46 protein-coding genes (1 of these 46 running past the window's edge) are annotated in these 57,671 nt (G+C 68.4%); 17 read left to right on the top strand and 29 right to left on the bottom strand.

The features are described from left to right. Positions 1-259: 259 nt before the first annotated feature. The 3 genes from ACGFNK_RS43275 to thyX all read right to left on the bottom strand — a co-directional run bounded on the left by ACGFNK_RS43275 (position 260) and on the right by thyX (position 3,932). Positions 260-1,945: a ribonuclease J gene (locus ACGFNK_RS43275; protein WP_393426130.1), complete on the bottom strand. Its 1,686-nt coding sequence runs from the start codon at positions 1,943-1,945 to the stop codon at positions 260-262. Positions 1,946-2,081: 136 nt separating this feature from the next. Then, positions 2,082-2,981 carry a 4-hydroxy-tetrahydrodipicolinate synthase gene (dapA, locus tag ACGFNK_RS43280; protein ID WP_393426133.1) on the bottom strand — a complete coding sequence of 300 codons (900 nt, stop codon included), beginning with the start codon at positions 2,979-2,981 and terminating at the stop codon, positions 2,082-2,084. Between the two features lie 210 nt (positions 2,982-3,191). Continuing rightward, positions 3,192-3,932, bottom strand: coding sequence for an FAD-dependent thymidylate synthase (gene thyX, locus ACGFNK_RS43285; RefSeq protein WP_393426136.1), 741 nt, complete (start codon positions 3,930-3,932; stop codon positions 3,192-3,194). 201 nt (positions 3,933-4,133) lie between these two features. On the opposite strand from thyX, the gene ACGFNK_RS43290 reads away from it, so the two are divergent. After that, on the top strand, positions 4,134-4,373 hold the full coding sequence (locus tag ACGFNK_RS43290) for a hypothetical protein (RefSeq protein ID WP_386350076.1): 240 nt from the start codon (positions 4,134-4,136) through the stop codon (positions 4,371-4,373). Between the two features lie 110 nt (positions 4,374-4,483). Next, positions 4,484-5,041, top strand: a complete 558-nt coding sequence (locus tag ACGFNK_RS43295; protein ID WP_393426140.1) for a hypothetical protein — start codon at positions 4,484-4,486, stop codon at positions 5,039-5,041. Positions 5,042-5,101: 60 nt separating this feature from the next. Here ACGFNK_RS43295 and ACGFNK_RS43300 read toward each other — a convergent pair whose 3' ends face one another. From ACGFNK_RS43300 to rpsO, 5 genes are all read right to left on the bottom strand, one after another. After that, on the bottom strand, positions 5,102-5,554 hold the full coding sequence (locus ACGFNK_RS43300; protein ID WP_386350070.1) for a hypothetical protein: 453 nt from the start codon (positions 5,552-5,554) through the stop codon (positions 5,102-5,104). A 5-nt stretch (positions 5,555-5,559) separates the two neighbouring features. After that, on the bottom strand, positions 5,560-6,312 hold the full coding sequence (dapB, locus tag ACGFNK_RS43305) for a 4-hydroxy-tetrahydrodipicolinate reductase (protein ID WP_393426143.1): 753 nt from the start codon (positions 6,310-6,312) through the stop codon (positions 5,560-5,562). 53 nt (positions 6,313-6,365) lie between these two features. After that, positions 6,366-7,745 carry a M16 family metallopeptidase gene (locus ACGFNK_RS43310; RefSeq protein ID WP_393426146.1) on the bottom strand — a complete coding sequence of 460 codons (1,380 nt, stop codon included), beginning with the start codon at positions 7,743-7,745 and terminating at the stop codon, positions 6,366-6,368. Continuing rightward, positions 7,742-9,958 (bottom strand): polyribonucleotide nucleotidyltransferase, encoded by a 2,217-nt coding sequence (locus ACGFNK_RS43315; RefSeq protein WP_393426149.1) that lies wholly within the window; start codon positions 9,956-9,958, stop codon positions 7,742-7,744. Before ACGFNK_RS43315 ends, ACGFNK_RS43310 begins: the two co-directional genes overlap by 4 nt. Before the next feature lie 335 nt (positions 9,959-10,293). Then, the gene (rpsO, locus tag ACGFNK_RS43320; RefSeq protein ID WP_386350059.1) at positions 10,294-10,581 is read right to left on the bottom strand and encodes a 30S ribosomal protein S15; all 288 of its coding nucleotides are present in this window, start codon (positions 10,579-10,581) and stop codon (positions 10,294-10,296) included. Positions 10,582-10,870: 289 nt separating this feature from the next. Between rpsO and ACGFNK_RS43325 the strand changes: the two genes are divergently transcribed. Further along, the gene (locus ACGFNK_RS43325; RefSeq protein WP_386350057.1) at positions 10,871-11,167 is read left to right on the top strand and encodes a DUF397 domain-containing protein; all 297 of its coding nucleotides are present in this window, start codon (positions 10,871-10,873) and stop codon (positions 11,165-11,167) included. A gap of 98 nt (positions 11,168-11,265) precedes the next feature. Here ACGFNK_RS43325 and eccD read toward each other — a convergent pair whose 3' ends face one another. Beyond that, a complete protein-coding gene (eccD, locus tag ACGFNK_RS43330; RefSeq protein ID WP_393426154.1) occupies positions 11,266-12,777 on the bottom strand; it encodes a type VII secretion integral membrane protein EccD in 1,512 nt (503 codons plus the stop codon). Positions 12,778-13,091: 314 nt separating this feature from the next. Here eccD and eccCa point away from each other — a divergent pair, with 314 nt between their 5' ends. From eccCa to ACGFNK_RS43360, 6 genes are all read left to right on the top strand, one after another. Next, positions 13,092-17,069 (top strand): type VII secretion protein EccCa, encoded by a 3,978-nt coding sequence (gene eccCa / locus ACGFNK_RS43335; protein ID WP_393426255.1) that lies wholly within the window; start codon positions 13,092-13,094, stop codon positions 17,067-17,069. A gap of 80 nt (positions 17,070-17,149) precedes the next feature. Then, positions 17,150-17,401: a hypothetical protein gene (locus tag ACGFNK_RS43340; RefSeq protein WP_393426157.1), complete on the top strand. Its 252-nt coding sequence runs from the start codon at positions 17,150-17,152 to the stop codon at positions 17,399-17,401. Positions 17,402-17,629: 228 nt separating this feature from the next. Next, positions 17,630-18,097 (top strand): hypothetical protein, encoded by a 468-nt coding sequence (locus ACGFNK_RS43345; RefSeq protein WP_393426160.1) that lies wholly within the window; start codon positions 17,630-17,632, stop codon positions 18,095-18,097. A gap of 13 nt (positions 18,098-18,110) precedes the next feature. Next, positions 18,111-20,423, top strand: coding sequence for a hypothetical protein (locus ACGFNK_RS43350; RefSeq protein ID WP_393426163.1), 2,313 nt, complete (start codon positions 18,111-18,113; stop codon positions 20,421-20,423). 10 nt (positions 20,424-20,433) lie between these two features. After that, entirely contained in the window at positions 20,434-21,081 is a 648-nt protein-coding gene (locus tag ACGFNK_RS43355; RefSeq protein WP_393426166.1) for a hypothetical protein, read from the top strand. Positions 21,082-21,838: 757 nt separating this feature from the next. Next, complete coding sequence (locus ACGFNK_RS43360; protein ID WP_393426169.1) at positions 21,839-22,870, top strand: hypothetical protein; 1,032 nt, start codon at positions 21,839-21,841, stop codon at positions 22,868-22,870. Positions 22,871-23,450: 580 nt separating this feature from the next. On the opposite strand, the gene ACGFNK_RS43365 is transcribed toward ACGFNK_RS43360, so the two are convergent. The 12 genes from ACGFNK_RS43365 to eccB all read right to left on the bottom strand — a co-directional run bounded on the left by ACGFNK_RS43365 (position 23,451) and on the right by eccB (position 35,487). After that, on the bottom strand, positions 23,451-23,753 hold the full coding sequence (locus ACGFNK_RS43365) for a WXG100 family type VII secretion target (RefSeq protein ID WP_386350033.1): 303 nt from the start codon (positions 23,751-23,753) through the stop codon (positions 23,451-23,453). Positions 23,754-23,832: 79 nt separating this feature from the next. Then, positions 23,833-24,171: a WXG100 family type VII secretion target gene (locus tag ACGFNK_RS43370; protein ID WP_386350031.1), complete on the bottom strand. Its 339-nt coding sequence runs from the start codon at positions 24,169-24,171 to the stop codon at positions 23,833-23,835. A 144-nt stretch (positions 24,172-24,315) separates the two neighbouring features. Continuing rightward, positions 24,316-25,419: a S8 family serine peptidase gene (locus tag ACGFNK_RS43375; protein ID WP_393426173.1), complete on the bottom strand. Its 1,104-nt coding sequence runs from the start codon at positions 25,417-25,419 to the stop codon at positions 24,316-24,318. Between the two features lie 1,958 nt (positions 25,420-27,377). Beyond that, positions 27,378-27,827 (bottom strand): hypothetical protein, encoded by a 450-nt coding sequence (locus ACGFNK_RS43380; RefSeq protein ID WP_393426176.1) that lies wholly within the window; start codon positions 27,825-27,827, stop codon positions 27,378-27,380. A 496-nt stretch (positions 27,828-28,323) separates the two neighbouring features. Beyond that, the gene (locus tag ACGFNK_RS43385; RefSeq protein ID WP_393426179.1) at positions 28,324-29,019 is read right to left on the bottom strand and encodes a contact-dependent growth inhibition system immunity protein; all 696 of its coding nucleotides are present in this window, start codon (positions 29,017-29,019) and stop codon (positions 28,324-28,326) included. A 13-nt stretch (positions 29,020-29,032) separates the two neighbouring features. Then, entirely contained in the window at positions 29,033-29,374 is a 342-nt protein-coding gene (locus ACGFNK_RS43390) for an RNase A-like domain-containing protein (RefSeq protein WP_393426183.1), read from the bottom strand. Between the two features lie 10 nt (positions 29,375-29,384). After that, complete coding sequence (locus tag ACGFNK_RS43395; protein WP_393426185.1) at positions 29,385-29,945, bottom strand: hypothetical protein; 561 nt, start codon at positions 29,943-29,945, stop codon at positions 29,385-29,387. Between the two features lie 70 nt (positions 29,946-30,015). Continuing rightward, positions 30,016-31,773: an RNase A-like domain-containing protein gene (locus ACGFNK_RS43400; RefSeq protein WP_393426188.1), complete on the bottom strand. Its 1,758-nt coding sequence runs from the start codon at positions 31,771-31,773 to the stop codon at positions 30,016-30,018. Next, a complete protein-coding gene (locus tag ACGFNK_RS43405) occupies positions 31,773-32,087 on the bottom strand; it encodes a WXG100 family type VII secretion target (protein ID WP_393426191.1) in 315 nt (104 codons plus the stop codon). The genes ACGFNK_RS43400 and ACGFNK_RS43405 overlap by 1 nt, the downstream gene beginning before the upstream one ends. 56 nt (positions 32,088-32,143) lie before the next feature. Continuing rightward, positions 32,144-32,572, bottom strand: a complete 429-nt coding sequence (locus ACGFNK_RS43410) for a WXG100 family type VII secretion target (protein WP_393426194.1) — start codon at positions 32,570-32,572, stop codon at positions 32,144-32,146. A 119-nt stretch (positions 32,573-32,691) separates the two neighbouring features. Continuing rightward, positions 32,692-33,939 (bottom strand): type VII secretion-associated serine protease mycosin, encoded by a 1,248-nt coding sequence (mycP, locus tag ACGFNK_RS43415; RefSeq protein ID WP_393426197.1) that lies wholly within the window; start codon positions 33,937-33,939, stop codon positions 32,692-32,694. 21 nt (positions 33,940-33,960) lie between these two features. Beyond that, positions 33,961-35,487 carry a type VII secretion protein EccB gene (eccB, locus tag ACGFNK_RS43420; protein ID WP_393426200.1) on the bottom strand — a complete coding sequence of 509 codons (1,527 nt, stop codon included), beginning with the start codon at positions 35,485-35,487 and terminating at the stop codon, positions 33,961-33,963. 199 nt (positions 35,488-35,686) lie between these two features. Between eccB and eccE the strand changes: the two genes are divergently transcribed. The 8 genes from eccE (at position 35,687) to ACGFNK_RS43460 (ending at position 49,348) form a co-directional block, all read left to right on the top strand. Then, positions 35,687-37,003 (top strand): type VII secretion protein EccE, encoded by a 1,317-nt coding sequence (gene eccE / locus ACGFNK_RS43425; RefSeq protein WP_393426203.1) that lies wholly within the window; start codon positions 35,687-35,689, stop codon positions 37,001-37,003. Positions 37,004-37,008: 5 nt separating this feature from the next. Further along, positions 37,009-37,785, top strand: coding sequence for a hypothetical protein (locus ACGFNK_RS43430; protein WP_386350006.1), 777 nt, complete (start codon positions 37,009-37,011; stop codon positions 37,783-37,785). Positions 37,786-38,118: 333 nt separating this feature from the next. After that, complete coding sequence (locus tag ACGFNK_RS43435; RefSeq protein ID WP_393426207.1) at positions 38,119-42,867, top strand: SCO5717 family growth-regulating ATPase; 4,749 nt, start codon at positions 38,119-38,121, stop codon at positions 42,865-42,867. A gap of 377 nt (positions 42,868-43,244) precedes the next feature. Beyond that, the gene (locus tag ACGFNK_RS43440) at positions 43,245-45,131 is read left to right on the top strand and encodes an ABC transporter substrate-binding protein (RefSeq protein WP_393426210.1); all 1,887 of its coding nucleotides are present in this window, start codon (positions 43,245-43,247) and stop codon (positions 45,129-45,131) included. An 89-nt stretch (positions 45,132-45,220) separates the two neighbouring features. Then, positions 45,221-46,297, top strand: a complete 1,077-nt coding sequence (locus ACGFNK_RS43445) for an ABC transporter permease (protein ID WP_393426213.1) — start codon at positions 45,221-45,223, stop codon at positions 46,295-46,297. Beyond that, positions 46,294-47,217, top strand: a complete 924-nt coding sequence (locus ACGFNK_RS43450) for an ABC transporter permease (protein ID WP_393426216.1) — start codon at positions 46,294-46,296, stop codon at positions 47,215-47,217. Before ACGFNK_RS43445 ends, ACGFNK_RS43450 begins: the two co-directional genes overlap by 4 nt. After that, positions 47,214-48,317, top strand: a complete 1,104-nt coding sequence (locus tag ACGFNK_RS43455) for an ABC transporter ATP-binding protein (protein WP_393426219.1) — start codon at positions 47,214-47,216, stop codon at positions 48,315-48,317. Before ACGFNK_RS43450 ends, ACGFNK_RS43455 begins: the two co-directional genes overlap by 4 nt. After that, positions 48,314-49,348, top strand: a complete 1,035-nt coding sequence (locus ACGFNK_RS43460; RefSeq protein ID WP_393426222.1) for an oligopeptide/dipeptide ABC transporter ATP-binding protein — start codon at positions 48,314-48,316, stop codon at positions 49,346-49,348. Before ACGFNK_RS43455 ends, ACGFNK_RS43460 begins: the two co-directional genes overlap by 4 nt. Before the next feature lie 81 nt (positions 49,349-49,429). Here ACGFNK_RS43460 and ACGFNK_RS43465 read toward each other — a convergent pair whose 3' ends face one another. The 8 genes from ACGFNK_RS43465 to rimP all read right to left on the bottom strand — a co-directional run. After that, on the bottom strand, positions 49,430-50,383 hold the full coding sequence (locus ACGFNK_RS43465; protein WP_393426225.1) for a bifunctional riboflavin kinase/FAD synthetase: 954 nt from the start codon (positions 50,381-50,383) through the stop codon (positions 49,430-49,432). 160 nt (positions 50,384-50,543) lie between these two features. Beyond that, the gene (truB, locus tag ACGFNK_RS43470) at positions 50,544-51,449 is read right to left on the bottom strand and encodes a tRNA pseudouridine(55) synthase TruB (RefSeq protein ID WP_393426228.1); all 906 of its coding nucleotides are present in this window, start codon (positions 51,447-51,449) and stop codon (positions 50,544-50,546) included. Then, positions 51,446-51,928, bottom strand: a complete 483-nt coding sequence (rbfA, locus tag ACGFNK_RS43475) for a 30S ribosome-binding factor RbfA (RefSeq protein ID WP_386349982.1) — start codon at positions 51,926-51,928, stop codon at positions 51,446-51,448. The genes truB and rbfA overlap by 4 nt, the downstream gene beginning before the upstream one ends. A gap of 75 nt (positions 51,929-52,003) precedes the next feature. Next, positions 52,004-52,297: a DUF503 domain-containing protein gene (locus tag ACGFNK_RS43480; protein ID WP_388688003.1), complete on the bottom strand. Its 294-nt coding sequence runs from the start codon at positions 52,295-52,297 to the stop codon at positions 52,004-52,006. A gap of 422 nt (positions 52,298-52,719) precedes the next feature. Continuing rightward, entirely contained in the window at positions 52,720-55,863 is a 3,144-nt protein-coding gene (gene infB / locus ACGFNK_RS43485) for a translation initiation factor IF-2 (RefSeq protein WP_393426233.1), read from the bottom strand. A 148-nt stretch (positions 55,864-56,011) separates the two neighbouring features. Continuing rightward, positions 56,012-56,305 carry a YlxR family protein gene (locus ACGFNK_RS43490; RefSeq protein ID WP_386349974.1) on the bottom strand — a complete coding sequence of 98 codons (294 nt, stop codon included), beginning with the start codon at positions 56,303-56,305 and terminating at the stop codon, positions 56,012-56,014. Positions 56,306-56,407: 102 nt separating this feature from the next. Next, complete coding sequence (gene nusA / locus ACGFNK_RS43495) at positions 56,408-57,430, bottom strand: transcription termination factor NusA (protein ID WP_388687999.1); 1,023 nt, start codon at positions 57,428-57,430, stop codon at positions 56,408-56,410. 2 nt (positions 57,431-57,432) lie between these two features. Further along, positions 57,433-57,671: the final stretch of a ribosome maturation factor RimP gene (gene rimP / locus ACGFNK_RS43500; RefSeq protein WP_393426237.1), read on the bottom strand. It continues 259 nt past the right edge of the window; only the last 239 of its 498 coding nucleotides appear in the window; its start codon lies beyond the right edge, outside the window; the stop codon is at positions 57,433-57,435.

Genomic DNA, 57,671 nt, shown 5'->3' on the forward strand with positions numbered 1-57,671 from the left:
TTGATTTTTGGCACGCTGTTGAGTTCTCAAGGAACGGACGCTTCCTTTGTACTCACCCTCGCAGGCTTTCCTCCGGGCTTCCCTTCGGTGTTTCCGACTTTATCAGAAGATTCTGAGTCGGAATTCCCGTCCCGCTCGGGCTGGTTCCCCATGCACAGTTGCGCCGGGTTCCCGTTCAGGCGGAGCCGTAAACGTACTGGAGCGGGGCGCCTCGATGCAAATCGAGGCGCCCCGCTCCCAGTTGTACGCGTGCGAGGTGTCAGACCTCGACCACGACAGGCAGGATCATCGGCCGGCGGCGGTAAGTGTCCGAGACCCATTTGCCCAGCGTGCGGCGGATGAGCTGCTGCATCTGGTGGGGTTCGACGACGCCGTCCTGGGCCGACCTCTCCAGGACCTCGGTGATCCTCGGGAGGACGTCGCTGAAGGCGGAGTCGTCGATACCCGAGCCGCGGGCCTGGATGTGCGGACCGCCGGTGATCTTGCCGGTGCTGGAGTCCATCACCACGAAGACCGAGATGATGCCCTCGTCGCCGAGGATCTTGCGGTCCTTGAGCGCAGGCTCGCCGACATCGCCGACGGAGAGGCCGTCGACGTACACGTACCCGGCCTGGACCTTGCCCGAGATCTTGGCCTTGCCCTCGATGAGGTCGACGGCGACGCCGTCCTCGGCGATGACGATGCGGTCGTGCGGGACTCCGGTGAGGGCGCCCAGCTCGGCGTTGGCGCGTAGGTGGCGCCATTCGCCGTGGACCGGCATCAGGTTCTTGGGCCTGCAGATGTTGTAGAAGTACAGGAGCTCGCCGGCCGAGGCGTGGCCGGAGACATGCACCTTCGCGTTGCCCTTGTGGACGACGTTGGCGCCCCAGCGGGTCAGGCCGTTGATGACGCGGTAGACCGCGTTCTCGTTGCCGGGGATGAGTGACGAGGCCAGGATCACCGTGTCGCCCTGGACGATGCGGATCTGGTGGTCTCGGTTGGCCATCCTCGACAGGGCGGCCATGGGCTCGCCCTGCGAACCCGTGCAGACCAGCACGACCTCGCCGTCCGGCAGGTCATCGAGTGTCTTGACGTCGACGACCAGGCCCGGCGGGACCTTCAGGTAGCCCAGGTCACGGGCGATGCCCATATTGCGGACCATCGAGCGGCCGACGAAGGCGACCCGGCGGCCGTATTCGTGGGCGGCGTCGAGGATCTGCTGGATGCGGTGGATGTGGCTGGCGAAACTGGCCACGATGATCCGCTTGCGGGCGTTCGCGAAGACCTGCCGCAGCACATTCGAGATGTCGCGCTCGGGCGGGACGAACCCCGGAACCTCGGCGTTCGTCGAATCCGAGAGAAGTAGGTCAATGCCTTCCTCGCTCAACCGCGCGAACGCGTGTAGATCTGTGAGGCGGCCGTCCAGCGGGAGTTGGTCCATCTTGAAGTCGCCGGTGTGCACCACCATGCCCGCGGGTGTGCGGATGGCGACCGCGAGGGCATCCGGGATGGAGTGGTTGACCGCCACGAACTCGCAGTCGAAGGGGCCGATGCGTTCGCGGTGGCCCTCCGCGACTTCAAGCGTGTAGGGGCGGATGCGGTGCTCCTGGAGCTTCGCCTCGATGAGGGCGAGGGTCAGCTTGGAGCCGATCAGTGGGATGTCCGGCTTCTCGCGCAGGAGATAGGGGACACCGCCGATGTGGTCCTCGTGGCCGTGTGTGAGGACGATGCCCTCGATGTCGTCGAGGCGATCTCTGATGGACGTGAAGTCCGGCAGGATCAGGTCGATTCCGGGCTGCTCCTCCTCGGGGAAGAGCACTCCGCAGTCGACGATCAGCAGTCGGCCGCCGTACTCGAAGACCGTCATGTTCCGGCCGATTTCGCCGAGCCCACCGAGTGGGGTGACCCGGAGGCCGCCCTCGGTGAGCTTCGACGGGGGGCTTAGTTCAGGATGCGGATGACTCAAAAGACTCTCTCCTCACCACGCGCGCCACGTACCTGGCAGGGCACGTGGCGCGCATGACGTTCGTGCAGTAGCAGTTGTCTTGGTGGTGCAGGCCCTTGGCCTGCTGGTCGTACGTATTCAGTTGTGAAGTCTGTGATCAGAGCTGTACCCCGCCGGCGGCAAGATCGATCTTGAGCTGGGCGGTCTCCTCGGGTGTGAGTCCGACCATGGGCAGGCGCAGGGGTCCGGCGGGCAGGCCCTGGAGGGTGAGCGCGGCCTTGGTGGTCATGACGCCCTGGGTGCGGAACATGCCGGTGAAGACGGGCAGCAGCTTCTGGTGGATCTCGGTGGCCTTCTGGACGTCGCCGCTGATGTAGGCGTCGATCATGGCCCGCAGGTCGGGGGTGACGACGTGACCGACGACGGAGACGAAGCCGACAGCGCCCACGGAGAGGAGCGGCAGGTTCAGCATGTCGTCGCCGGAGTACCAGGCGAGGTCGGACCGGGCGATGGCCCAGCTGGCGCGGCCGAGGTCGCCCTTGGCGTCCTTGTTCGCGACGATACGCGGGTGCTCGGCCAGGCGCACGATCGTTTCCGAGTTGATCGGTACGCCGCTGCGGCCGGGGATGTCGTAGAGCATGACCGGGAGTTCGGTCGCGTCGGCGATCGCAGTGAAGTGCCGGTACAAACCCTCCTGCGGGGGCTTGTTGTAGTACGGCGTGACCGCGAGGAGGCCGTGCGCGCCCACCTGCTCGGCAGTGCGGGCCAGCTCGATGCTGTGGTGGGTGTGGTTCGTACCGACTCCGGCTACGACGTGGGCCCGGTCGCCGACCGCTTCCAGTACCGCCCTTACGAGGTCCGCTTTCTCCGCGTCGCTGGTGGTCGGGGACTCGCCGGTGGTGCCGTTGATGATCAGGCCGTCGTTGCCTGCGTCCACCAGGTGGGTGGCGAGCCGCTGCGCGCCGTCCAGGTCGAGAGTTCCGTCCGCCGTGAACGGCGTGACCATTGCGGTGAGGACCCGCCCGTAGGGGGTCTGCGGAGTGGAGGTCGGAGCCATGGGTGACACGCTACTCGCTGCTCAGCGCGCGGTCTGCCCTCGGGTCGGGCGACAAGTCGCGACAAAGGTGGAACCCGGCACTGCCTGCTCGGGGGTTCAAGCAGTGCCGGGTCCGTTTGATCAGGCTAGATGAACTACTCGAAATGCCGCAATACGGACACTTCGCTCGGTTTACCCGTACATCTGTGCCGGATGCTGGGATGGAGTGCGCTACGGCGCCACCCGGCCGTTGCCGTTGAACGCGGCGTACGTGAGGGGCATGAGCTTTGCCCATTCCGCCTCCATCTTCTCGCCGACCATCTCGATCTCCCGCTGGGGGAAGGACGGCACCTTGGCCAGCTCGTGCTGCGTGCGCAGGCCGAGGAAGTGCATCAGGGAGCGGGCGTTACACGTCGCGTACATCGATGAGTACAGGCCGACGGGGAGGACCGAGCGGGCGACCTCGCGGGCGACGCCGGCGGCCAGCATCTCCTGGTACGCCTCGTACGCGTGCACGTACGAGTCCTGCATGACGCGACCGACGAGCTCTTGCTGGGCCTGGGTGCCCTCCACGAAGACGTACTTCCCGGGGCGGCCCTCCTGGACGAGCTTGCGGGACTCGTCGGGAACGTAGAAGACCGGCTGAAGCTCCCGGTACCGACCCGATTCCTCGTTGTACGACCAGCCCACTCGGTGGCGCATGAACTCGCGGAAGACGAAGATCGGTGCGCTGATGAAGAACGTCATCGAGTTGTGCTCGAAGGGGCTGCCGTGCCGGTCCCGCATCAGAAAGTTGATCAGGCCCTTGGAGCGCTCGGGGTCCTTCTTGAGCTCGTCCAGGGACTGCTCTCCGAGGGTCGAGACACGGGCGGCGAACAGCACGTCGGAGTCGGCCGCGCTGTGCTTGACCAACTCGACGGTCACATCGCTGCGGAAGCCGGGTTTGAGGTCGTCGGCGGGGCTGTCGGTCACGGCTTGCGGGGTCCTTCCCATCGCTGGCTCGGGCGGCGCCCACTCTACGGCCCGGCTCTGACAACGGGCGTTCGATGGCGGGCTGCGACATTCTTCGCCGAACTTCTGCGAATTCGGTGAAACGTGGCACCTCTTGGGACGTTCGTTCGTCTGTCTTGGTGAGTACGATCCGTTCGAATCCCTTGAGGAGAAGCAGTTTCCATGTTCCGTCGGCGCGAGCCTGTTCCGTTCGCCTTCATCGCCGAAGCCGACAAGTACCGCAGCAATGTCACTCCCCCGCCCCGCGAGCGTGTCTCCGTCGGCGAGATAGCCGGGCGCTGGCTCATCGGCCTCACCATCGTCGCCGGGCTCGCGGGCTCCCTGCTCTTCGGGATGCCCGCCCTGTCGCAGGACCAGTCACCTTCTCAGACACAACAGTCCGAGGCCTCGAACAGCCGCTGACAGCCGCCTGCAGCCGGAGGCTCATACGGGCCCCCGAGGGTGGTGAGCAGGGACATGGCTAGGTAGCCTCACCAGGCACAGACCGTGCGTGGATTGAGTGAGGATCTGTCGTGCCCCTGCCCTTCCTTACGGCCGACCGCGCGTTCGACGAGGTGACGGACGATCTCCCGCTGCCGTTCGACGACCGCGACCGCTGGCGACGCCCCTACCGGCCCGGCCCGTGGCGGGTCGCCATGGCGGCGCTCCTGCTGCTGCTCGCCTCGTATGTGCTGTTCGCCGCAGTCATCATCGCGGTGGCCGGAACGCTGGGCGCGGGCGCGATCTGCTTCGGCGTAGCGCTGTTGGTCATCGGCTGTGCGCTGCGGCTGTTGCGGGTGGGCGCATGGGTGAGTACGTACGGGCTGCGTCAGGTGCGCTTCTTCAGAACGCGGACGGCGCCTTGGGTGCAGGTCGTGGAGACGCGCACGGTGCAGCAGCCGGTGCGCTGGCTCGGTCTGCCGCGCACGGTGCAGGGGCAGGCGCTCGTCCTCGTCCGCCGGGACCGGCCGGGCGATGAGCCCACGCCGATGCTGACCACGCACAGCGCGGATTTCCTGGGGCGCCCCGCGGCCTTCGACCGGGCGGCGGACGGCATCGAGGTGTGGGCGGACGAGTACCGCCACGCCTGATCGGCAGCGCGAAGGGGCCGGTCCGCGTACGGGCCGGCCCCTTCGTCGTATCTCTCGAGCTCAGGCCTGCACAGGCCTGCCCTCGTGCAAGGCGATGGCGCGCTGCATCGCCTTGCGGGCGCGCGCGGTGTCGCGGGCGTCGCGATAGGCGATCGCGAGGCGGAACCAGCTGCGCCAGTCGTCCGGGGCGTCCTCCGTCTCGGCCTTGCGGCGGGCGAAGACCTCGTCGGCCGAGTCGCGGTCGATGCGGCCGGCCGGGGTGCGCTTCAGCTCGTCCACAGGCAGCCCGCCTTCGGCGTCGAGTTCGGCGGCGAGCTGGTTGGCCTTCCGGACGAACTGCGTGTTCTTCCACAGGAACCACAGGCCGATCACCGGCAGGATGAGGACCGACACCCCGAAGGTGACCGTCAGAGCCGTGCCGGTCCCGATGAGCATGACCCCACGGCTGCCGACCAGGACGAAGTAGACGAGGAGGACGGCGGCCGTGACGGCATACGTGATCTTTGCGCGCATGGCGGTCAGTTCAAGTCCAGGAAGTGTTCCAGGCCGAAAGTGAGGCCGGGGGCGTCCACGACGCGGCGTACGCCGAGCAGGATGCCCGGCATGAAGCTGCTGTGGTGCAGCGAGTCATGGCGGATGGTGAGGGTCTCGCCCTCGCCGCCGAGGAGCACCTCCTGGTGCGCGAGCAGTCCGCGCATCCGCACCGCGTGTACGGGCACGCCGCCGACGTCCGCCCCGCGGGCACCGTCCAGTGCCGTCACCGTGGCGTCGGGCTGCGGGGCACTGCCCGCGCGCTCCCGGGCCGCGGCGATGAGCTGGGCGGTGCGCGTGGCGGTGCCGCTCGGGGCGTCCACCTTGTTCGGATGGTGCAGCTCGACGACCTCGACGGACTCGAAGTACGGCGCGGCGACCTCCGCGAACTTCATGGTCAGCACGGCGCCGATGGAGAAGTTCGGCGCGATCAGCACGCCCGTCTCCGGGGAGGCGGCCAGCGAGGTGTTCAGCTGCGCGATGCGCTCGTCGGTCCAGCCCGTCGTACCGACCACGGCGTGGATGCCGTGGCGTACGCAGAAGTCGAGGTTGCCCATGACCGAGGCGGGCGTGGTCAGTTCGACGGCGACCTGGGCGCCGGTCTCCACCAGCGTCTCCAGTTTGTCGCCGCTGCCGAGGGCGGCCACCAGCTCCATGTCCTCGGCGGCCTCGACGGCTCGTACCGCCTCGGATCCGATACGGCCCTTGGCGCCGAGGACCGCCACGCGCAGCTTGCTCATGTTCTTGATTCCTTAGTCGAGGACTTACGCGGACTTACGCGGCGGTCGAGGATTTATGCGACCGCTTCGTCCAGCCGGGATGCCTGCTTGTCCTTGAGCGGGCCGATGACCGACAGCGAGGGCCGCCGGCCCAGAATGTCGCGGGCCACAGCCCGTACGTCGTCGGGGGTGACCGCGGCTATCCGGGCCAGCATGTCGTCGACCGACATCTGCTCGCCCCAGCACAGCTCACTCTTGCCGATGCGGTTCATGAGCGCACCCGTGTCCTCCAGGCCGAGGACGGTGGAGCCCCTCAGCTGGCCGATGGCGCGGCCGATCTCGTCGTCCGACAGACCGTGCTCGGCGACCTGGTCGAGCTCGTCGCGGCAGATCTTCAGCACGTCATGGACCTGGCTCGGCCGGCAGCCCGCGTACACGCCGAAGAGTCCGCAGTCGGCGAAGCCCGAGGTGTACGAGTACACGCTGTAGGCCAGCCCGCGCTTCTCGCGGACCTCCTGGAAGAGGCGGGAGGACATGCCGCCGCCGAGCGCGGTGTTCAGGACCCCCATGGCCCAGCGGCGCTCGTCGGTACGGGGCAGACCGGGCATGCCGAGGACGACATGGGCCTGCTCCGTCTTGCGGGCGAGCAGTTCGACGCGGCCCGCGGTCCGGATGGCGCGCGAGCCGTCACGCGGGGCCATGGGCGTGGCGGTCGACTGCGTCAGAGCGCCGGCCTTCTCGAAGGCGGCACGGACCTGGCGTACGACCTTGTTGTGGTCGACGTTGCCCGCGCAGGCGACGATGAGATGCGTCGGGTCGTAGTGCTTCTTGTAGAAGCGACGGATGCGGTCCGCGGTGAGGGCGTTGACCGTGTCGACCGTGCCGAGGACGGGGCGGCCGAGGGGGGTGTCGCCGAGCATGGTGGACGCGAACAGGTCATGCACGCAGTCGCCCGGGTCGTCCTCGGTCATCGCGATCTCCTCGAGGATCGCGCCCCGCTCGACGTTCACGTCCTCTTCGAGGATCAGCGAGCCGGTGAGCATGTCGCACACGACGTCGATGGCGAGAGGGAGGTCGGCGTCGAGCACGCGCGCGTAGTAGCACGTGTACTCCTTCGCCGTGAAGGCGTTCATCTCGCCGCCGACCGCGTCGATGGCGGAGGAGATGTCCATCGCGCTACGGCGGGAGGTGCCCTTGAAGAGCAGGTGCTCCAGGTAGTGCGTGGCGCCGTTCAGAGCCGGCGTCTCGTCGCGGGAGCCCACGTGCGCCCAGATGCCGAAGGTGGCGGAGCGCACTGAGGGCAGCGTTTCGGTGACGACGCGCAGGCCTCCGGGGAGGGTCGTCTTGCGTACCGTGCCGATGCCGCTCTGGCCCTTGATCAGGGTTTGGGTACGGGCGACGGCCCGCGCCTCGGAGGAGGAGCGGGCCGTCGCCGTGGAGCTACTCGACGTCACTTGTCGGTGTCGTCCTTCTTTTCGTCGGTCTCTTCACCCTCGATGACCGGGATCAGGGAGAGCTTGCCGCGGGAGTCGATCTCGGCGATCTCGACCTGGACCTTGGCGCCCACACCGAGCACGTCCTCGACGTTCTCCACGCGCTTGCCGCCGGCGAGCTTGCGGATCTGCGAGATGTGCAGCAGACCGTCCTTGCCCGGGAGCAGCGAGACGAACGCGCCGAAGGTGGTCGTCTTGACGACCGTGCCCAGGTAGCGCTCGCCGACCTCCGGCATGGTCGGGTTGGCGATGCCGTTGATCGTGGTGCGGGCGGCCTCGGCGGAGGGTCCGTCGACCGCGCCGATGTAGATCGTGCCGTCGTCCTCGATCGTGATGTCGGCGCCGGTGTCCTCCTGGATCTGGTTGATCATCTTGCCCTTGGGGCCGATGACCTCGCCGATCTTGTCCACGGGGATCTTCACGGTGATGATCCGCGGGGCGTTCGGGGACATCTCGTCCGGGGTGTCGATCGCTTCCATCATCACGTCGAGGATGTGGAGGCGGGCGTCACGGGCCTGCTTCAGGGCCGCGGCCAGGACGGAGGCCGGGATGCCGTCCAGCTTGGTGTCGAGCTGGAGCGCGGTCACGAACTCCTTCGTACCGGCGACCTTGAAGTCCATGTCACCGAAGGCGTCCTCGGCACCGAGGATGTCCGTCAGCGTCACGTAGTGCGTCTCGCCCTCGATCTCCTGGGAGATGAGGCCCATGGCGATACCGGCGACGGGGGCCTTCAGCGGCACACCGGCGTTCAGCAGCGACATGGTGGAGGCGCAGACCGAGCCCATGGACGTCGAGCCGTTGGAGCTGAGGGCCTCGGACACCTGACGGATCGCGTACGGGAACTCCTCGCGCGTCGGCAGCACCGGCGTGAGCGCGCGCTCGGCGAGGGCGCCGTGGCCGATCTCGCGGCGCTTCGGGGAGCCGACGCGGCCGGTCTCACCGGTGGAGTACGGCGGGAAGTTGTAGTTGTGCATGTAGCGCTTGCGGGTCACCGGGGAGAGGGTGTCCAGCTGCTGCTCCATACGGAGCATGTTGAGGGTGGTGACGCCCAGGATCTGGGTCTCGCCACGCTCGAACAGCGCGGAACCGTGCACCCGCGGGATCGCCTCGACCTCGGCGGCGAGCGTGCGGATGTCGGTGACACCGCGGCCGTCGATGCGCTTCTTCTCCTTGATGACGCGCTCACGGACCAGGGACTTGGTCAGCGAGCGGTACGCGGCGGAGATCTCCTTCTCGCGGCCCTCGAACTGCGGAAGCAGCTTCTCGGCGGCGAGCGCCTTCACGCGGTCCAGCTCGGTCTCGCGCTCCTGCTTGCCCCCGATGGTGAGGGCCTGCGAGAGCTCGTCCTTGACGGCGGCGGTGAGCGCCTCCAGGACGTCGTCCTGGTAGTCGAGGAAGATCGGGAACTCGCCGGTCGGCTTGGCGGCCTTCGCGGCGAGGTCGGCCTGGGCCTTGCAGAGCACCTTGATGAAGGGCTTCGCGGCGTCCAGACCGGCGGCGACGATCTCCTCGGTCGGCGCCTCGGCACCGCCCTTGACGAGCTGGATGGTCTTCTCGGTGGCCTCGGCCTCGACCATCATGATCGCGACGTCGCCGTCCTCCAGGGTGCGGCCCGCGACGACCATGTCGAAGACGGCGTCCTCGAGCTCGGTGTGCGTCGGGAAGGCCACCCACTGACCGCGGATCAGCGCGACGCGGACGCCGCCGATCGGGCCGGAGAAGGGCAGACCGGCCAGCTGCGTGGACGCGGACGCGGCGTTGATCGCCACGACGTCGTACAGGTGGTCGGGGTTGAGCGCCATGATCGTGGCGACGACCTGGATCTCGTTGCGCAGGCCCTTCTTGAAGGACGGGCGCAGCGGGCGGTCGATGAGACGGCAGGTGAGGATCGCGTCCTCGGAGGGGCGGCCCTCACGACGGAAGAAGCTGCCGGGGATCTTGCCGGCGGCGTACATCCGCTCCTCGACGTCCACCGTCAGGGGGAAGAAGTCGAGCTGGTCCTTGGGGTTCTTGGAGGCCGTGGTGGCCGACAGAACCATGGTGTCGTCATCGAGATAGGCCACGGCGGAGCCGGCGGCCTGGCGGGCCAGACGGCCCGTCTCGAAACGAATGGTGCGGGTGCCGAAAGAACCGTTGTCGATCACGGCTTCGGCGTAGTGGGTCTCGTTCTCCACTAGCGATTTCTCCGATACTTTTCGTCTTTCGTCCCGTCCCGCCCGTGTGGCGGGTGGACGTCGGAGAAGCGCTCCGTCTGGTGCGGGCCGGTCTTCGATCGAAGCACCCGGGGCTCGCATTCCCCCGGGGGCCACTACCGAGGACCGGCGGCGGCGAGGTGCGCTTCTCCTCGTTCAGTTGTGGTGTCCGCGCCGTCGCTGAGCGCTGTCGCGGGACCACGTCGCGTCGTACGTCTTGCGTTGTGCTACCCACACTACAAAGGGGCAGTGACACTCCGCACGTACAGCAAAGGGAGCGGCCCCCTCAGTGTGGGAACCGCTCCCTTCACGGCGTCTTACCGGGCGCCCGCCGCACCACGGCGGATGCCGAGGCGGTCGACCAGCGTACGGAAGCGCTGGATGTCCTTCTTGGCCAGGTACTGCAGCAGCCGGCGGCGCTGACCGACCAGGATCAGCAGACCACGACGGGAGTGGTGGTCGTGCTTGTGGGTCTTGAGGTGCTCGGTCAGGTCCGAGATCCGGCGCGAGAGCATGGCCACCTGGACCTCGGGGGAGCCGGTGTCGCCCTCCTTGGTACCGAACTCGGACATGATCTGCTTCTTCGTAGCGGCGTCGAGCGACACGCGTACTCCTCGTAGTCTTCTTGGATAGCCACCGAGTGCCCCTGGTCCACTTCTCAGGGGAGCTTCCGTTACTCGGGAGGCGGGGATCCGCTGGGCGCGTCCTCCAGGGCCCTGAGGGGGCGGTCCGGGGGTGCGTACACATACGGCCGTTACACAGGGTACCAGGAGGTTGCAGGCCTCCTGACCGGGGTTCCGAGAGTCCTGAGCGGCCGGGGCCCGTCCCAGTAAGGTGACGCGACAGGTCGCTCGTAAGCCGGGAATTCGTAGGTCGGGAAGGGGTCGCTTCGCCATGGCCGAGGCAGAGGACAAGGACGTCAAGGCGCGCAAGGAGCGGGAGAAGAACGAGCTCTACGCCCTCGACATCTCCGGGGTCGAATGGCACAGCGCACCGGGTACGGAGGCGCACGAGGAGCGGGTCGAGATCGCCTATCTTCCCAACGGCGCGGTGGCCATGAGGTCGTCTCTCGACCCGGACACAGTTCTGCGTTACACGGAGGCGGAATGGCAGGCCTTCGTACTGGGCGCACGGGACGGGGAGTTCGACCTGGAGCCGGCTCCGCACAATGGAGGGCTCCCGGCGGAGTAACGCTCGGGACACGACGAGAGCTCGCGGCCCCCGTGGCCGCTCGGGGCCGACGGGACTCACGTCTTGTCGGCCCCGCGTGCGGGTAGCTCACGGCCAGGTCAGCTCGTCATCGACCGAGCCGTCGTGTACACGTCGAAGACGGCCAGTGCCAGCGGCACCAGGGTCAGCAGCACGAAGCCCTCGGCGATCTCCAGGAAGCGCCCCCAGAACGGGGTGAGGCCGCCGCGCGAGACGATCAGGCCGATCGCCGTGACGAGCGCGGCCACCGCCGCGATCGCCGCGACGAGCCAGATCGTCCGGATGTCGAGGTCGGCACGGTCACCGGTGAGGGCCTCGCGGATCACCGCGTGGGGCGGGTTGAGCGCCAGGCCCAGGCCGAGCAGCATGAGCGAGGCGAGGCCGCCGACCAGGACGGGAGCGACCTGGGCGGAGTAGCGGAAGAGGTGGGCGCGCATCAGCAGGGCCACGCCGGTGGCGAGGGCGAGGAGCTGGGCCCACACGTTCGAGGAGAAGCCGAGGACGGCCGAGGAACCGACGGCGATCAGTGCGCAGCCGCCCACCAGGCCGACCAGGAGTTCGTGTCCGCGGCGCGCCTGGGCGGCCACCCGCTCGGCGTCGACCGGCTCGCGGGGGGTGGGGTCGGCGTCGTACGCGCTGCGCGGGGCGGTGTCCGGGGTGTCGAAGCCGATCGGGAGCCGGGCGAAGCGCATCGACAGGCCGGGCAGGAAAGCCAGGCCTCCGACGGCGACCGGGGCGCACAGGGCGCCGATCTCGGAGGGCGTCCAGTCTGCGAGGGTCGCCGCGAACATGGCGAGCAGGCCGACGGCGGAAGCGAAGACGAAGGCGACGAACGGGCCGTCCCCACTCGGCGAGCACAGGGTGAGCAGGACCGAAGCCAGCAGCACCGCCGCGCAGGCGAGGAGGAACTGGAGCTTGCCGATGCCCTGTCCGTCGGCGAGCGGCAGGAGACCCGAGCCGCCCACGCCGACGTTGGGAAGGGCGCCGAGTCCCAGGGCGATGGCCGAGGCCCGGTCGTCGTAGACCCGTGCGCGTACGCACGCGAGGACGACCAGGAGGACACCGGCGACCCCGGCGAGGATGCCGGGCAGGCTGTGCATGTCGTGGAGCGGGTCGCCCATCCAGGCCACGAAGGCGAGCAGGACCGCGAGTACGCCTCCTCCGACGAGGCCCGCGGCACGCGTCAAGTCGCCGCTCCACAAGGTGCGTTCGCTGGTCACGGCGGAGGCGACCGCTTCGGAGACATCGTCGAAGACGGCGGGGGGCAGCGACTCGGAGAAGGGGCGCAGCGTGAGGAGTTCGCCGTCGAGGATGCGCTGGGCGGCGAAGGAACGGGCGCTGTCGAGGACGGTGCCGTCCCGGCGGACCAGGTGGTAGCCGACGGGTGCGCTCTGGGCCGGGCTCTGCTGGGAGAGCCTGAGGATCTCCGGATAGATGTCGGCGACCGGGATGTCGTCGGGCAGCGCCACGTCGATCCGGCTGTCGGGCGCGACGATGGTGACCCGGCAGAAGCCGAGACCCGTGCCCGCCCCGGCAGGAGTTCCCGTACCGGGTCCTCCTCCGGTGGCTGCCGCGGAGGCCGTCATGCTCACCTGCTGCTCCCCCTCAGTGATGGTTCTGTATCTGCGGTCTGGAAGTTCTGGGCGGTTTTCCCGACACCTTTGTGACCGACGATGCGGCAGGGCGGCGAGAGCGGTGCTGTCGTGCCGTCACTGGGCTTGGGCATCTCCCCAGATCGCACGTGAATGCCCCAACTGTTCCAGCTCAACTCCCGTGTGCTGACGCGAACATGCGGCACCCTACCGTCCCTTGGTCTCCACTGAAGTCAGTAGGATCGCGCGGCGGCCTGCGTCCGCCGGACACGGGGCGGTGGACGGACTCCCGGCCGACAAGAGAATGGGTGACAGTGAGCCACATCGTCGTGAAGCGCCCGCCTCGGGCGCTGCCGTCCGAAGTGTCCACGCGGGAGATCGTCCTGCAGCCTCCGCCCGAACTGCCGCGGGGGCAGCAGGAAGGCGTGCTGATGCAACTGCTGCCGATGCTGGGCATGGGCGGCTCCGTGGTGTTCTTCTTCATGCCCAACGCACATCCCTTCATGAGGATCATGGGCATGATCATGATCGCTTCGACGATCGCCATGGGCGTCGCGATGGCGATCCGCTTCCGCCGCGGCAACCAGGGGCAGTTGGCGGACATGCGCCGCGACTACCTGAGCTACCTGGCGCAGACCCGGCGCGCGGCTGTCGACACGGCGAAGGCACAGCGCGACGCGCAGTACTTCCTCCACCCCTCCCCCGAGCAGTTGTGGGCCCTGGTCGCCGAGGGCAGCCGCGTCTGGGAACGCCGACCCGGCGACGAGGACTTCGCCCAGGTCCGCATCGGCCTCGGCTCGCAGTCCCTCGCCAGCACCCTGGTCGCCCCCGAGACCGCCCCCGTCGAGCAGCTGGAGCCGCTGACCGCGGGCGCGATGCAACGCTTCCTCGCCGTGCACAGCACCCTGGACGACCTGCCGATGGCGGTCTCGCTGCGCGCGTTCTACCACGTGACGATCAGCGGCGAACCGCAGTCCGTACGGTCCTCCGCACGGGCGATGGTCGGTTCGCTGGCCGCGCTGCACTCCCCCGAGGACCTGCTCATCGTGGTCGCGGCGGGCCGCGAGGACCTGCCCCACTGGGAGTGGGCCAAGTGGCTGCCGCACGTCCAGGCCCCCGGTGCCGTGGACGGCGCGGGCAGCCGCAGGATGATCGACAGCGACACCCGCGAGCTGGAGAACCTGCTCGCCACCCGGCTGACCGGCCGTCCGCGCTTCCACCCGAACGCGGCACCTCTGCCGGAGGAGCCCCACATCGTCGTCGTACTCGACGGTCGATCCCTGCCCCCCGACTCGGTCCTGGCCAACCCCGAAGGGCTGCAGGGCGTCACCGTCCTCGAGGTCGTTCCCGGCGAACTGACCACGGGCGGCGGCGAACTCTCCATCGTCGTACGGCCCGAGGCACTGCACCTGGAGTCGGTGCACGGTGTCGCCTACGAAGGGACTCCCGACGCCCTCTCGTACGAATCCGCCGAGGCCCTCGCCCGGCAAATGGCCCCGCTGCGGATGGCCTCCGGCGGGGACGACGACGAACCGCTGCTCGCCAACCTGGAGTTCACCGACCTGCTGAACCTCGGCGACGCGGCGTCCGTCGACACCCAGCGCACCTGGCGGCCGCGTTCGCTGGCCGAGCGGCTGCGGGTGCCGATCGGTGTCGGCGAGGACGGACGCCCCGTGATGCTGGACCTCAAGGAGGCCGCGCAGGAGGGCATGGGCCCGCACGGCCTGTGCGTGGGCGCCACCGGTTCCGGCAAGTCGGAGCTGCTGCGCACGCTGGTGCTGGGCCTGGCGGTGACGCACTCCTCGGAGACGCTGAACTTCGTGCTCGCCGACTTCAAGGGCGGCGCGACCTTCGCGGGTATGGCGCAGATGCCGCACGTGGCGGCCGTCATCACCAACCTCGCGGATGACCTCACCCTGGTCGACCGCATGGGCGACTCCATCCGCGGCGAACTCAACCGCCGCCAGGAGATGCTGCGCGACGCGGGCAACTACGCCAACATCCACGACTACGAGAAGGCGCGCGCGGCGGGTGCGGCGCTGCAGCCCATTCCTTCTTTGGTGCTGGTGATCGACGAGTTCAGTGAGCTGTTGACGGCGAAGCCGGACTTCATCGAGATGTTCGTTCAGATCGGCCGCATCGGCCGGTCGCTCGGCGTGCACCTGCTGCTGGCATCGCAGCGGCTGGAAGAGGGCCGCCTGCGCGGCCTGGAGACCTACCTGTCGTACCGGGTCGGTCTGCGGACCTTCTCCGCCGCGGAGTCCCGGGCGGCGATCGGCGTACCGGACGCCTATGAGCTGCCGAACGTCCCGGGCTCAGGTCTCCTGAAGTTCGGCACAGGCGAGATGGTGCGCTTCAAAGCGGCGTACGTCTCGGGCGTGTACCGCTCGGGCACGCAGCGGGCGTCGCTGGACGGCGGCCCGCTGCCGGTGGACCGGCGGCCGGTGCTGTTCACGGCGGCCGAGGTGCCGGTGCAGTACGTGCCGGTACCGCAGCAGCGCCCTTCGGCTGCGGACGGTCCGGAGGTCGACGACGCTCTCGCCGACACCGTGCTGGACGTGATCGTGCGACGGCTGGAGGCGCAGGGCCCGGCGGCCCACCAGGTGTGGCTGCCGCCGCTGGACAGCCCGCCGTCGCTGGACGGGCTCCTGCCCGGCCTCACTGCGGTGCAGGACCGCGGGCTCACACAGCCGGGATACGAGGGCGCCGGCCGCCTGGTCGTACCGGCGGGCCTGGTGGACAAGCCGTACGAGCAGCGCCGCGACCCGCTCTGGGTCGACTTCTCCGGCGCGGCCGGCCACATGCAGATCCTCGGCGGCCCGCAATCCGGCAAGTCGACGCTGCTGCGCACCCTGATCTCGGCGTTCGCGCTCACGCACACGCCGCACGAAGTCCAGTTCTACGGCCTCGACTTCGGCGGTGGCGGCATGGCGGCGGTGGCCGGACTCCCGCATGTGGGCGGAGTCGCCTCGCGCCTGGATCCGGAGCGGGTACGGCGGACGGTGGCCGAGGTGTACGGCGTGCTGACCCGCCGCGAAGAGTACTTCCGTTCGTCGGGCATCTCGTCGATCGCGGAGTTCCGCGCGCGGCGGGCCCGAGGCGACATCTCGGTCACGGATCAGCCGTGGGGCGACGTCTTCCTGGTCATCGACGGCTGGGGCAACTTCCGTGCGGACTACGAGGCGATGGACCAGGTGATCCTCGACATCGCGTCGCGTGGTCTCGGTTACGGAGTCCACTTGATTTTGACCGCCTCACGCTCGATGGAGGTCAGGGCCAACCTCAAGGACCACCTGATGAACCGCCTGGAGCTGCGGCTCGGCGACACGATGGACTCCGAGCTGGACCGCAAGGTGGCCGCGAATGTGCCGGCGGGCGTACCCGGCCGCGGACAGGCCCCGCAGAAGCTGCACTTCATGGCAGCGGTGCCGCGCATCGACGGTCTGACGTCCGACACGGATCTGGCGGACGCCACGGCGGCACTGGCGACCGAGGTCTCGCGGCACTGGCAGGCGCCAGGCGCCCCCGAAGTCCGGTTGCTGCCCCGCGAGTTCCCTGCCGAGCAACTGCCTCCGGGCGACCGCTTCCCGCGCCGCGGCGTCGCCTTCGCCCTCGACGAGGACAACCTCGAACCGGTCTTCGTCGACTTCGAACAGGACCCGTTCTTCCTCGTCTTCGGCGAGAGCGAGTCGGGCAAGTCGAACCTGCTGCGCCTGCTGATCAAGCAGGTGACGGAACGGTACTCGGGCGACGAGGCCAAGCTGTTCGTCATCGACAACCGCCGCTCGCTGCTGGACGTGACGCCGTCGTCCCACCTCGCCGAGTACATCCCCATGTCCAACGCCATGGACCACCACGTGGCTGCCCTGGCCGACCTGATGAAGCGCCGCACACCGACGGCCGACGTGACGGCACAGCAGCTACGGGACCGGAGTTGGTGGCGCGGCCCCACGGTGTACGTCGTCATCGACGACTACGACCTTGTGGCCACGTCGAGTGGGAATCCGCTGGCGGGATTGACGGAACTGTTGCCGTTCGCCCGGGACGTGGGCGTCCGCTTCATCATCGCGCGATCCACGGCAGGCGCAGGGCGCGCGTCGTATGAGGCGTTCATGCAGCGCGTCAAGGAGCTGGGGGCGCAGGGGGTCGTTCTGGCGGGTGATCCGGGTGAGGGTGACCTGCTGGGTGGGGTTCGGCCGCGGCCTATGCCTGCGGGGCGGGGGGTCTTTGTGTCTCGGCGGCGGGGGAAGCCGTTGGTGCAGGTGGGGTTGGTGCCGGAGCGGGTGTACTGAGGTGCGTCGAGGGCGAGTTGAGTCGTCGTACGTGGCGTACTTGCCGTACTTGCAGTGCTTGCGTCGGGAGGAACGTTCTGATGGTCGGGGTAGGAATCTTCTTGCTTCTGCTCGCCCTCTGGCTGGGTGGGATGGGACTGGCCGACCAGAAGGCGCTCTGGTGGCGCTTCCAGGCCCGCCGCTTCAGCGACCCGGAGGCGAACGAGCCGTCGGAAGCGGGGTATCGGGGCCGGCGAATTCTGTTGCTCTCGTGTGCGGTGGCGATGGTCGCGATGGCTGTGTGGTGGTTCACCGGCATTGACTACATCGAGTCTGGTGGGCTTGAGGACTGACAACGCAGGGCCGGTCACAGTCATAGGCGGAGGGTCACGCTCATGGCAGGAGGGGCCCTCGGCGCGGCCTCGCAGCCGAAGACGTACTGCCAGCTGCATCTGAAGATCAGGCTGCCACCTTGTGAATGAATGACAGTCAGCCGCTGAGTAAGAGGCGAAACTGACTACGATTCCGGAATCCACACGTCCGGTAGTACGGATGTGACTCAACGGGGGAGGAATGTGCACATGGCGTGGGACGAGTGGGAACAGCTCAAATCCGAGGCCGCCGCGAGACAGTCCACCGGCATGCGTCTCAATCAGCTACCGGCGGAACCCGGAGGCAACGGTGACCAGAGTGGGTTAAGGGTGAACCAGGATGACCTGGGCGCGGTCGGCCACGAGGCCTTCATTCTGCACGACCAGCTCAGAACGCAGGCAGACATGGGGACGGACAAGGACGGTTCCGGGCCCACGATGCAAGCTGGCGCGGCCCTCAAGAGCCACAACTTCGCCCTCGGTTCCGAGCTCGTGACCACCGTCTCGATGTGGGACAACCAGCTCAAGCACCTGCTGCAATCCTGCGCCCACATCTCCAACCACCTGAACTACTCGAAGGCGCTTCACGCCAACGACGACGCGGAGATCGCTGCGTCGGTGCGCGGCCGCAACGGTGAGGCCTTGCCCGTGTCCAAGCTCGCCAAGTACTTCAAGTAGGGGGACCAGAGCTGTGGGCACCCTCACCTACAAGGACGTCGCCGAGGTCGACCTCGGCAAGCTTGGCACGGCCGTGGCCGACTGGAAGAAGGCGGTCAACGACCTCAAGACACTGGCTTCGAGCGCCGAGAAGGGCATGCTGGCCAAGTCGGAGGCGGCACGGTGGGCTGGGGTCAACGCGACAGTGACCCGGGACTTCGTGAAGAAGGTGAGCAAGGAGTTCACCGACGCTCACGCCCAGGCTCAGACCATCTTTCGTCTCATCAGCGACGCGCACACGGACCTCGTCGAGGTCCAGAAGAAGATGAAGACCACGCTCCAGGAGGCCGACGCCCTCGGTGTACGGATCGAGGACATCGGCGACGGCCAGGTCCGCTGGTTCTTCCCACACGTCCGCGGCGATAGCGACGAACGCACGCAGGAACAGCTCACGTCCGCCCAGTCGATAGCCGACCGCGTCGCCCGGCTCACGGGCAACGCCATGGAGATCGACGCCTCGGTCACCAGCGCCCTGTCGAAGGCCCACGGCAAGGACCCGGCCAACTTCGGCCACAAGAACTACGACTCCCTTGACGACGCCCAGTCCGAGCGAGCGGTCGAACTCGCCAAGCGCGGACCGGAGATGACGGGCAAGGAGTTCGCCGAGCTCAACCAGCTCATGAAGTACAACGCGAAGGACTCGGACTTCTCCACGGCCTTCTACCAGGGCCTCGGCGGCCCGAAGCAGGCACTCGAGTTCTTCGGCCAGATGTCGATCGACAGTGTGTACGTAGATGAAAAGGGCCGCCAGGCCATGACTCAGGAGCTGCAGCGGAATCTGGGCACGGCGCTCGCGTCAGCCACGGATCCTGACAACAAGACCCACCTTCAGGCGAGTTGGACGAAGGAGTTCCGCAAGCTCGGCACGGAACGCATTCCCATGATGAAGTACGACCAGAATCCCCCGTACGGTTATCAGCTGCTCGGCGGGATCATGCGGTACGGCGAGTACGACGCGAGGTTCCTGAACCCGATAGCGGAGCATGTGGTCCAGCTGCACCAGAAGGACCCCATGATGTTCGCCGACTCGAAGTTCGCGATGGGGACGGGGGATCAGCACCCGTTCAACCCGTCCGGCAAGAACGGCGCCGGATTCGACCCGGTCACCGGCATGCTCGAAGCGCTCGGGCACAGCCCGGAGGCCGCCAAGGAGTTCTTCACCGCCGACCCGAAGTCCTACACCGAGGACGGGGCGCTCAAGAGCGGCGCCCCTGACCTGGGCAAGGACCAGGACGGCCAGCCGATCACGAACTACCTCGACTACTTCGCCAACGACAAATACGAGATGTTCCCGGACATCGTCGGCCACGCCCCGGACGACGCGGAGAAGGCCTTCACCTACGTCAACGACTCGTTCGGGCACGCCCTGGAGGCGGCGACGCTCGGGCACGCGTACGACGACCCAACGCCTCAGCTCGTACGCGACGAGAAGAGCGCCCAGATCATGGAGCAGGTCGTCGAGACGTACGGCGGCGACGCCGAACTGCTCAAGAAGCAGGAGGTGCTCTCCGACAGTCTGGGGCGGATGGGTGCCGGTTATGTCGACGACATCAATTGGGCGTTGAACGAGAATGCCTCGGACAGCATCTTCGCACCTACCGAGAACTACAACGGTCACGCGGAGTTCGGGCGAGACGGCGCGCGCCAGTTCCTGTCCGCCCTCGGCCAGCATCCGGACGCCTACGCCGAGGTCTCCACAGCGGAGAAAGTCTACACGACGAGCATGCTTGCGGCTCAGGCCGGCGATGACGGCACCATCAATCAGGCCGCAGCGCGCGAGGCCGTTCGCACCGGGTCCGAGGTGCAGGGGATGCTCGACCAGTCCCGAGCCGACCAGGTCACCGCGGAAAACCTCAAGAAGGACGAGGAGTACAACAAGGCCCTCGATGAGAGAGCTGGCTGGATCGAGTTCGGTGCCGGGGTCGGTGTGGCCGCCGGCGCCGCCTTCCTGCCGCCCGTGGCAGCCGTAGGTGTGGCGGCCACGCTCGTGCCCGTGGCCATGGACGCGGGTCCGGCAGCCCTGGAGCACGTGATCGGCAACAGCATCGGGGACTGGACCGAGTCCAAGCAGCAGGACAGCGGGGAGGACACCCACGCCCAGCGGAAGGCCATCTATGACGCGGGCCAGCTCAACGCGGAAGTACCGATGAAGCAGTTCATGCTGGAGCACGGCATCGTCCGCGACAAGGACTTCGGACAGGACCTGGAAGAGGCCTGGAACAGCGGCTACGAGAAAGGGATGTCACGTGCGGCAGAGCAGGGTCAGTACCCCCAGACCGCGGATTAGGAGTACGGCGATGGCTCGCGGACCGCGGACTGCCGGGGTACTGGCGGCATCGATGCTCGCCCTGGCTGGGCTGACCGGGTGCGGTGGTGGGAGCGAGGACTCCGACGAGAAGAGCGTGGCCGCCGAGGAACTATGCGAAGGCAATCTCTCGACGGATGCCGCCCGCGCTGTGGAGAACACATCCGGGACCAAGGAGTTCGTGCCGTACGACAACAGCGAGGTGGGTGACGCGGCTGAGGAGCTGACCATCGACCAGGGCCTGGGAGAGACGAAGAATCACAGCGTTTGCTCCATCTACACGCCCAATTCCGGTGATCTCGCCGCGATTCGGATCAGATTCTCGGTCGACACCGGAGATTCGCTCGGCGAATCCGGACACGCCGCGTCCTTCAAGGAGTACTCCGTCGGACGTGAAGCACTCGCTTCTCCACAGAAGGCCGTCCTTTACATCGAGTGCCGCAGCTCAAAGTTCATGGGTAGTGAGAACAGCCCTGTCCTGCTGCGGGGTGAGTTGCTCAACAGGGACTCGCCCAAGGGCCATGCTGAGGATCTGCGCCGGGCAAACCTGACCGTACTCCACTCGGTCACTCTCGCGCTCACCAAGGAACTCGACTGCGCGGACAAGGCGGGGTTGTCGACCAAGCCGTCGTTCAGATGAATCAGCCAGGAATGCCAACCTGTCGCAGATTGCCAGAACCCCCGCGACTTTCCGAAGGAACTGCCGCGTCATGAGGACGACTGAGGTAAGCGGGGCATCGTGAAGGACGAGGAGATAGTCGCGCACTTCGACGGCCGTGGCCGTGTCGAGCTGCTGACCGGCCGCCTCAACGCGTCGCGGAATCGCCGGCTCGAGGAGATCACGTACGAGCTCGGCTACCGGTTGCTCTCCACCGAGAACCTCGACCACGCGCGTGTCCGGCTCCGCTTCGAACGCGACGACGCCCCCCACGCCCGCCGCCGGGCAGAGCAAACCATCGAACGCCTGCGTATTGGCGGCCCGGTGCTGCCAGCTGTCGAGCCTCCTCCACCCCCGCCGCCACGCCCGGCCCCATCCCTCACGCCCCGGCAGCCACAACCCCGCCCCCGGCCGTCGCTGGAACCCCAGCCGCCTCCACCCCTGCCCCCGCCCGGGGCCCGGATCCCACCTCCGCCGCCCTACCCGCCTCCGCCTTCCGTCACTCCACGCCCTTCGTCGGAATGACCTTCGAGCACCGGCCTGAGATGGTGTCCCGCTTGGTGCTGCCGCCGATCAAGGTTGAGGCGCGGTCTTGCCCCGAGGGCGCACTCCCGGCGAGGAACGTGCCCCCTGCTCATGAGGCGGGCCATCGGGTAAGTCTCCGTGCTGAACGGGCAGTTCAAGCATCCCTCAGAAGGAAATCGACCAGGCTTTCCATGAGAAAGGAAAAAGCAGACAGATGAAGGCGATACGCCGGGCGGCACTGTATTTGGTATTGCCGCTGACACTGATCCTTGCCGCGGGCTACAGCTGGTACAGACTGAGCGACACCGGCAAGGGCTGGCGTTACGAGGACAAGCTGGCGACGTACTGCGACGGCTTGATCCCCTACGACGAGTCTGCCGTCTTCACCAGCCTCAACACAGAGGTCGGCCTGTCCCACGACGCGCACCGCGGTTTCGGCGACGACAGTTTCAACTCCTGCCGAGTTGCCGACATGACGATGACTATCGGTCTGATCGGCGCCGACGCCATCAATTCCAGATGGGATAGATTTGAGATGCTCGACGCCTTGCGTTCGAGCGCCTCGGATACCCCTCCCAGGCCCCTCGGGGGCGGTTGGCAAGGTTATACGGACCTGCGCAATACCGGTGTCGTACTACCTTGCAACAACAAGACCGCCTCCGTCGTCGTGTCCATCGCCGGTGATGAGTCGCATGAAAATGCGCGTGAGGCCCGCAAAGTGGGGGAACTCGCAGCCGCCACCGCGCGTAAGGCATCCGACCGCTGGTCGTGCAAGACGAAATTCGGTGGACGGATCCCTTCGGTATCCGGACCGGCGGTGGAAGATTCCCCGTATTCCGCAACAGGTACCTGCAAGGGCATCCGCATCACTGGGTACGAGAGCATGTACATCGACTGGCTCAAGGAGAGCAAGGCGTCGAGCACCACTCCGCTGGAAATGTGCGTATTCGGCGAATTCGGGGAACGTTGCGAACGCCTGTACAACTTGGAAGCCGCATTCGGCCCCTACGCCCAGCGATTGCGGTCGGCGACCGATGAGCCGGGAGCAATGAATGCAGATGCAGGCATCGGGATCGACATGGCATGGGCGACGGCTGCTTGCCCCGGCTCAGCACGGGCGATCTTTAGTATCTACGCAACGGAATACGCAGATCCACGGAAGGCCTTCCTGATCAAGACACTGCGCGCGTTCGCCGAGCCTTCAGCCGAGCGCCACGGCTGCACGGACCTGAGACTACCGAGCTGAGCACTAAGGCTGACCACTTTTACACGGAGGAAGAACTACACGACCCTCAGCAACCTCTGCGGAATTTCACTCGATGAGCTGCTCGATTCTTTCTACCAGCAGGTGATTCCATATCCGTTAAGCCATCGTCCCCCCACGGGGGACGAACTCCGGCACGAAGAAGAGAATGATCACGGCCTACACCAAGGCTCTCGAGGACTCCGGTGAATGCCGCTGACCAGGCTTGCGCTGCCTTCTACTGCGCGCGCCCTTTGCCTCTCAGCAGTCAGGCTGCCCCCGATCGCCTGCTCCTCCGAATCCGGAGGAGCAGGCGATCATTCCGTTCCGCTGCTTCGGCACAACGCCCTCAAGCTCATCGGAGGACGCGGTCGAACAAGTAGCCTTGGATCCCAAAATGGACGTTCGATCGTCATCCGCGATTCGAATATCCCCGAGCTTCCTTGGGCCTCTGTAAGCCGAGCTGCATGGTCGCGATTCGCCAAAGCGGTAGCCGAACAGAGGCTTCCCTGATCAAGCACCGATGCCAACAGGGTGGGCACCTCCCGTGCATGCCCACCCTGTTTCCGCAAACCGCGTGCTGCTACTGGAAGTAGCTCGCGCCCTTCAGGTCGCCGCCCCGGTAATCGCCGCCAGCCGTCTGGACTCGCTGCGAGATGTTGACCAGGGCCTGGTGAATACCGCGCGCGTGCGTGTCCCACTCCTTGGATTTCTTCTGGAACTCCTGGTACGCCTCGCCGCCCCAGCCCGAGGACACGTTGAGCACGGCCTGCTTCAGGGCCTCGAGGTCCTCCTCGAGCTTCTTGGCCTGGTTGCCCAGCTCGGTGGCAAGCGCGTCCATGGTGCCGTACGTAACGGCAAGTTCGTCGTAGTGGACTCCGGACATGTTTCCCTCGCTTCTGTGAAGATTTCAGCCGGACTGCGCAGCCCGGACAACGGTGTGGCTAAATGCCGCCGATGGCTCCTCAGTAGCTGTTGAGCGCCGAGGTCTTTCCACCGAGATCGTCTACCGAGATCCGCCTGAGGTCGGCCTCGACCTGGGCTTCGAGGTTGCGCTTGTCGGTCTTGTTCAGGTTGATGCCCTCGAGGAAGTCGTCGAGCATCTTGCCGATCGCGACCATGTGCTGGTTGATTTCCGTCTGCTTCACGTTGAATGCCTGGGCGCCCTGTCCCCTCCAGGCCTTCTCGATCATGTCGATCGTGCCCTGCAGCTTCGCGAGGGATGCCCTGATGTTGTCGTATCGATCGACGACCTCGGTCTGAAGCCTCTGTACGTCGCTGTCATTAAGAACGCGGTCCGCCATTTAGGCACTCCCTTTCCTGAGAGCTGTGGTTCATTTCTGCGCGCGTCACCGAATGGTGGTGCGCCGGTCGTCGCACGTCCGCGCAGTTGTGGTTGGCCTGCGCCGGAACCGTTGTGTACGACGGGGTCAATCCCGCGTGATTCGTCATGCGCCGCGCCGTGAACGAATCACGGCGAAGGCGCCGCCTCCGATGACCACCAGAGCCCCGGCGGCTCCAAGGGCTACCCACAGCACGGTGCTGTCGGACGTCTCCGAGCTTGATCTTGCAGTTGAAGTCTGGCCGCCTGAAGTGTTCTTCGGTGCTTCTGACGCGGACGACGTCGAAGGTGAGGGAGAAGGCGAGGAGGACGCTCCGCCGACGCCGATTCCGTTCTCGAAGCTCAGGGGGTCCTTGTTGGCCGGGCCCGGATCGATGCTGCTGTTTTCCAGCACCTTGCGGGGACGGACCAGGCCATAGCCGAGATAGTTGCTCCGCTCACCCTTAGGCCAGGTGCGGCCTGCGGTGTCGATCAGGCTGCGGAGGACCTGGTTGGCTGTCCAGTCGGGGTGAGCGGACCAGATGAGGGCGGCGGAGGCCGAGGCGATGGCGGTGGCCATACTTGTGCCCTTTTGGACACAGTACGATTGGAATGTCTCGTCGCACCACGCGGGCAAATTCAGGCCGGGAGCCGCCAGATCTACATAGTGACCGTGCTCCGAGAACTGTCCGACCTTTCCCTTCTCGTCTGCCGCAGCAACCCCGACGACATAAGGGTAGGCGGCTGGATAACCTATGAAATTCTTGGATTCAGCGTCGTTGCCTGTGCCCGCGATCATCAACTTGCCCTTGGATTGGGCGTACTTGATGGCCGCTTCCTGGTCCGGGTCGAGGATGTCTCCACCAAAGGACATGCTGATGATCTGAGCATCACTGTCAGCGGCCGCCTTGATCGCATCCCCGATTGAAGGGGTCTTCTTCCTGTCGGTGGTGTTCTTCACGCCCTTGGTCAGCACCCGGTAGGGGACGATCTTCGCGCCGGGTGCCAGTCCCTGCAGGCCGCCTCCTGCGCCAGTACCGGCAATCAACTCCGCCATGCTGGTGCCATGGCTGTCGTAGTCCTTGGTGGCGTTGTACGAGACCGCCTGTGGCACTTCACCTCCCAGCACCTGGCCCTTGAGTGACGAGGTGTCGGGATTCACGCCGGTGTCCAACACGGCAACTTTGACGCCTTTGCCCGTGCTGGTCTTCCACATGCCGTCGGCGTCCATCGCGTCCAAATACCACTGTTGTGATTGGACATCGGCGGCGACCGCGCTCGGAGCCAGCCCGGAAGACGCAATGACGAAAGCGCCGAGTGCAGCGCACGCGATGGACGCGCGTCTTCCGGCACGCCCTGCGAAGAGCGCAATACATCTGCCACGGGGGCTGGTCCCTGTCATGCCTCTGTTGATCCTCGCTCGTGTTCAGTCAGTCGCTGGCGGCGCGTCGCGTCGCTGGGTCTCGGGCTGACGTTGGTCCTGGCGGTCCTCGCGGTTGGTATCGCGCCGATTCACCCTCGGGCCTCGTTGCACTCCCGCACTGCCTCCGGTGGATCCGCCGTTCTTCCCTGCCTGAACCGGTCCCTTGGGTGTACCGACAACCCCGTCGGGATTGCCCGCGGCTGGGCGGACAGGCTGCACGGGACGAGCGCCAGGGGCAGAACGCGGCGCCCCGATGACTCCTCGCTGCTCGATCTTGCCGACAGGTGAACGGGAACCGCTACTGCCCTCGGCACCGACGACCGTCCCTCGGGGAACCCTGGAACTGGTTGATCCCGGAGCGGCACCACTGATCGGCCTTCCTCCGACGACGCCGTTGCCGTGCGCCGCACCCGTCGGGCCCATGCCACCAGCACGGCCGCCCGCCGTTCCCCCTATGGGGCGAGGTGTTCCGCCGGACACGCCTCGGCCCAAGGGAGAGTTGCCTGCCGCCGGTCCGCCGCCACGGACCCCCGACTGTCCCGTAGCCATGGCACGTCCCATCGGCCCCGTGGCGCCGCGTCCGCCGGTAGTGCCGCTCGGAGTGCCTGTGCGTCCCTGCGCCGAGGTCGGCCCGGTGGCGCCGCGTCCGCCGGTGGTGCCGCTCGGAGTGCCTGTACGTCCCTGCCCCGAGATCGGGGGCCTGTTTCCGGTCGTTCCACCGAATCCCGAGGTGCGGCCGGTCTGCCCGCCGCGGGCAGGAGGAACCGGTCCTGAGGCGAACGGAAGAGGCGTCCCTCCGCTGGGGCCACCTGAACTGGTAACCGGCTGCGGCGAATTGGTCGTCGGCTTTGCGGCTTCCTGAGGCGGCAGAGTGCCTACGCTGTCGATATTCGTACCGACGTTCCCGTCTGTAGAGATGGTTGAGTCGTCCACATGCTTGAGCGACGGCGTCATGGCTTCGGAACGCGATTGTCCTGTCGCTGTTGTCGAAGAGTCACGTCCGGCCACCACGGACTCATGAGCGGCACCAAGCCCCCCGCTGCCTGGCACTTCACTGCCCCTGTAGGGGTCCCAAGAGCCCGGGGAAGGCCTAGGCACTCCCACATCCGGCATAGCCTCAAACGTAGGAGGCTCCTGCTGCGCCAGCATCGTCTCCGACACCTCGTAGAAGGACGCCAGCCGGTTCATCTGGTTGATCGCCTCTTGGCGGTCCTTCTCGGCGTTGACCGCCGCTGCGTACTCCTCGTTGCCTTCAACTCGCGCGGGCGTCGGAATGTCCGCGACCGTCTTGCGGTCCAGCCGGCTGTCACGGGGCGGCATGGCGCTGCGTACGGAGGCGAGGCCCGTGGCCGATGCCGTCATCTGGGTCCCGGCGGCCTCTGCGAACTCGGCGAGCTTGCGGGCGTGGATGACGAGATTGGCGCCCCACTTACGGAAGGCCTCGCCGGACTCGCCTTCCCAGTCGACCCGGCTGATGTGGCCCTCGAGCTCTCCAGCAGCGTCCTCGATAGCGGTCTGGGCGTTCAGGAGAGCTGTGCCCGCGGTTTCCAAGTCCTCCGGCTTCGCGGACTCGACCATGTCGATCATGGCGTTCAGGTCGTGGCCCTCGAAGTTCGTCTTGCCGAAGACGCGAGGGAGCTTCCAGCCGAAGGGGAGCCACTGGCCCACCCCCTTCGCGCCGTTCACCATGTCGATGACGTTGACCTGCCGAGCGGCTTGCTCCCTTTCCGCCTGATGCGGGACCTGCTGCTCCTGCTCGCCGCTCATCAGTACGAGCCCCCTGCCGCCTCGTTGTTGTCCTTCGGCGCGGCCTGGCCATCCTTCGCGGCCTCCGCCGCGGCCCTCTCCCGCTCCGCTTCCTCCTGCTGCCGGCGGATTTCAGCCCCGATCTCGTGGAACCGCCGCCGTTGCTCCTCTTCGAGGTTGCTGAAGTTGCCGTCCGCGCCCATGACGGCGATCTGCATCGCCTCGATCTGAAGCCCCAGGTTCTTGGAGAGTGTGGTGAGGCGTTCGTGGACGCGCTCGTACTGGCTGTGGAGTCCCTTTGCCTCGGCGAAGCCGCCCGCACCGCTGAACGAGGCCTCCGAGAGAGCGTGCGCCGCGATCTTCTGAGGGCTGCCCGGCGAGCCGTCAAGGGTGGAAAGCACCGCATCCACACGCTTCTTGAAGGTTCCTAGCGCCTCCAGGCCGACCTTGAGGCCCTCCGCAGGCAGCATGCCTTCCTCCCCGTTCCCCGTTCGTAAGCCGACGAGCGCCGTGCAGGCAGTGACCTGATCGACACACTCGATGACCACTGTAGTCATTGTGTAAATCGAGCCCAACTGAACTTTGTGTTAGCTCAGTTACGAAGTTGTCGGGGTAGCGTCAATCGGCCACGCTCCGAACTACCGCGAAGCGCCTGAACATTGGGCACACCGACCTCGCTCGGCCTTCTCAGGTCCCATGGCAGATTCCCTCCAAGGTGTGGCATGCCTCGCGCGCCGCAACCTTTGCGATGCCAACGCGCACCCGTCGTCGCTCCCCGTGCAACGCCCGCCCAGTCCCCACCTCGCTGGGTTACTCCCGCACATGGGGCGAGTTCCTGCGTCCAGTCCCACGCGGTGCGCACCGGAGGTCGACTCCACGGGACTCTGCGACAAGCTGGCCGGAAGCCAGCGCCCCACCGCCGGTGTCGCGCCAGGCACTACCGAGGGGATTCACCCACCGGCAAGGTCACTTCGCGTCGCCGTCCGCAGAGGATCCATAGTTCGCTCGCGGCGCGCCGAGCCGATCGGCGACCAGTGCGAGCCAGCCACTTGGCGAGTACGGGGCCGGCGGGTCGACCTCCATGCCCAACTCCGCGATGCCCAAGGCGTAATCGGACTCGTCGAGATCAAGGGCGAGCAGCTCGTGCAGCTCGCCGACAAGTCGGGCCACGAGTTGTGGGTCGGTGGAGGTTCGGTAGTCGTCGGCGGCCGCGTCGTGGGCGTCGAACTCGTCCGGCATGTCCTGCGAGAACCAGCCACCGAGGAACTGGCCGAGTTCCGGGAAGCGGGTGTGCCACTCCCAGTGGGTGGCGGGGGCGGCCGTGGCCGGGACCTCGCCCTGTTCGATGCTGTTCTTGATGTGATCGGCGAGGCAGTACAGCCACTGCTGGATCTCGCCCTTGGGCAGACCGACGTCCGGGATCGGGTAGAACTCGCCCAGGCGCAGCCGGAGTCGGCCGGGTGGGTTGTGGGCGTACTCGCGCAGCTGCCGTTCGGCTACGGCCAGGGCCCACGGGCGGGTGTGCCAGGTCTGCCGCAGGTAGGCGGTCAGGGCCTGGCTGCGCTTGTCCGCGGTGTCGTCCGCCGGCTGGCCGGCGTAGGCACGCATCACCTGATCCAACTCGCCGTAGCGGCGGTCGTGTTCGAGGGGGCTCAGGGGCACGATGACAGGCCTTCTACAGGTAGATCGGAAAAGTGGCGTGGACGGTGAAGCCGTGAGGGCGGGACGCGTCCCGCTTCAGGACGACCCGGGCCGCACGGACGTCAACCGGCTCCCTGCCGGCCAGCATCATCGCCTGCAGCAGGACCCGGCCGACCGGCTGGGGGAGGGACGGCCAGGAGGCCTCAATGGCCAGGCGCGCGCGGGTCGACTGGGCCAGCCAGCGGTGAATGACCTGCTCGTTGGCCGTGACGACCTGCTGGGTTGCCCATTGAGCGGTTTCCCGGTCGGGAAAAGTGGCGGCCCGGGTCCGGACCACAGCGGTCGGGGTGGGTCCCATGGCGTCCGAATTGTTCATGAGAGTCCCATCAGGTGGCGTCGAAGGACCAGAAGATCCCGAGTTCGCTGTCGGACACTGCGAGCAGACCCACGTCCCAGCCGTGTTCGCTGACAGGTTCACAGCCGGCGATGGGGAGGTAGAAGTCCGGTGGATCCCCTGCCCCGTACCAACCATTGGTGAAGAACTGGGCGGATGGAGGGGGAAAACGGGCCAGGAGCACTCTCGCCTTCTCCTCGAGCCCGGGGCGGCGGTCTTCGAAGTCCGGTTCCTTGGTGACATCCAGCCAATTGGTCGAAATCGCGACCAGGAGTTGCTCGGCCGATGAGCGGGGAATGTTCCGGAGTCTGGACCGCCAGCCGGAGTCCGGTGGCAGGAAGGGCACGAGCCGGTCCGGGCTCCATTCCTCATCGTCCTCCTCGTAGAAGTCGAGCGACTTCCAGGAACGCGGGTCCGTCGTCTCCCTGCGCAGCAGAGCGGCGGCGTCCAGCACCCAGTCCTCGTGGTGGCGAGGTCCCACGGCGACGATCGAGTAGCGCCGCTCGTACATGGTCAGGGCATCCGCCCAGGCTGCGGCGTCTGGCGTTGTCATCGGCTCTTCCCAGAAGGGTGAATGAATTTACGTCGGGCAACTGGAGGCTCCAGCCTATTTTCGGCGTCCGCTATTTCGGCATCGAGGTGACCACCACGAAGGGCGGGTTCAGGCTGGCGTCGTACTTGAGGCGGGTCTGAACGCCGTGCGCGTCGGTCACCGGGGTCGGCTGGCCGTTGACCACCACCGAGGTGCGCCCGGTCACCGGGCTGGAGGCCAGAGGGGCGTTCGCGGCCGGACCCACCGAGCTGACCTCGAAGATTTTGCTGGGCGGCTGCGGTGGCGGGCCGGTAGCCAACCACGCATCGATCTGGTTGCTCCTCTGCCGAATGCACTCCTGGGTGTACTTCTGTGCCGAGGCCAGATCGGTGAAGCTGGAGGCCGCCGGGATTGTGGGCGTGCCGGAGCTGTTGGCCTGATCGCGCAGACGCTGCAGCAGCTGGTCGTCGGTCTTGCCGACGTGCTTGTCGATGGTGTGGCCGCCGCCGAGGTCCTCGGCCATCGCCAGGTCGAGCGTGTACTTGTACGGGAACGGGTTCTCCCCGTTCAGAATCTTGTGCTCCTTCTTGAACTCGTTCAACGAGCGGCCGCCGAAGGCCTCGGCCCGCGCCTCCTGTGCGATGAACGTGGGCGCACTTCTGAGCGCCTCGTCCAGCTCCCATTCCAGTGCGAGGAGTGTGGTGGCGGCGTCGCTGAACTTCTGCTGGTAGATCTCGACGGCCCGGTCCGCGGCTGCCCGGTCCATGTGCTGCCGGAAGGTCAGCACCAGCTTGCCGAACATGGCCGAGCCCGCGAGTTGGAGCAGTTCCAGCGCATCGAGGCCGACCGTCAGGTCCTCCACCATCTTCTTGGCCGCCGTCTTGGCCAGGTTGGTGGTGGTCTCCCGGCAGGTCTTCGCGACCTGGGCCAGGTCGTCGCAGGTCTTCTGAATGGTGTCGGCGGTGTGGTGCAGCACCTCCAAGATGGGCCGACGCTGTGCGGGTGCCACATTTCCCGAAGTCTTCCAACTGCGGCCGCCTTGGTGAGGTGGGGCGATCTGCCCTTGTGCGTCTCGGCTGCGGCCCCAGGCAGTGGTGCCCCAGATCGACTGGCAGAACGATTTCATCGCGCTCTGCCATTCGTTGTTTGCATTCGGGTCCGTCATGTAGCTGATGGCGGAGGTGAAATTGTCACCGGCCTTCAGCGCGGTGCTCGCTGCCTCCCGCCACGCGGTGGCCATTCCCTTGAGGTCGTCCTCACGGGCGCCTGGGGTGATCTCATGGGTCTTGCCGAGGTTCAACCCGTACTCGATGGCTGGCCGGACGACGTCCGCGAGGAAGTCCGGGATCTCGCCCATAGCCCCAGAGATGGCCCACGAGTCGGCATCCTCGCCAGTCCCGGTCCACTTGATGTCGTTGATCTTCCCGTAGACGGGCTCTTTGTCGATGACGACGGGAGGGGTGCGGCGGGGCAGCGGTCCCTGCATGCCACGCGTGGACCAGTCCGCTGCCTGATAGTTGTTGGCGGTCGTGGTCAGGCCAACCGCGACGCCACCTACGCTCACCACGCTTGCCGCCCAGACCTTGATGAACTTCTCGGCGATCTGCATGTAGACCTTGGCGAAGGAGTCTGGGCCCCATCCGGTGCCCGCCGACTGGCTGTACGCATTGAGCGCGCTCACCAGAGTGGTTCCGCCCTTGTCGTAATCGAACTGCCCGTCACGTATCACCGCCGACGAGTAGTACAGGTGCGGCGGTTGCACGTCGAAACCGCCCCCGGCGTCAGGCGCCGCCGGCCTCAGCTGGTCCCGTTCCTGCTTGCGTTCGGCGTCAGTGGGACGGTCTGCCATCAGCCGGCCCCCCAGCCCCGCAGCACCGCCTGATGCGCCGCCGCATAGTTGGTGTGGCCGGTGGTCACATACTCATGCAGCCACTTCTGGGCTGCCTGCAAGTCCTGTGCCGAGCGGTCCCATTCGTCGAGTTTCTCGACGAACGTGTCGCGCGTCTCGCCCTCCCAGGACAGCACGACGGGTACGACTCGATCGTAGAGGCCGTCCAGTTTTTCGTTGAGCTTCTTGAGGATGTCCTCAAGATCGGTGGTGAGGTCGTTGAGTGTGGCGAAGGTGACGGCTATGTGGTCGTCAGAAGCGGGCCCGGTCGGCATGATCCCCCATGGATTTTGGTAACTACGCCTGGAACATGGGTAGTTGGTGATGGCGGTCAGTAGGCGTCGAGGCTGCTGCGCGGCGCCTGCGCCTGCGCCTCGATGTTCGGCGTCGACAGCTTGTCGACCTCGCTCCCGACGTCCACCTGGACCGACCGCATCTGCGCGAGCACCTCGAGTTCGTTCTCGGTGAAGCCGTCCCGGCTCATCCGTACGGCCTGCTCGAGCAGCTTCATCACTTCGCGGATGCGTACGGCGTCCTCGGCCGCCGCCTGGTGGAACTTCCGGTACTCCGTCGCCGCCGGGCCGCGCCAGCCGGCCTCGATGCGGTCGACGACCGCGTCCATGCGTTTGACCTGCTTGTCCAGGTGGTCCTGCATGTCGTCCAGGTCACCGGCGAGCTTGGTCAGAGATCGGGAAGAGACCCGGAGGTCCGTGCCACCGCCCTGCGCCGAACCTGCTCCGTTCACTCCGTCCACAGCCATAGCCGTACCTCTGCCCCCGTCGCTTCGGCATCACGAGTCTCTTGCTGTTCGACGATCGTACGATCGTCGAATCCGGCACCCCCAACTGCCCTTCACGGACGCGGAGATACCCCAGCCGCCTACTCCGCCCCCACCACTCGTCGCGCCCGCCTCCGCGCATCCCTGATCGCCACAGCCGTGCCACCCAGGCCCGCCACAAGGACCACCGCCCCCACGGCCACGTACGTGGCAAGCCGAGCGTTGCGTTCCTCGGCCGTTTCGCCGGTCTGGAATTTGGCCGCGGCCGGGGCTTCCGGTTTGCCCAGGCCTTGCTGAGGGTTGGGGGACTCCAGTGGTTCGTCGTCCTCCGTCAGGGCCCGGACAGGGTCCACAACTCCCCAGCCCACCAAGCGGTCGTGGCCCCCGATCGTGCGCTCAGCCGTCTGTTCGATCTGGGCGACGATCTGCTGAGCCGTCCACTTCGGGTGCTTCGCCTTGATCAGGGCTGCGACACCGGCGACGTACGGCGCCGAGAAGCTCGTACCGTTGTCGGAGCAGTGGCCGCCCTTGGGGACCGTGGAGATCATGTCGACGCCGGGGGCCGCTACGCCGACGAACTCGCCGGCCTGGGAGAAGGAGGCGCGCTCGTTGTTGCGGTCGGAGGCCGCTACTGCGAGGACGCCCTTGTAGGACGCGGGGTACGTCTCCTTGACGTTGCCGCCGAGGCCGTCGTTGCCCGCCGAGGCCACGACGACGATGTCCTGGGCCAGCGCCTCGTTGATCGCCAGTTCCAGATCGGGCGTCGGCTTCACCGCGTTCGACGTGTCCTGGGAGATGTTGATGACGCCGGCCCCGGCCTGGATGGCGTAGCGGATCGCCCGCACCAGGGTGTCGGCGGTGCCGTGGCCCTCCGCGTCGTTCTGCTGGATCGGGATGATCGTCGCCTCGGGGGCCAGGCCCACGAACCCGGTGCCCTGGGCGGGGCGGGCCGCGATGATGCCGGCGACCTTGGTGCCGTGGCCGACGGTGTCCGTGGTGCCGTTCTCCTTGCCCCGCTCGATCGGGTTGCCGTTGTCGTCCTTGAGGTTCTTCGGCAGGAGGTTGCGGCCGCTCTTCGCGTCAACCGCGTCGCGCAGCTGGGGATTCGTCACGTCGACACCGGTGTCGATCACCGCTACCCGTACGCCCTTGCCCTTGGACTGGCTCCACAGCTCGTCGAGGAGGACTCGCTGGAGCGACCAGGGACGGCCCGGGTACTTGCCGTTGGGGAACTGGCACTGGTCCGAGTACGGGAGGTCGGCCGCCGCCGCGGGGGGTGAGAGGACGACGGGGGCGGTCGTGAGCAGGGCCGCGGCCACCGCGGTCGTCATGCGGAGGGGGGAGGGCATGTGTCGCACGTCCGCGCCCCCTCAGGAACCCTGCGGCTGGCGTGCCGCCGTCGTCGACAGGCGTGGGCCCGTGGGCAGGAACTCCGACCAGGCGGCGGGGATCGGCGCGGCGTCGACGTCCTTGTAGCCCAGTCGGATCTGGGCCTGTTCGGCCTCCTGCTGGGCCTGCTCACGGTCCTTGTCCGTCGTGCCGATGCCGGCGTCGTCCGTGCCGCTGTCGGCGTTGGACTGCAGGACGTAGCGCAGGCCCGTGTCGGTGACGAGGAAGACGGGGCCGGCCTTGGTCTCCTCACCCTGGAACTGGCGGTAGAGCTGGCCGGAACCGGGCGTGACGTACGCGCTGGAGGAGCCGGTGGGCAGCTTGGCCGGGAAGTCCGTGCCCGCCCAGGTGCTCAGGGTTGTGGCGCCCGAACCGGCCTTCACGTCGCGCAGGACGTTGCAGACGGTGCTGCGGCTGCCTGACGCTCCGGAGGCCTCGTTGACGGGCTGGGGGTCCTCCGTCGGCCAGGTGTACTCCGTCCCGAACGGCTTGCCCGGGACGATCGCGCCGGGGCTCATCTCCTTGGCCTGGCCGGCCTGGCCGAGAGAGGCCAAGTCCTCGCTGAACAGCAGGAGTTGGGCGACGAAGGCGGAGACAGGGGCGACTCGGCCGGGCAGCACCACGTAGTACTGGTCGCTGTTGAGGTCGGACGCCTTGAGCACCATGCCGACCTTGTCGGTCGTCTCGTCCAGCTGACCGGGGGCGTCGGCCGCGGTGCCCACCTGGCCGGTGATCTCGGGGAAGGAGATCGGGTCGCCGCGGTGCAGGGTGTCCAGCCATTCCTTGGACACCTTCTGCGGCTGCCTGCCGGAGCCGACGACGGCGCGCAGCAGCAGTTCGTCGCTCGTGCCGATGGGGTACGACCGTCCGCTCGCGTCCACCACATAGCGGTCCCCGTCCGGGCCTGCCACGTAGAGGAGCTGACCGCCCGTCAGCTTCTCTCCCTTGCCCTCGGTCGCCTTCATGTCGCGGGAGGCGAGGACCAGGGCTGCCTTCTGGATGGACTCGCCGCCCGCGCTGGGGCGTTCGCAGACCGCCCAGCGCTTCTCGCTGCCCGCTTCGGACGCCGAGGGGAGGCGGTCGGGCGCGTACGGGATGCCGATGGTGACGCCGTGCGGGATCTTGCCGTTGTCGAGGACGGACTCCTCGACGGTCACCACATCGCCCTGGCCCTCGTCGAGGAGCAGCCTGGCGGACGCCATGTTGAGGACGGGGTGCAGCTGGACCTGCTTGCCGGTCTTCAGGACGACGTAGCGCGTGGTCGAGTCGCTGGCGACGATCACCTTGGCCTTGGGTTCGTTCCAGCCCTTGGGTGCGGTGGGCTTGAACATGCCCCACGCCCCGAAGACGGCGAGGACGATCACGCCCACGATGACGCCGGGAAGGATCGCGCGCAGCGGGCGGGGCGCTCCCTCCTCCGAGCCGTCGGGTGACGGCTGCAGAAAGGCCGCGAGCATGCGGCGCTTCGCGAAGGTGTAGGCATTGAGCTGATCGCGCCGAGATGCCATCTGTGCCTGTCTCTCCCCGTGTTCACATGGTCCGCGCTCGCCGGGGTGACCTGGTCCCCCGCCTTCGATGTCAGAGCGGCCCCCTACTATGCCTGTTATCTGTGGGCACTTGTGGAGCGGGTAGGGTACCCGGGCCCTCAAGGGCCTTGTGCGGTGCGGAAATACCAGCGAGTTGTGAGCAAAACGGGGGGTTGGAGTGATGGCATCCGGAACGCGGACCCGGTCCCGTGACCGATCACGGACACAGGGCTCGTCGGCGCCCCGGCAGACACCGGCGCAGGGGCCGGCCTCGCCGGGCGCTCTCCACTTCAAGGTGCGTTCAGGTCAGGTCGGGGCATTCCGGTTGCAACGCTTCGTACTGTTCGAGATCGCGGCCGCCATCCTGCTTGTCGGATGGGTGATCGATCCTGTGGCCCTGGTGCCTGCGGCCGTCGTCGCCGTCTGCCTGGTGCTGCTCTCCTTCGTTCGTCGCCGCGGCCGTTCCCTGCCCGAATGGCTGGCCACGGCACGGGCGTTGAAAGCACGTCGGCGCCGGGCAGCGAGTACGCCGATACCGGAGGGCACGGAGCCGGGGCTCGCGCCGGCCGTGGAGTGCGACCCGAGTCTGCGGACGTACACGTACGCCGGCCGTGACCGCCGACCCGTCGGCATCATCGGGGACGGCACGTTCGTCACTGCGGTCCTGCAGGTCGAGGCCGACGCCACCGCGGTACGGGCCGAGCGGAACCGGCAGCCGCTGCCGGTCTCCCTGGTCCACGACGCCCTGGAGGTGGACGGGATCCGGCTGGAGTCGGCGCAGGTCGTGCTGCACACCCAGCCCGCGCCCGCGATTCATCTGCCCCAGCAGTCCGTGGCCGTCGCCAACTACGCGCCCCTGCAGGAGCAGACGGGTGCGCCGGCCGTGCGGATCACGTGGATCGCGTTGAAGCTCGACCCGGAGCTGTGCCCTGAGGCCGTGGCCGCGCGCGGGGGCGGTCTCGTCGGGGCGCAGAAGTGCGTCGTACGTGCCGCCGATCACCTCGCGAGCCGGCTGACCGGTGCCGGGTTCCGGGCGAGGCTCCTCGACGAGGAGGAGCTGACCTCCGCCATCGCCACCTCGGCCTGCGCCAACCCGCTGGTGACGGCGGAGGCCGGGCGCGCGGAGACGCGGGAGCGGCGGACCGAAGAGACGGGCCGGAGCTGGCGCTGCGACAACCGCAGACACACCACGTACTGGATCCGCAGGTGGCCCACGCTGGGCGGCGAAAGAGCGCCGTCGCTGCCGCAGCTGCTCGCACTCGTGACGGCCGTCCCGGCGCTCGCCACCACCTTCAGCCTCACGCTGACGCGCGGGGAGCGGCAGGAGGTGTCCATGAGCGGGCACCTGCGGGTGACCGGGCGCAGTGACGACGAACTCGTCGCCGCCCGGCGCGCTTTGCAGGGAGCCGCCCGGCACACGGGCACGGGGCTCGCCCGTCTCGACCGGGAGCAAGTACCCGGCATGCTCGCCACTCTGCCCCTCGGAGGTGCCCGGTGACATCGATGCCCACACGCGTGGGACAGGCGGCCACCGGTCGCGTCCAGCCGCAGCCCTCTGTCCCCGAGCGGGCGCGCGAACTCCTGCGCAGCGGCCTCGGGTTGATCGGCCCGCGGCACGCTCGCCACTCCCTGTCCGTCGACCAGCTGGACGCCCTCGCCCTGCCCATCGGAGACGACGGCGTCGTCATCGGCGTGGACGCGGAGGGGCGCCCCGCGGTGTTGGGGCTCAATCGGCCGACTCCGTACGACGTCGTCCTCATCGGTGGGCTGTGGACCGTGCAGGTCATCGCGCTCAGGGCGGCGGCGACGGGAGCGCGGGTGGCCGTGGAGACGGGGCGGCCGCAGGCCTGGATACAGATGGTGCACGCCATGGGCGGCGGGCAGAACGGGCTGGCCGTGTACGACGTCGGGCGGGTGCCGCCGCAGGGCACCTCAGCCGGTACGCCCGTGCTGGTGGTCCGGGACTGCGGTATGCGGCCGCCGCGCGGCCGGGTCGTCTCCGGGCCCTGGCAGTCGGTGCTGACCCTGCTGCCGTACCTCAGCCCGGTGGCTCCGCGGCTCGTGCGGCAGGCGCATCTCGTCGGCGTGCAGCGAGTCTCGCCGGACGAGGCGGCGGAGCTCGGCCGCACGATGGCGCTGCCGCGACCCGAGGTGGAGTCCTTGCCCGGTCTCTCCGACGGCCTCACCCTTTGGTGCAGCGATCGCGACCGGCAGTACGTGATGACGCAGCCGACGGACGCCGAGACCGGATTGTTGGGTACGCCACGAAGGATGGACTGAGGGTCTGGATTTGCGAACCTTGGAACGGACTCGGGCGGTTTGAACGCGGGTCCCGGGCGGTTCGATGTTCGCCTTTTGCGCGGTTGTTCGCCAATTCGCTGATCGCGTATGTCACTTCTGGGGCGGAGTGTGACGTAGTGGGTAGGTGCTGAGGGTGGGCGGGCCTGCCGTGGGGGTTGTTGCGGTGATTAGGCTGGGTGGGGTGCGGCACGAGAACCCGTGGGCGGGTCGGCCGCGTCACAGGGGGAGAACCGGGTGGATCAGACGGCCTCGGTCGACTAGAACGGTCGCCCCAGCACGGCATGACGGTGCTCGACCACACCAGGAGGAATTGTGAACAGCGATCGGGACGGGATCCGCGGGGGCTGGGCCACACCCGGCGATGACCAGTCCGACGCCGAGTCCGCCGTCGAGACGACGGGCGAGTTCACCATCGATTACGCGCCGCCTGCCTGGTATACGCAGAATGCGTCGGGTAGTTCGGAGGAGGCATCTTCTTCTCCAGTTTCTCCGGCTTACCCGGTCTCGGCCGCCCCTCCTGATTCCGCTGATCCCCTCGGTTCCCCCGCCTCTGCCGTTTCTCCGGTGGCGGAGGAGGCGGGTACGGCTGAGGAGGCTGCGGCTGACGACAGTTCGGCGGCTGCGGAGGGGGCTTCTGCTGCCGAGGGTTCGTCGGCTGCTGAGGGTCCGGGAGCTGTGCCCAAGTTGCCGGTGGGGGGCGGGTTCGAGCCGGGGTGGCGTACATCCGATGCGTCGGCCGGGGCGCCTGCCGCTGACGCCGGCAGTCCTACCGCTCTGCCCAATCTGCCTGTAGGGGGCGGTTTTCAGGCTCCGTGGGATGCGCCTGTGCTTCCGGCTCCCGTTGCCGGTGCTCCTGCTCCTGAGGAGGGCGAGGCGGACGAGGCGGAGAATGGCGATCTGGAGAGTGGCGCCACCATGCGGATTTCCGCTGTCGCTCTTAAGAGGGAGATTCAGGAGCGGGCTGCGGAGACCGAGGGCTCGGAGGCCGGCGACGGTTCAGCGGTTGTCGAGGAATCGGCGGCTGTCGATGAGTCTGTCGTCGAGGAGTCGGCCGGCGATGTCTCCGCCGACTCGGCTGAAGAGAGCGCTGGGCTTGAGGACGGGGGCGACTCGCTCCGCTCCGATGAGGTCGAAGCTGTCGCTGACGCCGACTCGGATGTTGGTGACGACTCGGATGCTGTCGAGGTGTCGGCTTTCGGCAGTGGGTCGAGCGACGGTGGCGTCGATGGCGTAGACGAAGAGGAAGAGGTTGAGGGGGCATCCTCGGAGGGTTTGGTCGAGGGGGCCGGCGAGGCGGAGGACGACGAAGGCGACGTCGGCGGCGTCGTGGAAGAGTCCGCTGATGTTGCCGGCCTCCCCCGGGTCGATGTCGTTCCCGCGGGTTCTACTGAGGACGCCGAGGCCGAAGACGACGAGGTCAACGACGCGGTTCCTGCGAGGGACCTGGAGCCCCAGGACGCGGAGCCCGAGGCTGCCCTGCCGGGTGACGATGCCGAGCCGGAGGACGCTCAGCCGGGGCAGGGTGAGCCTGCGGACGCGGAACCTCAGGACGCAGGGCCTCAGGATGCAGAGCCTCAGGATGCGGCACCTCGGGACGCGGGGCGTCAGGACGCCGAACCTCAGGACGTAGTGCCGGGGCTTGGTTCGGAGGCAGACGATGCGGTGCAGGACGCGCCTCCGGCGTGGGCTCCGCCGCCGTTGCCGCAGGGTGGGCTTCCGCCGCTGCCGCCCGCGTATCAGCCTGCATCGCCTGCTACGGCGGCACAGTGGCCCACGTCCGCGGAGAGCGACAGCCAGAGCGAAGACGGACAGGCAGGGGGGCAGGCGCAGCCGTCGGTGCCGCCGCAGGGGCAGCAGCCGTTCCAGCCGCAGGCACCGCAGCCTGCGCCTCAGGCTTGGCCTGCTGTTCCGGGGACTCCTGCCGTGCCGGGCCAGCGCGCGGATGGGGGGTCGGGGCCCGCTCCGGCCGCCGACGCCACGCCTTCGGCGCCTGCGGCAGGCGGTTCCGGGGCTGGTTCGCCTCCTGGGAATCCGGGGGGCCCGGGCTTCCCGCAGTTCGGTACGCCGCCTGGTACCGCACCGAGCCCACAGGGCGGCAACCCGGGTACGACACCGGCGCCGCAGGGCAGCCCCGACTTCCAGCAGGCCGGCCCGGCCGCGCCTCCGGCCGCCCAAGGTGGTTACGGATTCCCGCAGCCGGGTGCCGCGACGACGGCTCCGCAGGACAGCCCCGCCCAGCCGCAGGCTCAGGGCGGCTACGGATTCCCGCGGCCGGGTAACGGCCCCGCTCCCCAGACGCCGAACGTTCCGGCGCAGGGTGCGCCCAACCCGCCCGGGCACGGCGCGAGTTATGGGTTCCCGCAGCCTGGCGCGCCCGCGGGCGCCGCCACCAACTCCGGCGCGCCCCAGGCGCCCGGTCAACACGCCGGCTACGGATTCCCCCAGCCCGGGAGCCCTGCGCCGGAGACGCCCAACACCGGCCAGCCGGTCGGCGGGTTCCCGCAGCCCGGTACGCCGGCAGGTGCTGCCGCCAACCCCGCTATCCCCAACTCGCCCGTCCAGCAAGGCGCTTACGGATTCCCGCAGCCGCCCGCGCCTGGACAGCAGGCGCAGGGCGCCGGTCAGCCCCCGGCTTCGGCACCAGGGCAGCCCGCCGCTCAGCCTCCTGCCGCCGCGCAAGCGCAGGCGCAGCCGCCACAGGCGCCCAGCCCGCAGTCCGGTTACGGATTCCCCCAGCCAGGGAACGCCGCTCCGGGCACGCCCAACAAGCCCGGCCAGTCCACCGGCGGACTCCCGCAGCCCGGCACACCCGCAGGCGCCGCAGACTCAGCCCAGCCCAACTCGCCCGCCCAGCAGGGGGGTTACGGCTTTCCGCAGGCGCCCGTGCCAGGACAACAAGCCCAGGGCGCCGGTCAGCCCCCGGCTTCGGCACCAGGGCAGCCCGCCGCTCAGCCTCCTGCCGCCGCGCAAGCGCAGGCGCAGCCGCCACAGGCGCCCAGCCCGCAGGCCGGTTACGGATTCCCGCAGCCCGGCACGCCCGCAGCCACCAACTCCGCTGCACCCAACTCGCCAGCTCAGCAAGGCGGTTACGGGTTCCCCCAGGCACCCGCCCCCGGGCAGCATGCGCAGGGGCCCGGTCAGCCCGGGCCCGGAGCTTCGGCGCCGACGCAGCAGGGCGCGCCCCAGCCGCCCCACGCTCAGCCCCACCCCGGCCAGCCGTACCCACCGCAGGGCGGCCAGCCCCTCCCGCACCAGCCGAACCCGCAGGCCGGTGCCGACCAGCACCAGCCCGGCGTACCGCATCCGCACCAGCAGGGTCAGCAGCCGCCCATGCCCCAGCCGGGGCAGCAGGGTCAGCCGGACGGGCAGCCGCCCGTCGACCCCCGTGCCGGGGCCGCCTGGCCGCAGGCCATTCGGCATGATCAGCGGCAGCCCACCAACCCGGGGGCGCCGCTCGGGTACACGGCGGCCGTTGAGCTGTCGTCGGACCGGCTGCTCAACAACAAGAAGCAGAAGGCGAAGAGCGGGCGTACGGCGGCCGCATCCTCACGCTTCAAGATCGGGGGCAAGAAGGAGGAGGCCGAGCGGCAGCGGAAGCTCGAGCTCATCCGGACTCCGGTGCTGTCCTGCTACCGCATCGCCGTCATCAGCCTCAAGGGCGGCGTCGGCAAGACGACCACGACAACCGCGCTGGGCTCCACGCTCGCCAGCGAACGGCAGGACAAGATCCTCGCGATCGACGCCAACCCGGACGCCGGTACGCTCGGCCGTCGCGTGCGCCGCGAGACCGGGGCCACCATCCGTGACCTCGTCCAGGCGATCCCGTACCTCAACTCGTACATGGACATCCGGCGGTTCACTTCGCAGGCGTCCTCGGGGCTCGAGATCATCGCCAACGACGTCGACCCGGCGGTCTCGACGACGTTCAACGACGAGGACTACCGGCGCGCGATCGACGTCCTCGGCAAGCAGTACCCGATCATCCTGACCGACTCCGGTACGGGCCTTCTCTACAGCGCCATGCGCGGCGTACTCGACCTCGCCGACCAGCTCATCATCATCTCGACGCCCTCCGTGGACGGTGCGAGCAGCGCCAGTACGACGCTGGACTGGCTGTCCGCGCACGGGTACGCCGACCTGGTGTCGCGGTCCATCACCGTCATCTCCGGAGTGCGTGAGACCGGCAAGATGATCAAGGTGGACGACATCGTCAGCCACTTCGAGACGCGGTGCCGTGGCGTGATCGTCGTACCGTTCGATGAGCACCTGGCGGCAGGCGCCGAGGTCGACCTCGACATGATGCGGCCGAAGGTGCGCGAGGCGTACTTCAACCTCTCGGCGCTGGTCGCCGAGGACATCGCGCGGCACCAGCAGTCGCAGGGCCTGTGGACGTCGGACGGCAACCCGCCGCCGGTCGCCGCGCCGCCCCTGCCGGGCCAGTCCGTCCCCGGCCAGGTCCCGGCGCAGGGCCAGCCGGGCCAGGCGTACCCCCAGCACCCGGGTCAGCCAGGCGGCCAGCCGTACCCGCAACAGCCGGGCGCGCAGCCCCAGCCCGGCCACCAACCGGGTGCCCAACCCCCGCCCGGCCACCAGCCCGGCCACCAGCCCGGCCCTCACCCCGGTGCCCAGCCCCAGCCTGGAGCCCAGCCCGGCGGTTACTCCCAGCCGCCCGGGCAGCCAGGCCACCCCGGTGCACCCGCACCCCAGGGTTGGCAGCCCCACTCGGGCGGACCCACACCGCCTCAGCCCGGCGGTTACGGATTCCCGCAGCCCGGCCAGGCCGCCCAACCCCAGCCAGGACAACCGCAACCGCCTCAGCAGCCCCAGCCCGGCGGCCCGGCACCCGCACAACCTCAGCCCGGCCACCCCGGACACGCCCAACCGGGCGCCCCGTTCCAACCGCCCGCCCCGGGCCAGCAGTTCCAGCCGGGTCAGCCCTTCCAGCCGAACCAGCCACCGCAGGCAGACCAAGGGCAGAACCAGGGCCAAGGCCAGAACCAAGGCCAGGGCCAGGGTCAGAACCAGAGCCGAACCCCGCCACCGCAACAACCCCCGCAGTAACCCAACCGGCCGAATCCCACCCACCGGTTCCACGCGAAGGGCCCGCCCCGTTCCTCAACGGCGGCGGGCCCTTCGCGTTCGCCCGCACAGACCCTCGTACGAGGCCGCACAGGCACCCCACCCATCACCCCAGAAACACCCTCAGACCAGCCCCGATACCACGCCCGGGCCTACCCCCACGCCTTCTCCCAGGCCCACCGTCAGGCCCCTACCAGGCCCCCTTCACCGGTCTGGACCAATGGTCGCCAAATACGCGCCAACTCGTTATTTCCGCAGGCCACATGGGGTGTATCCGCCGTTGACGCACGCCTGGCGTCGCTGATAAACACGCACACCAACTCCCGGTGATGACGCGAGGTCAGCGAGGTCTGCGAGCCATGGACACATACGACCAGTACGACAGGACCAAGCGCACCCCCCACCACACCCGCCGCTTCCTCCGCCCCCACCGCCTCCTCGCGGCCGCCGCCACCGCCGCCCTCACCCTCACAGCCGGCCTCACCACCCCCCTGAACCCGGCACCCCAGCGCGCCCAAGCGGCAGCCGACGACGGCAAAGACGTACTGACCGTCGCCGTGGCGCAGAGCGTCGACTCGCTGAGCCCGTTCCTGGCGACGCGGCTGGTCAGTACGAGCATTCACCGGCTCATGTACGAGTACCTGACCAACTACGACCCGAAGGACAACCACGCGGTCCCGGGCCTGGCCACCAAGTGGGAGCCCTCCGCCGACAAGCTCACCTGGACGTACACCATCCGGGACAACTCCAAGTGGTCGGACGGCAAGCAGGCCACCGCCGAGGACGCGGCGTGGACGTTCAACAAGATGATGACCGACGACGGCGCGGCCACCGCGAACGGCAGCTTCGTCGCGAACTTCCGCAAGGTCACCGCCCCGAGCCCTACCAAGCTCGTCATCGAACTGAAGAAGCCGCAGGCCACGATGGCCGCGCTGGACGTGCCGATCGTGCCGAAGCATGTGTGGGAGAACGTCGGCGACTTCTCGAAGTTCAACAACGACAAGACGTACCCCATCGTCGGCAACGGGCCGTTCGTCGTCACCGACTACGCCGCCGACAGCTTCGTACGGCTGAAGGCCAACACGTCTTTCTGGCGTGGAGCTCCGAAGTTCGACGAGCTGGTCTTCCGTTACTACAAGGACCAGGATGCCGCCGTCGCCGCCCTGCGCAAGGGCGAGGTCTCCTTCGTCGCGGGCGCCCCCGCCCTGACACCGGCGCAGGCCGCGTCCCTCGAGGGCGAGGAGAACATCAAGGTCAACGACGCGCCCGGCCGCCGTTTCTACGCGCTCGCGACCAACCCTGGCGCGCGGGCCAAGAACGGTGAGAAGTTCGGCGACGGCCATGCGTCGCTGCTCGATCAGAAGGTCCGTCAGGCCCTGTTCATGGCCGTGGACCGCAAGACCATCATCGACAAGGTCTTCCAGGGCCACGCGGTCGAGGGAGAGGGCTACATCCCGCCGCGCTTTTCGACATACCACTGGAAACCAACGGATGGCCAGAAACTGTCGCACGCCCCGGACAAGGCGAATCAACTCCTCGACCAGGCGGGCTACAAGAAGAACGGCGACGGCAAGCGCGTAGGCAAGGACGGCAAGCCGATCAACTACCGCGTCCTGTGTCATGCGACGGACCCTCAGGACAAGGCGGTCGGCAAGTATCTCCAGGAGTGGTGGGGCGATCTCGGCATCGGCGTCACCCTCAACTGCCTGGACAACGTGACCGATCCATGGCTCGCCGGAGAGTACGACCTCGCCTTCGACGGCTGGTCGGTCAACCCCGATCCCGACTTCGTCCTGTCCATCCACACCTGCGCCGCGCTCCCGGCGACACCCAAGGACACCGGCGCGACGGACAACTTCATCTGCGACAAGCAGTACGACGAGCTGTACGGGAAGCAGCTTGCCGAGTACGACGCCGCGAAGCGGGCGGACCTCGTCAAGCAGTTGCAGTCGCGGCTGTACGAGACCGGGTACATGAACGTCATGGCGTACCCGAACGCGGTCGAGGCCTATCGCACCGACCAGATCGAGTCGATCATGACGATGCCTCTGGACGCGGGGAACATCTACGGCCAGGACGGCTACTGGGGCTGGTGGTCGGCGACTCCGGCCGCCGTCGGCGAGGCCTCCGAGGAGTCGAGCTCCGCCGGCGTCATCATCGGCATCGTCGCGGGTGTCGTGATCCTGGCGGGCGTCGGTTCGTTCTTCGGGCTGCGTCGCCGCGCGAGTGCCGAAGACCGCGAATAGCCGCCGCCGAAAACCCTGAGCAGCCCTACCCCCACCGAACGCTCCGCCGAGTGCCCCCACCGATGAGCCGAGTGAGAGTTCATGACCGTATGACCGCTGAAGCGACACCCTCGCTGGTCGAGAAGGCCGAGAAGACCGACGGCCCCGTCGAGACCGGGCCGTCGGTCCGCGGGCCGCGGACGCGCACGAGAACCGCGTATCTGCGGTATGTGGCGGGCAAGGTGGGCGGCGCGGCCGTCTCGCTGCTCGCCGTCCTCGTCACCAGTTTCTTCCTCTTCCGGCTGATCCCCGGCGACCCGGTGAAGCACATGACGGGCGGGCGCCAGGTGTCGGCCGAGCAACTCGCCACCTACCGGCGGGAGTTCGGACTGGATCTCCCGCTCTGGCAGCAGTTCACGGAGTACTGCGGCAAGGCATTCACCGGCGATCTCGGAACGTCGTACCAGTTCAACGCGCCCGTGATCGACAAGATCACCGAGGCGCTGCCGAACACACTGCTGCTCACCGGCACGGCGTTCGTCCTCTACACGGCGCTCGGCGTCTTCCTCGGTACGCGTGCCGCCTGGCGCCAGGGCGGCGTCGGAGACCGGCTCAACACCGGTCTGGCGCTGACCCTTTACTCGATTCCGTCGTTCTGGTTGGGGCTGCTGCTCATCATCGTCTTCGCGGTGGGCATCGGCCCGATTCCCGGTCTCTTCCCGACCGGCGGCATGGAGTCGGGCGGCGAGGAGGGATTCGCGTACGTCCTCGATGTCGCCCATCACCTGATCCTGCCCGTGATCACGCTGGCCGCGGTGGAGTACGGGCAGACCCTGCTCGTCACGCGGTCCGCGCTGCTGGACGAGATGGGCAGCGACTATCTGACCACCGCGCGGGCCAAGGGACTCCGGGACGATCTCGTACGCCGTCGCCATGCCGTGCCGAACGCGATGCTGCCGACCGTGACGCTGATCTTCGTCAATCTCGGGCGGACCGTCGCGGGTGTGATCCTCGTCGAGACCGTCTTCTCCTGGCCAGGCCTCGGCGGGCTCTTCTACCAGGCGCTGAGCGTGCCCGATCTTCCGCTGGTCCAGGGGCTGTTCTTCATCTTCGCGGCGGCGGTGATCGTGATGAACACGCTGGCCGATCTGATCTATCCGCTGCTCGACCCCCGGGTGGGCCGATGACAACCGAAGCAACTACCCCTGTCGCCAAGGCGAGTCCGCGCGCGCTCGCCCGGCAGCGGCGCCGTCACTCGGCGGCCCGCTTCTGGAAGCAGTACCGCTCGCACCGCGCTGGGCTCTTCGGCCTCGCCGCCCTGGTGCTCTTCGCGCTGGTCGCGCTGACAGCGCCGCTGACCATCGGCTCCGATGTGCAGAGCGTGACGGATGCGCCGGGCGGGCCGCTGGAGAGTCCGAGTGCCGGATTCCCCCTGGGGACGGACCAGTTCGGCCGCAGCCTGCTCGGTCTGGTGGTCTGGGGCTCGCGGGTCTCGCTGCTCGTGGGGCTGCTCGCGGCGGTGTTGTCGGTGGCGATCGGGGCGCTGATCGGGATCACCGCCGGGCACTTCCGGGGCTGGTACGCGACCGTGATGATGCGGATCACGGACTGGTTCCTGGTCATGCCGACACTGGTGCTCGCGATCGCGCTCGCCACCGTGATGTCCCGCTCGCTCAGCACGATCATCCTGGCGATCGGCGTCACGACCTGGCCGACCACGGCCCGACTGGTGCGCGCCCAGACCCTCGCCGTGGAGTCGCGGCCGTACATCGAACGCGCCAAGGCGCTCGGCGGCGGCCACGGGCACATCATGTCCCGCCATGTCCTGCCGAACGTCATGCCGCTGGTGCTGGCCCAGACGACACTGATCATCTCCTCCGCGATCCTCGCCGAGGCGACGCTGGCGTTCCTCGGGCTCGGTGATCCGACGGTGGTCTCCTGGGGCGGGCTGCTGCAGGACGCGCGGGAGGCGGGCGCGGTCAGTTCGGGGAAGTGGTGGTATCTGGTGCCGCCAGGCATCGCGATCGCCGTGGTCGCCCTCGCGTTCACGCTGTGCGGGCGCGCGGTCGAGTCCGTTCTCAACCCCAGGCTGGGGGTGGCCCGTTGAGGCTCCTGGAGGTACGCGACCTCGAAGTGACGTACGCGGGTGGGGCCGCCGCCGTGCGCGGGGTGAACCTCACCGTGGACGCGGGCCAGAAGCTGGGCCTGGCGGGTGAGTCGGGCTGCGGCAAGTCGACGCTGGCGCTCGCGCTGCTCAGGCTGCTGCCGTCCGGGACCCGGGTGTCCGGGGAGATTCTCCTGGACGGCGAGGACGTACTGGGCATGAGGTGGGGGCGGGTACGGGCGGTTCGGTGGGCCGGTGCCTCGATCGTGTTCCAGGGCGCCATGCACTCGCTCAACGCCGTGCACCGCGTCGGCGACCAGATCGCCGAGCCCATCCTGCTGCACAGGAAGGCGACGCCCGCGGGCGCCCGTAAGAAGACCGGCGAACTCCTGGAGCACGTGGGCCTTCCGGCGGCGCGCGCGTCCGCGTACCCGCACGAGCTGTCGGGCGGCCAACGGCAGCGCGTCATGATCGCCATGGCTCTGGCCTGTGACCCCCGCCTGATCATCGCCGACGAGCCGACCACGGCCCTCGACGTGATGATCCAGGCGCAGATCCTCCGCCTGATCGAGCAGCTCGTCGCCGAACAGGACCTGGGCCTCATCATGATCAGCCACGACCTGGCGGTCCTGTCCGACACCTGCGACCGGCTCGCGGTGATGTACGCGGGCCGGGTGGTCGAGGAGGGCCCGGCGCGGTCGGTCCACGAGAACGCCCACCATCCGTACGCCCGGGCTCTGTCAGCGGCCTTCCCGCGCATCGGCGACCCTGCCTCACGTTTCGCGCCACGCGGCTTGCCGGGCGACCCCCCGGATCCGGCCGCCCTGCCCTGCGGCTGCACGTTCCATCCGCGCTGCTCGAAGGCCTTGGACGCGTGCGCGACGGAGGACCAGCAGCTGCGCGACGCGGGACCGGCACGCAGGGCGGCGTGCGTCCACGTGGGGTTGCCAGGACCGGCTGGGACCGCCGCAGATTCCGACGCGGTGTCGGCCACGACCGAGGCCGAGGCCGACAGCGCATCCGCCGCAGGCGAAGTCGTCGGAGAAGCCGTTGGAGAAGCTGTTGGAGATGCCGTCGGAGAAGCGAGGAGCAGTACGCCATGACGAGCACCACTCCTCCCCCGCCCTCCGGGGCGGCGCCCCTCCTCAGCGCCGAAGGCCTGCACGTCGCCTTCCCAGGTCGCCACGGCGCAGCCCAGGCCCGTGCTGTCGACGGGGTCGACCTCGACATCCGGCCCGGGGAGATCGTCGCGCTGGTCGGGGAGTCGGGATGCGGCAAGACGACGCTGGCGCGATCCTTGCTCGGGCTCGTCCAGCCGACCGCGGGTCGCGTGACCTTCGGCGGAGAGCCCCTTGGCTACTCCTCGCGGGCCCTCAAGGCGTACCGCAGGCGCGTTCAGCTGGTGCTTCAGGATCCGAGCGGCTCGCTCAATCCGCGGCACACGGTGTACGACGCGGTGGCGGAAGGGCTGCGTATCCACGGGTACGCGGGTGACGAGCGGGCGGCGGTCGCCGAGGCCCTCTCCCGGGCCGGGCTGCGTCCCCCGGAGCGCTTCTTCCTCCGCTACCCGCACGAACTGTCCGGCGGACAGCGGCAGCGCGTCGTCATCGCGGGCGCACTCGTCCTGGAGCCCGAACTCATCGTCGCCGATGAGCCGGTGGCCTCCCTCGACGCCTCCGTACGCGGCGAGATCCTGGCCCTCCTGCTGCGCCTGCGCACCGAACTCGGCCTGTCCGCCCTCGTGGTGACGCACGACCTAGGCCTCGCGTGGAACATCGCCGACCGGGTCGCGGTGATGTACCTGGGCCGGGTCGTGGAGACAGGAGGGGTGGAGCAGGTCCTGACGGCACCCCAACACCCGTACACCCGAGCCCTGTTGTCGGTCCTGCCGGAGGCACCCGGCGATCCGGTGGTCCTCACCGGCGAACCCCCGGACCCCTCCCGCATCCCCTCCGGCTGCCGTTTCCACGCCCGCTGCCAGGTCCTCGCGAGCGGCGAGGCCGAACGCGCTTCGGTCGCGGACGCCTGCCGCGGACAGGAGCTGCCGGTACTGGCCGGGGACGGCCGGACCCAAGTGGCTTGCCATTGGGCAGATGCCGTCGGGGCGGCGCCCGTTGAGCAGGTGCGGCAGTAGCAGTCGGCTTTGTCGATACGTAAATGGGGGCGCCCGGCGCTGTGATGGCTACGGGCTCCCCCAGTCGCGTACAACCGCCGCCTACTCCCCCTCGTACGCCTCCACCAGCTCCCGGCAGCGCTTCACGTCCTGCGCCATCGTCTCCAGCAGGCCCTCGATGGAGTCGAACTTGGCCTGTCCGCGGACGAAGGCCAGGAAGTCGACCGCGACATGCAGGCCGTACAGGTCGAGGCCGACGCGATCGATGGCGTACGCCTCGACGGTCCGCTCCGTGCCCTCGAACTGCGGGTTCGTGCCGACGGAGATCGCGGCGGGCATGGCCTCGCCTTGCGCGTGCAGCCAGCCGGCGTAGACACCGTCGGCGGGGATCGCGGTGTGCGGCAGCGTCTCGACGTTGGCGGTCGGGAAGCCCAGTTCACGGCCGCGCTGGGCGCCGCGTACGACGACGCCCTCGACGCGGTGCGGGCGGCCGAGGATCTCGCGCGCGCCCTCGACGTCGCCCTCGGCGACGAGCCTTCGGGTGAGCGTGGAGGAGAAGGGTTCGCCGCCGCCGGCCTCGCCGGTCACGTACAGGTCGACGACCTCGACCTCGAAGTCGTACGTCTTGCCCTGCTCGATCAGGAACGCCACGTTCCCGGCGGCCTTGTGGCCGAAGCGGAAGTTCGGGCCCTCGACGGCCGCCTTGGCGTGCAGCTTGTCGACGAGGACCTTGACGACGAATTCGGCGGGCGAGAGCTTCGAGAACTCGGTGGTGAACGGCAGGATGAGCACGGCGTCGACACCGAGCTCCGCCATCAGCTCGGCGCGGCGGTGGTGCGGGGCGAGCAGGGGCGGATGGCTGCCGGGGCGCACGACCTCGCTCGGGTGCGGGTCGAACGTGACGACAACGGACGGAACGCCCAGCTCACGTGCCCGCTCCACGGCATGCCGGATGATCAGCTGGTGCCCGCGGTGGACGCCGTCGTACGAGCCGATGGTGACGACGCTGCGCCCCCAGTCCTGGGGGATGTCCTCCAAGCCACGCCAGCGCTGCACTGTGACCGCTCCTCGTAGAACCCGTGTCCGTATTGGCTGCGTACCGATCGCCTTTATACGCAGGTCTCTCATACGCAGGTCCCAGGGTGCCATGCCGCACACCCTCGTCCCGCATCGGCATGGGCCCTGTGACGGGCCGCACCCCGCCGGTCAGTCCCGGTCAGCCGAAGACGGCCAGGCTCTTCGCCTTGCCCTTCTGCTCCTCCACCAGCGCGAGGAATCGCCCCTCGGGATCGAACACCCCGACGGCGCCGGCGCCCGCGTACGCCTCGGGCATCTCGAGCCGCACCCCGTTCGTCAGCAGTCGCGCCCTCTTCGCGTCCACGTCCCAGCGGGGGAACGCCGCCGCGGCCGCCTCCGCCAGCGGCATCACCGTCAGCTCCTCCTGGAGCCGGTCGAGCGTGCGCGCGGAGTCCAGCTTGTAGGGGCCGACACGGGTGCGGCGCAGCGCCGTCAGATGGCCGCCGACACCCAGGTCGGCGCCGAGGTCGCGGGCCAGCGCACGGATGTACGTCCCCGAAGAACAGACCACCGAGACGACCAGGTCCAGTACGGGCGTACCGTCCTCGGCGACGGCGCCCCGGACGTCGTACACGGAGAAGGAGGAGACCGTGACCGGCCGGGCCGGGATCTCGAAGTCCTCGCCTTCGCGGGCCCGCTTGTACGAGCGCACGCCGTCGATCTTGATGGCGCTGACCTTGGACGGCACCTGCATGATGTCGCCGGTGAGCTTGGCGATCCCGGCGTCGACGGCGTCCCGGGGGATCCCCGAGGCGTCGGCGGAGGCCGTGATGTCCCCTTCGGCGTCATCGGTGACGGATGTCTGCCCGAGCCGGATCGTCCCCAGGTACTCCTTCTCGGTGAGCGCGAGATGGCCGAGGAGCTTGGTCGCCTTCTCGACGCCGAGAACGAGCACGCCCGTGGCCATCGGGTCGAGGGTGCCCGCGTGTCCGACGCGGCGGGTCTTCGCGATCCCGCGCATCTTGGCGACCACGTCGTGCGAAGTGAAGCCCGACGGCTTGTCGACGATGACCAGGCCGTCGGGCGTGCGGTTCTTCTGGGTCATGCCGGGGCGTCGCCGTCCGTCTCCGCCGGCTCGACTGCACCGGCCGCCTCGTCGTCGGAGTCCGGCTTCTTGTACGGGTCCGCGTCACCCGCGAAGCTGGCGCCGGCCGAGACCTCGCGCACCTTCGCGTCCGAGGCCCGTGCCTTGTCGAGCAGGTCCTCGATGGTCTTGGCGGTGTCCGGCAGCGCGTCCGCCACGAAGCTGAGGGTCGGGGTGAACTTCACGCCCGCCGCCGCCCCGACCGCCGAGCGGAGCACGCCCTTGGCGCTCTCCAGGCCGGCTGCCGCGGCTGCCCGGTCCTCGTCGTCCCCGTACACCGTGTAGAAGACGGTCGCCTCCCGCAGATCCCCGGTGACCCGGGTGTCCGTGATGGTGACTTGCGAACCGAGCCGCGGGTCCTTGATCCCGCGCTGCAGCTTCTGGGCCACCACCTCTCGGATGAGGTCCGCCAGCCTCTTCGCCCGCGCGTTGTCGGCCACTGGTCCGTCTCCCTCTTTCTTGCCTGTTCCGCGTTGTCCGCGTGTTCCGCGTGCACAGTCCATCGTCGTGCACGGTCAGTCGTCGTCGCCGTGCAGCCGCCGTCGTACGGACAGCAGCTCCACCTCCGGCCGGCCGGCGACCATGCGCTCGCACCGGTCCAGTACCTCCGTCAGATGCCCCGCGTCCCCCGAGACCACCGCCAGCCCGATCTCGGCCCGTCGGTACAGGTCCTGATCGCCTACTTCCGCGGCGCTCACCGCGAACTTGCGCTGGAGGTCCGCCACGATCGGCCGGACGACGGAACGCTTCTCCTTCAGCGACCGTACGTCGCCGAGGAGCAGATCGAAGGACAGAGTCCCCACGTACATGTGTGTCCGGATGTCCCGCCGGTACGGGGTAGATGACCCGCCAAGCTCTTGGCAGGGACGTCAAGAACGGTACAACGGGGGGCCGGTGCGGCTCGACGGGGTTTTCGCCCCCGCCGCCCCTGACCGTCCCATCCCTGGGGCTGCGCCCCAGAGCCCCACCATGGGCTGCGCCCCTGGACCCCTCGGGGCTCCGCCCCGGACCCCGCTGGGGCTGCGCCCCAGACCCCCATCGGCCTGACGGCCTCGTCCTCAAACGCCGGACGGGCTGAAATCAGCCCGTCCGGCGTTTGAGGACCGGGGGTCCGGGGCGGAGCCCCGAGGGTGGGACGGGTAGGGGCGGCGGGGGCGAAAACCCCACCCGCTCCCCAGGAACGGCAAGGTTGGCCGGCGGGAAACCCGCCGGCCAACCTTATGCACCCGTGTTACCCGCGGGGCTTCTCACGCATCTCGTACGTCGCGATGACGTCGTCCACCTTGATGTCGTTGAAGTTGCCGAGGTTGATACCACCCTCGAACCCTTCGCGAATCTCGGTGACGTCGTCCTTGAAGCGACGCAGGCCGGAGATGTTGAGGTTCTCCGCGATGACCTTGCCATCGCGCAGCAACCGCGCCTTCGTGTTGCGCTTGACCTCGCCGGAGCGGACCAGCACACCGGCGATGTTGCCCAGCTTGGACGAGCGGAAGACCTCGCGGATCTCCGCCGTGCCGAGCTCGACCTCTTCGTACTCCGGCTTGAGCATGCCCTTGAGGGCCGCCTCGATCTCCTCGATGGCCTGGTAGATCACCGAGTAGTAGCGGACGTCGACGCCCTCGCGCTCCGCCATCTGCGAGGCACGGCCGGCCGCGCGGACGTTGAAGCCGATGACGATGGCGTCGGAGCCGGTCGCCAGGTCGATGTCCGACTCGGTGACCGCACCCACACCGCGGTGCAGGATGCGGATGTCGACCTCTTCGCCGACGTCGAGTTGGAGCAGCGAGGACTCGAGAGCCTCCACCGAACCGGACGCGTCGCCCTTGATGATGAGGTTGAGTTCCTGCACCAGACCGGCCTTGAGGGCCTCGTCCAGGTTCTCCAGGGAGAACCGGACACCCCGGCGGGCGAAGTTGGCGTTCCGCTCACGAGCGGCACGCTTCTCCGCGATCTGACGGGCCGTACGGTCCTCGTCGACGACGAGGAAGTTGTCGCCGGCGCCCGGGACGTTGGTGAGACCGAGGACGAGGACCGGGGTCGAGGGACCCGCCTCTTCCACGTTCTCGCCCTTGTCGTCGAGCATCGCGCGGACACGGCCGTACGCGTCGCCGACCACCATGGTGTCGCCGACCCGCAGGGTGCCTCGCTGGACCAGGACGGTCGCGACGGCGCCGCGGCCACGGTCCAGGTGGGACTCGATCGCGATGCCCTGCGCGTCCTGCTCCGGGTTGGCCCGCAGGTCGAGCGAGGCATCCGCGGTGAGGACCACGGCCTCCAGCAGGCTCTCGATGTTGAGGCCCTGCTTGGCGGAGATGTCGACGAACATCGTGTCGCCGCCGTACTCCTCGGCCACCAGACCGAACTCGGTGAGCTGACCGCGCACCTTGGTCGGGTCGGCGCCTTCGACGTCGATCTTGTTGACCGCGACCACGATCGGCACACCGGCCGCCTTGGCGTGGTTCAACGCCTCGATCGTCTGGGGCATCACACCGTCGTTGGCCGCCACCACGAGGATCGCGATGTCGGTCGACTTGGCACCTCGGGCACGCATGGCGGTGAACGCCTCGTGACCCGGGGTGTCGATGAAGGTGATCCTGCGCTCTTCCTCGTTGACCTTGGTGGCGACCTGGTACGCACCGATGTGCTGCGTGATACCGCCGGCCTCGCCCGCGACGACGTTCGTCTTGCGGATGGTGTCCAGCAGTCGGGTCTTACCGTGGTCGACGTGACCCATGACGGTCACGACCGGCGGACGCGGTGCGAGGAACTCCTCGCCGCCCTCGTCCTCGCCGAACTCGATGTCGAAGGACTCGAGCAGCTCGCGGTCCTCCTCCTCCGGGCTGACGATCTCGACGACGTAGTTCATCTCGCTGGCGAGCAGCTGGAGGGTCTCGTCGGAGACGGACTGCGTGGCAGTGACCATCTCGCCGAGGTTCATCATCACGGCGACGAGCGACGCCGGATTGGCGTTGATCTTCTCCGCGAAGTCGGTGAGGGACGCACCGCGCGACAGGCGGACGGTCTGTCCGTTGCCGCGAGGCAGCATCACACCGCCGACCGACGGGGCCTGCATGGCCTCGTACTCCTGGCGCCTCTGCCGCTTCGACTTGCGGCCACGACGCGCCGGACCGCCGGGACGGCCGAACGCACCCTGCGTGCCACCACGGCCACCGGGACCACCCGGACGACCGCCGAAGCCGGGACGGCCACCGCCGCCACCGGGACCACCGGGACGACCGGCGAAACCGCCGCCACCGCCACCGGGACCACCCGGACGACCGGCGAAACCGCCACCGCCGCCGCCACCGGGACGACCGGCGAAGCCGCCGCCACCGGGACGACCGCCGCCACCGCCACCGGGACGACCGCCGCCACCAGGACCGCGGCCACCGGGGCCACCGCCGCCGGGACGCGGGCTACCGGCAGCCGGACGCTGCGGCATCATGCCGGGGTTCGGACGGTTGCCGCCGGGGCCGCCGCCGGGACGCGGAGCGCCACCGGGACCACCCTGCGGACGAGGCATGCCGCCCGGAGTCGGACGGTTGCCGCCGGGGCCGCCGCCGGGACGCGGAGCGCCACCGGGACCACCCTGCGGACGGGGACCACGGTCCTGGCCCGCGCCCTGGGGACGCGGAGCGCCCGGGGCACCAGCACCACCGGGGCGCGGGGCACCGCCCGGACGGGGCGCCTGCGGGCGCGCCATACCGGTGGAGCCACCAGAGGTGAACGGGTTGTTGCCCGGACGCGGGCCGGCCGGACGGCCGCCCGGACGCGAGCCCTGACCACCCGGACGCGGCGCGCCCTGACGGTCACCGCGGTCGCCACGACCCTGGCCGCCGCCCTGAGCGGGACCCGGACGGGCACCCGGCCTCGGGGCACCGGGACGGGCGCCACCCGGACGCGAACCCGAGGGAGCCGCGGGACCCGAGGATGCCGCCGGACCCGAGGGCGCCGCGGGAGCCGCCGGAGGCGCCGTGAACTCGGGCGCTGCCGGAGCCGGAGATGCCGGAGCGGGCTTCGCCGCAGGCGGCTTGGGACCCGGAGTCGGACGCGGCCCCGGAGTCACCGGCCCACCGGCCGGAGCCGCGGGCTTCTCCGCGGCAGCCGGCTTCGGAGCCGGCGGGCGCGGGGCAGCCGGACGGGCGGCCTGCGCCGGAGAGGGGGTGGCCGGCTTGGCAGGCGCGGCCTTGCGCGGGGCGGGCTTGCCGCCGCCGTTGCCCTGCTGGAGGGCGTCAGTCAGTTTGCGTACAACGGGCGCCTCGATGGTCGAGGACGCAGATCGGACAAATTCACCGAGTTCCTGGAGCTTGGCCATGACGACCTTGCTCTCAACCCCGAACTCCTTGGCGAGTTCGTATACCCGGACCTTAGCCACTTCGCTCCTTTTAGGTCCGGGTTGCGTCCGGACCGTCGCTACTTCATGGGCGTACTCATCGCGTACTCATCGAGTGCTCATCGCAATCTCGACCTGCTTTCAGACTCGCGAGGTACCAGGGCCGCAACGGGGTTCCGTGCGACACGTCTTACGGTGTTGCCTTCTCGGCAACGGTCTTCTCGACAGCTTGGCGCAATGCCTCCGTGTCGAGCGTTCCCTGGGCACGCAGCGCCCGGGGGAACGCCCGGCGGCGGACCGCCAGGTCGAGACAGACCAGGGCGGGGTGTACATAGGCACCCCGGCCGGGCAGCGTACCGCGATGATCGGGAACGCATGCATCCCCGACCGCCACGATGCGCAGCAGATCGTCCTTGGCCGCTCGCTCCCGGCACCCCACACACGTGCGCTCAGGGCATGCTCGGGCTGGCGTCCGGCCAGACACAATCAAGTCTACCTCCCCGCACCGACCTCACCCCTTTGGGGCAAGAATCGAACGGTTGCCGCGTATAAAACTGTCGTGATCTCAGCGACCAGGCGGCGCGATCTATTCCCCGCCCTGGTCGTCGGCCCGCTGACCGGTCTGCTCACCGGTCTGTTCCGTGTCCGGACGGATGTCGATCCGCCAGCCGGTGAGCCGGGCGGCGAGCCGGGCATTCTGCCCTTCTTTGCCGATCGCCAGGGACAGTTGGTAGTCCGGCACCGTCACGCGCGCGGAGCGAGCGGCAAGGTCCACGACCTCTACCTTGGAGACCCGGGCTGGGGAGAGCGCGTTGGCGACCATCTCGGCCGGGTCGTCGGACCAGTCGACGATGTCGATCTTCTCGCCGTTGAGCTCGCCCATGACATTGCGCACACGGCCGCCCATGGGCCCGATACAGGCACCCTTGGCGTTCAGACCCGAACGGGTGGACCGGACGGCGATCTTCGTTCGGTGCCCCGCCTCCCGGGCGATGGCGGCGATCTCGACGGATCCGTCGGCGATCTCCGGCACTTCGAGAGCGAAGAGCTTCTTCACCAGATTGGGATGCGTCCGGGACAGCGTCACGGAGGGCCCACGGACACCCTTCGCCACCCGGACCACGTACGACCTCAGCCGCATCCCGTGCTGGTACGTCTCGCCGGGAACCTGCTCCTGCACCGGCAGGATGGCCTCCAGCTTGCCGATGTCCACGAGTACGTTCTTGGGGTCCCGCCCTTGCTGCACCACACCGGTGACGATGTCGCCCTCGCGGCCCGCGTACTCGCCGAGCGTCGCGTCGTCCTCGGCGTCGCGCAGGCGCTGCAGGATGACCTGCTTGGCGGTGGTGGCGGCGATACGGCCGAAGCCGGTCGGGGTGTCGTCGAACTCGCGGGGCTCCTGGCCCTCTTCGAGGTCCTCGGGATCCTCCTTCGCCCACACGGTCACATGGCCGCTCTCGCGGTTGAGCTCCACGCGCGCGTGGCGGCGGCTTCCCTCGGTGCGGTGATAGGCGATGAGGAGGGCCGATTCGATCGCTTCGACCAGCAGGTCGAAGGAGATCTCCTTCTCCCGTACCAAGCCCCGCAGGGCGCTCATGTCGATGTCCACGGCTACGCCTCCTCTTCCTTCTTGTCCTTGCGGCTGAACTCGACCTGGACGCGCGCCTTGGCGATCTCCTCGAAGACGAGCCTTCTGGCGGTGGCCTTGCGCCCCTTCACACCGGGCACTTCGAGGTCCACACCGTCGTCGTCCACCTCGAGGATCCGAGCGACCACCTCGCCACCCTCGGCCAGCTGGAACTTCACCAGCCGACCGGCGGCACGTACGTAGTGACGGTGTTCCCTGAGCT

Source organism: Streptomyces sp. NPDC048825, from assembly GCF_043198355.1.
GTDB lineage: Bacteria > Actinomycetota > Actinomycetes > Streptomycetales > Streptomycetaceae > Streptomyces > Streptomyces xiangluensis.

Bases quoted from the DNA above. Each gene is read 5' to 3' on its own strand.
- ACGFNK_RS43340 (WP_393426157.1), top strand. From the start codon at position 17,150: ATGGTCGGGGTAGGAATCTTCTTGCTTCTGCTCGCCCTCTGGCTGGGT.
- dapB (WP_393426143.1), bottom strand. From the start codon at position 6,312: ATGAGCAAGCTGCGCGTGGCGGTCCTCGGCGCCAAGGGCCGTATCGGA.
- ACGFNK_RS43370 (WP_386350031.1), bottom strand. From the start codon at position 24,171: ATGGCGGACCGCGTTCTTAATGACAGCGACGTACAGAGGCTTCAGACC.
- ACGFNK_RS43430 (WP_386350006.1), top strand. From the start codon at position 37,009: ATGCCCACACGCGTGGGACAGGCGGCCACCGGTCGCGTCCAGCCGCAG.
- eccB (WP_393426200.1), bottom strand. From the start codon at position 35,487: ATGGCATCTCGGCGCGATCAGCTCAATGCCTACACCTTCGCGAAGCGC.
- ACGFNK_RS43355 (WP_393426166.1), top strand. From the start codon at position 20,434: ATGGCTCGCGGACCGCGGACTGCCGGGGTACTGGCGGCATCGATGCTC.
- ACGFNK_RS43345 (WP_393426160.1), top strand. From the start codon at position 17,630: ATGGCGTGGGACGAGTGGGAACAGCTCAAATCCGAGGCCGCCGCGAGA.
- ACGFNK_RS43365 (WP_386350033.1), bottom strand. From the start codon at position 23,753: ATGTCCGGAGTCCACTACGACGAACTTGCCGTTACGTACGGCACCATG.
- ACGFNK_RS43395 (WP_393426185.1), bottom strand. From the start codon at position 29,945: ATGACAACGCCAGACGCCGCAGCCTGGGCGGATGCCCTGACCATGTAC.
- ACGFNK_RS43300 (WP_386350070.1), bottom strand. From the start codon at position 5,554: ATGCGCGCAAAGATCACGTATGCCGTCACGGCCGCCGTCCTCCTCGTC.
- ACGFNK_RS43480 (WP_388688003.1), bottom strand. From the start codon at position 52,297: ATGTACGTGGGGACTCTGTCCTTCGATCTGCTCCTCGGCGACGTACGG.
- ACGFNK_RS43440 (WP_393426210.1), top strand. From the start codon at position 43,245: ATGGACACATACGACCAGTACGACAGGACCAAGCGCACCCCCCACCAC.
- ACGFNK_RS43410 (WP_393426194.1), bottom strand. From the start codon at position 32,572: ATGGCTGTGGACGGAGTGAACGGAGCAGGTTCGGCGCAGGGCGGTGGC.
- ACGFNK_RS43390 (WP_393426183.1), bottom strand. From the start codon at position 29,374: ATGAACAATTCGGACGCCATGGGACCCACCCCGACCGCTGTGGTCCGG.
- ACGFNK_RS43325 (WP_386350057.1), top strand. From the start codon at position 10,871: ATGGCCGAGGCAGAGGACAAGGACGTCAAGGCGCGCAAGGAGCGGGAG.
- ACGFNK_RS43290 (WP_386350076.1), top strand. From the start codon at position 4,134: ATGTTCCGTCGGCGCGAGCCTGTTCCGTTCGCCTTCATCGCCGAAGCC.
- mycP (WP_393426197.1), bottom strand. From the start codon at position 33,939: ATGCCCTCCCCCCTCCGCATGACGACCGCGGTGGCCGCGGCCCTGCTC.
- ACGFNK_RS43400 (WP_393426188.1), bottom strand. From the start codon at position 31,773: ATGGCAGACCGTCCCACTGACGCCGAACGCAAGCAGGAACGGGACCAG.
- dapA (WP_393426133.1), bottom strand. From the start codon at position 2,981: ATGGCTCCGACCTCCACTCCGCAGACCCCCTACGGGCGGGTCCTCACC.
- ACGFNK_RS43360 (WP_393426169.1), top strand. From the start codon at position 21,839: ATGAAGGCGATACGCCGGGCGGCACTGTATTTGGTATTGCCGCTGACA.
- eccE (WP_393426203.1), top strand. From the start codon at position 35,687: ATGGCATCCGGAACGCGGACCCGGTCCCGTGACCGATCACGGACACAG.
- ACGFNK_RS43460 (WP_393426222.1), top strand. From the start codon at position 48,314: ATGACGAGCACCACTCCTCCCCCGCCCTCCGGGGCGGCGCCCCTCCTC.
- ACGFNK_RS43380 (WP_393426176.1), bottom strand. From the start codon at position 27,827: ATGCTGCCTGCGGAGGGCCTCAAGGTCGGCCTGGAGGCGCTAGGAACC.
- ACGFNK_RS43445 (WP_393426213.1), top strand. From the start codon at position 45,221: ATGACCGCTGAAGCGACACCCTCGCTGGTCGAGAAGGCCGAGAAGACC.
- ACGFNK_RS43450 (WP_393426216.1), top strand. From the start codon at position 46,294: ATGACAACCGAAGCAACTACCCCTGTCGCCAAGGCGAGTCCGCGCGCG.
- ACGFNK_RS43375 (WP_393426173.1), bottom strand. From the start codon at position 25,419: ATGGACGCCGACGGCATGTGGAAGACCAGCACGGGCAAAGGCGTCAAA.
- truB (WP_393426228.1), bottom strand. From the start codon at position 51,449: ATGACCCAGAAGAACCGCACGCCCGACGGCCTGGTCATCGTCGACAAG.
- ACGFNK_RS43405 (WP_393426191.1), bottom strand. From the start codon at position 32,087: ATGCCGACCGGGCCCGCTTCTGACGACCACATAGCCGTCACCTTCGCC.